The organism is Nitrosomonas sp. (assembly GCF_022842015.1).
In the GTDB taxonomy this organism is placed as follows: domain Bacteria; phylum Pseudomonadota; class Gammaproteobacteria; order Burkholderiales; family Nitrosomonadaceae; genus Nitrosomonas.
On sequence record NZ_JALHQJ010000009.1, the window covers coordinates 1 to 55,133 of the forward strand.

46 protein-coding genes and 1 pseudogene are annotated in these 55,133 nt (G+C 47.0%); 28 read left to right on the forward strand and 19 right to left on the reverse strand.

From position 1 onward, the window contains the following. Together Q0C11_RS02660 and Q0C11_RS02665 are read left to right on the forward strand one after the other, a co-directional pair. On the forward strand, positions 1-435 hold a 435-nt coding region (locus tag Q0C11_RS02660; RefSeq protein ID WP_293005502.1), incomplete at its 5' end, for a porin. Positions 436-486: 51 nt separating this feature from the next. Next, positions 487-717, forward strand: coding sequence for a sulfurtransferase TusA family protein (locus Q0C11_RS02665; protein ID WP_293005504.1), 231 nt, complete (start codon positions 487-489; stop codon positions 715-717). A gap of 164 nt (positions 718-881) precedes the next feature. Here Q0C11_RS02665 and Q0C11_RS02670 read toward each other — a convergent pair whose 3' ends face one another. Beyond that, a complete protein-coding gene (locus tag Q0C11_RS02670; RefSeq protein ID WP_293005506.1) occupies positions 882-1,820 on the reverse strand; it encodes a hypothetical protein in 939 nt (312 codons plus the stop codon). A 169-nt stretch (positions 1,821-1,989) separates the two neighbouring features. Here Q0C11_RS02670 and Q0C11_RS02675 point away from each other — a divergent pair, with 169 nt between their 5' ends. The 6 genes from Q0C11_RS02675 to Q0C11_RS02700 all read left to right on the forward strand — a co-directional run bounded on the left by Q0C11_RS02675 (position 1,990) and on the right by Q0C11_RS02700 (position 15,523). Continuing rightward, on the forward strand, positions 1,990-3,687 hold the full coding sequence (locus Q0C11_RS02675; protein WP_293005508.1) for an L-lactate permease: 1,698 nt from the start codon (positions 1,990-1,992) through the stop codon (positions 3,685-3,687). A 165-nt stretch (positions 3,688-3,852) separates the two neighbouring features. After that, a complete protein-coding gene (locus Q0C11_RS02680) occupies positions 3,853-4,863 on the forward strand; it encodes a metal-dependent hydrolase (RefSeq protein ID WP_293005509.1) in 1,011 nt (336 codons plus the stop codon). A 95-nt stretch (positions 4,864-4,958) separates the two neighbouring features. Beyond that, on the forward strand, positions 4,959-7,214 hold the full coding sequence (locus Q0C11_RS02685; protein WP_293005510.1) for a CHASE2 domain-containing protein: 2,256 nt from the start codon (positions 4,959-4,961) through the stop codon (positions 7,212-7,214). A gap of 257 nt (positions 7,215-7,471) precedes the next feature. Continuing rightward, complete coding sequence (locus Q0C11_RS02690) at positions 7,472-10,744, forward strand: tetratricopeptide repeat protein (protein WP_293005511.1); 3,273 nt, start codon at positions 7,472-7,474, stop codon at positions 10,742-10,744. A 789-nt stretch (positions 10,745-11,533) separates the two neighbouring features. Beyond that, positions 11,534-14,791, forward strand: coding sequence for a TonB-dependent receptor (locus tag Q0C11_RS02695; protein ID WP_293005513.1), 3,258 nt, complete (start codon positions 11,534-11,536; stop codon positions 14,789-14,791). A gap of 18 nt (positions 14,792-14,809) precedes the next feature. After that, complete coding sequence (locus Q0C11_RS02700; protein WP_293005515.1) at positions 14,810-15,523, forward strand: hypothetical protein; 714 nt, start codon at positions 14,810-14,812, stop codon at positions 15,521-15,523. A gap of 99 nt (positions 15,524-15,622) precedes the next feature. Here Q0C11_RS02700 and Q0C11_RS02705 read toward each other — a convergent pair whose 3' ends face one another. Beyond that, the gene (locus tag Q0C11_RS02705; protein WP_293005517.1) at positions 15,623-16,375 is read right to left on the reverse strand and encodes a hypothetical protein; all 753 of its coding nucleotides are present in this window, start codon (positions 16,373-16,375) and stop codon (positions 15,623-15,625) included. Positions 16,376-16,750: 375 nt separating this feature from the next. Here Q0C11_RS02705 and Q0C11_RS02710 point away from each other — a divergent pair, with 375 nt between their 5' ends. The 9 genes from Q0C11_RS02710 (at position 16,751) to Q0C11_RS02750 (ending at position 24,801) form a co-directional block, all read left to right on the forward strand. Further along, a complete protein-coding gene (locus tag Q0C11_RS02710) occupies positions 16,751-17,908 on the forward strand; it encodes a cysteine desulfurase family protein (protein ID WP_293005519.1) in 1,158 nt (385 codons plus the stop codon). Positions 17,909-18,144: 236 nt separating this feature from the next. Then, complete coding sequence (locus tag Q0C11_RS02715; RefSeq protein WP_293005521.1) at positions 18,145-18,894, forward strand: phosphocholine cytidylyltransferase family protein; 750 nt, start codon at positions 18,145-18,147, stop codon at positions 18,892-18,894. A gap of 6 nt (positions 18,895-18,900) precedes the next feature. Beyond that, positions 18,901-19,356 carry an HIT family protein gene (locus Q0C11_RS02720; protein ID WP_293005523.1) on the forward strand — a complete coding sequence of 152 codons (456 nt, stop codon included), beginning with the start codon at positions 18,901-18,903 and terminating at the stop codon, positions 19,354-19,356. A 22-nt stretch (positions 19,357-19,378) separates the two neighbouring features. Further along, positions 19,379-20,464 (forward strand): fatty acid desaturase, encoded by a 1,086-nt coding sequence (locus Q0C11_RS02725; RefSeq protein ID WP_293005525.1) that lies wholly within the window; start codon positions 19,379-19,381, stop codon positions 20,462-20,464. Continuing rightward, on the forward strand, positions 20,464-21,201 hold the full coding sequence (locus tag Q0C11_RS02730) for a 2,3-bisphosphoglycerate-dependent phosphoglycerate mutase (protein WP_293005527.1): 738 nt from the start codon (positions 20,464-20,466) through the stop codon (positions 21,199-21,201). Before Q0C11_RS02725 ends, Q0C11_RS02730 begins: the two co-directional genes overlap by 1 nt. Further along, complete coding sequence (locus Q0C11_RS02735) at positions 21,164-21,733, forward strand: DNA-deoxyinosine glycosylase (RefSeq protein ID WP_293005529.1); 570 nt, start codon at positions 21,164-21,166, stop codon at positions 21,731-21,733. The genes Q0C11_RS02730 and Q0C11_RS02735 overlap by 38 nt, the downstream gene beginning before the upstream one ends. Positions 21,734-22,104: 371 nt before the next feature. Then, positions 22,105-23,133, forward strand: a complete 1,029-nt coding sequence (locus Q0C11_RS02740) for a VanZ family protein (RefSeq protein ID WP_293005531.1) — start codon at positions 22,105-22,107, stop codon at positions 23,131-23,133. A gap of 98 nt (positions 23,134-23,231) precedes the next feature. Beyond that, positions 23,232-24,110 carry a site-specific DNA-methyltransferase gene (locus Q0C11_RS02745; protein WP_293005532.1) on the forward strand — a complete coding sequence of 293 codons (879 nt, stop codon included), beginning with the start codon at positions 23,232-23,234 and terminating at the stop codon, positions 24,108-24,110. Next, entirely contained in the window at positions 24,070-24,801 is a 732-nt protein-coding gene (locus Q0C11_RS02750) for a PmeII family type II restriction endonuclease (RefSeq protein WP_293005534.1), read from the forward strand. The genes Q0C11_RS02745 and Q0C11_RS02750 overlap by 41 nt, the downstream gene beginning before the upstream one ends. Before the next feature lie 17 nt (positions 24,802-24,818). Here the strand turns inward: Q0C11_RS02750 and Q0C11_RS02755 are convergent, their stop codons facing one another. Further along, complete coding sequence (locus Q0C11_RS02755; protein ID WP_293005536.1) at positions 24,819-26,276, reverse strand: DUF4139 domain-containing protein; 1,458 nt, start codon at positions 26,274-26,276, stop codon at positions 24,819-24,821. A 62-nt stretch (positions 26,277-26,338) separates the two neighbouring features. Then, positions 26,339-26,794: a YbaN family protein gene (locus Q0C11_RS02760; RefSeq protein ID WP_293005538.1), complete on the reverse strand. Its 456-nt coding sequence runs from the start codon at positions 26,792-26,794 to the stop codon at positions 26,339-26,341. Between the two features lie 185 nt (positions 26,795-26,979). On the opposite strand from Q0C11_RS02760, the gene Q0C11_RS02765 reads away from it, so the two are divergent. Next, positions 26,980-27,444, forward strand: a complete 465-nt coding sequence (locus Q0C11_RS02765) for an FKBP-type peptidyl-prolyl cis-trans isomerase (protein WP_293005579.1) — start codon at positions 26,980-26,982, stop codon at positions 27,442-27,444. Positions 27,445-27,704: 260 nt separating this feature from the next. Further along, a complete protein-coding gene (locus Q0C11_RS02770; RefSeq protein WP_293005540.1) occupies positions 27,705-30,941 on the forward strand; it encodes a DUF748 domain-containing protein in 3,237 nt (1,078 codons plus the stop codon). A 28-nt stretch (positions 30,942-30,969) separates the two neighbouring features. Here the strand turns inward: Q0C11_RS02770 and Q0C11_RS02775 are convergent, their stop codons facing one another. Further along, positions 30,970-34,209 (reverse strand): type I restriction endonuclease subunit R, encoded by a 3,240-nt coding sequence (locus tag Q0C11_RS02775; protein ID WP_293005541.1) that lies wholly within the window; start codon positions 34,207-34,209, stop codon positions 30,970-30,972. Positions 34,210-34,464: 255 nt separating this feature from the next. Further along, positions 34,465-35,598: a Fic family protein gene (locus Q0C11_RS02780; RefSeq protein ID WP_293005543.1), complete on the reverse strand. Its 1,134-nt coding sequence runs from the start codon at positions 35,596-35,598 to the stop codon at positions 34,465-34,467. A gap of 134 nt (positions 35,599-35,732) precedes the next feature. On the opposite strand from Q0C11_RS02780, the gene Q0C11_RS02785 reads away from it, so the two are divergent. Continuing rightward, complete coding sequence (locus Q0C11_RS02785) at positions 35,733-35,984, forward strand: type II toxin-antitoxin system Phd/YefM family antitoxin (RefSeq protein WP_293005545.1); 252 nt, start codon at positions 35,733-35,735, stop codon at positions 35,982-35,984. Next, positions 35,981-36,403: a type II toxin-antitoxin system VapC family toxin gene (locus tag Q0C11_RS02790; protein ID WP_293005546.1), complete on the forward strand. Its 423-nt coding sequence runs from the start codon at positions 35,981-35,983 to the stop codon at positions 36,401-36,403. The genes Q0C11_RS02785 and Q0C11_RS02790 overlap by 4 nt, the downstream gene beginning before the upstream one ends. A gap of 19 nt (positions 36,404-36,422) precedes the next feature. Here the strand turns inward: Q0C11_RS02790 and Q0C11_RS02795 are convergent, their stop codons facing one another. The 3 genes and pseudogenes from Q0C11_RS02795 to Q0C11_RS02805 all read right to left on the reverse strand — a co-directional run. Next, entirely contained in the window at positions 36,423-37,727 is a 1,305-nt protein-coding gene (locus Q0C11_RS02795; RefSeq protein ID WP_293005548.1) for a restriction endonuclease subunit S, read from the reverse strand. Continuing rightward, complete coding sequence (locus Q0C11_RS02800) at positions 37,724-38,419, reverse strand: N-6 DNA methylase (RefSeq protein ID WP_293005581.1); 696 nt, start codon at positions 38,417-38,419, stop codon at positions 37,724-37,726. The genes Q0C11_RS02795 and Q0C11_RS02800 overlap by 4 nt, the downstream gene beginning before the upstream one ends. Before the next feature lie 54 nt (positions 38,420-38,473). Continuing rightward, a pseudogene (locus Q0C11_RS02805) lies at positions 38,474-39,793 on the reverse strand (N-6 DNA methylase); the annotation flags it as partial. 114 nt (positions 39,794-39,907) lie between these two features. Between Q0C11_RS02805 and Q0C11_RS02810 the strand changes: the two are divergent. Genes Q0C11_RS02810 through Q0C11_RS02820 form a run of 3 tightly spaced genes read left to right on the forward strand, consistent with a single transcriptional unit; the run spans position 39,908 to position 41,815 of the window. After that, positions 39,908-40,429: a DUF2141 domain-containing protein gene (locus Q0C11_RS02810; RefSeq protein ID WP_293005550.1), complete on the forward strand. Its 522-nt coding sequence runs from the start codon at positions 39,908-39,910 to the stop codon at positions 40,427-40,429. Between the two features lie 11 nt (positions 40,430-40,440). Continuing rightward, positions 40,441-41,277: an alpha/beta hydrolase gene (locus Q0C11_RS02815; RefSeq protein WP_293005551.1), complete on the forward strand. Its 837-nt coding sequence runs from the start codon at positions 40,441-40,443 to the stop codon at positions 41,275-41,277. Between the two features lie 7 nt (positions 41,278-41,284). Then, on the forward strand, positions 41,285-41,815 hold the full coding sequence (locus Q0C11_RS02820) for a CinA family protein (protein ID WP_293005553.1): 531 nt from the start codon (positions 41,285-41,287) through the stop codon (positions 41,813-41,815). 300 nt (positions 41,816-42,115) lie between these two features. Here the strand turns inward: Q0C11_RS02820 and sucD are convergent, their stop codons facing one another. From sucD to Q0C11_RS02835, 3 genes are all read right to left on the reverse strand, one after another. Beyond that, positions 42,116-43,003: a succinate--CoA ligase subunit alpha gene (gene sucD, locus Q0C11_RS02825; protein ID WP_293005555.1), complete on the reverse strand. Its 888-nt coding sequence runs from the start codon at positions 43,001-43,003 to the stop codon at positions 42,116-42,118. Positions 43,004-43,012: 9 nt separating this feature from the next. Then, positions 43,013-44,194, reverse strand: coding sequence for a malate--CoA ligase subunit beta (locus Q0C11_RS02830; protein WP_293005557.1), 1,182 nt, complete (start codon positions 44,192-44,194; stop codon positions 43,013-43,015). Positions 44,195-44,286: 92 nt separating this feature from the next. Further along, a complete protein-coding gene (locus tag Q0C11_RS02835) occupies positions 44,287-45,240 on the reverse strand; it encodes a CoA ester lyase (protein WP_293005559.1) in 954 nt (317 codons plus the stop codon). A 432-nt stretch (positions 45,241-45,672) separates the two neighbouring features. Between Q0C11_RS02835 and tsaD the strand changes: the two genes are divergently transcribed. Next, the gene (gene tsaD / locus Q0C11_RS02840; RefSeq protein WP_293005560.1) at positions 45,673-46,707 is read left to right on the forward strand and encodes a tRNA (adenosine(37)-N6)-threonylcarbamoyltransferase complex transferase subunit TsaD; all 1,035 of its coding nucleotides are present in this window, start codon (positions 45,673-45,675) and stop codon (positions 46,705-46,707) included. Here the strand turns inward: tsaD and plsY are convergent. Further along, on the reverse strand, positions 46,704-47,318 hold the full coding sequence (gene plsY / locus Q0C11_RS02845) for a glycerol-3-phosphate 1-O-acyltransferase PlsY (RefSeq protein WP_293005562.1): 615 nt from the start codon (positions 47,316-47,318) through the stop codon (positions 46,704-46,706). The two genes, tsaD and plsY, sit on opposite strands and share 4 nt — an antisense overlap. Before the next feature lie 107 nt (positions 47,319-47,425). Between plsY and Q0C11_RS02850 the strand changes: the two genes are divergently transcribed. Then, positions 47,426-47,821, forward strand: a complete 396-nt coding sequence (locus tag Q0C11_RS02850) for a dihydroneopterin aldolase (protein ID WP_293005564.1) — start codon at positions 47,426-47,428, stop codon at positions 47,819-47,821. Between the two features lie 171 nt (positions 47,822-47,992). After that, on the forward strand, positions 47,993-48,271 hold the full coding sequence (locus tag Q0C11_RS02855) for a hypothetical protein (protein ID WP_293005566.1): 279 nt from the start codon (positions 47,993-47,995) through the stop codon (positions 48,269-48,271). Between the two features lie 71 nt (positions 48,272-48,342). Here the strand turns inward: Q0C11_RS02855 and sbcB are convergent, their stop codons facing one another. Further along, complete coding sequence (gene sbcB, locus Q0C11_RS02860) at positions 48,343-49,779, reverse strand: exodeoxyribonuclease I (protein WP_293005568.1); 1,437 nt, start codon at positions 49,777-49,779, stop codon at positions 48,343-48,345. Between the two features lie 114 nt (positions 49,780-49,893). Between sbcB and Q0C11_RS02865 the strand changes: the two genes are divergently transcribed. Beyond that, positions 49,894-50,286: a RidA family protein gene (locus Q0C11_RS02865; RefSeq protein ID WP_293005570.1), complete on the forward strand. Its 393-nt coding sequence runs from the start codon at positions 49,894-49,896 to the stop codon at positions 50,284-50,286. A gap of 41 nt (positions 50,287-50,327) precedes the next feature. On the opposite strand, the gene Q0C11_RS02870 is transcribed toward Q0C11_RS02865, so the two are convergent. Genes Q0C11_RS02870 through Q0C11_RS02890 form a run of 5 tightly spaced genes read right to left on the reverse strand, consistent with a single transcriptional unit; the run spans position 50,328 to position 55,037 of the window. Then, positions 50,328-51,257: a hypothetical protein gene (locus tag Q0C11_RS02870; protein ID WP_293005571.1), complete on the reverse strand. Its 930-nt coding sequence runs from the start codon at positions 51,255-51,257 to the stop codon at positions 50,328-50,330. 37 nt (positions 51,258-51,294) lie between these two features. Next, a complete protein-coding gene (locus tag Q0C11_RS02875; RefSeq protein WP_293005573.1) occupies positions 51,295-51,678 on the reverse strand; it encodes a type II secretion system protein in 384 nt (127 codons plus the stop codon). Positions 51,679-51,682: 4 nt separating this feature from the next. After that, positions 51,683-52,201: a type II secretion system protein gene (locus Q0C11_RS02880; protein ID WP_293005575.1), complete on the reverse strand. Its 519-nt coding sequence runs from the start codon at positions 52,199-52,201 to the stop codon at positions 51,683-51,685. A 5-nt stretch (positions 52,202-52,206) separates the two neighbouring features. Further along, positions 52,207-54,471, reverse strand: a complete 2,265-nt coding sequence (locus Q0C11_RS02885; protein ID WP_293005576.1) for a secretin and TonB N-terminal domain-containing protein — start codon at positions 54,469-54,471, stop codon at positions 52,207-52,209. Then, positions 54,471-55,037 carry a hypothetical protein gene (locus tag Q0C11_RS02890; RefSeq protein WP_293005578.1) on the reverse strand — a complete coding sequence of 189 codons (567 nt, stop codon included), beginning with the start codon at positions 55,035-55,037 and terminating at the stop codon, positions 54,471-54,473. The genes Q0C11_RS02885 and Q0C11_RS02890 overlap by 1 nt, the downstream gene beginning before the upstream one ends. Between the last annotated feature and the right edge of the window lie 96 nt (positions 55,038-55,133).

Genomic DNA, 55,133 nt, shown 5'->3' on the forward strand with positions numbered 1-55,133 from the left:
GGCCCGTTTGGGATCATGGGGGAATATACAATTTCCCAACAGAATATTAAGATTGGAGCCATGAGTGATAAAGTCGCAAATGATGCTTTTCAAATTCAATTATCCTGGGTTCTCTTTAATGGCGATGCCTCATTTCGCAGGGTGCAGCCGCATAATCCGATAACGTTTGAAAATATCAGCGCATTGGGTGCCGTACAATTGGTCACTCGCTACTCGGAACTCAATCTTGACACCAAAGCATTTGCGCACGGCTTATTTAATTTGGATCGCTCAGTCAACAAGGCTCAGGATTTTGGAGTAGGCATTAATTGGTATCTCAACCGCAATGTTAAATTCCAATTAAGTTACAATCAGACGCATTTCAACGGCGCAATTGGCAGAATCGATCGGCCTACAGAAAAAATATTATTCTCACGCATGCAACTCGCGTTTTAATTCCTGACTTTATCAAATCGAAATAAGATCATAAAATTCATACTATTGAAAATGGATAAAATAGACAAAGAACTGGATGCACGCGGCTTGGTTTGCCCTCTGCCTATCTTACGCACCAAGCAATCACTTGCTGGCATGATCAGCGGACAAACCCTGAAAATCGTTGCCACCGACCCAGGTTCTATGATTGATTTTCAGGTTTTTTCCGAGCAAACGGGGAATGAATTATTGTCTATGTCACAAGCAACCGGTGAATTCATCTTCGTACTCAAGAAGCGATAGATAGTCTCTAATTAACAGACTGTTGGATAATGTTTTTGAAGCAACCAATGCAAAAGACAAAAGTTGCTTAACAACTCGAGTGTGCAGAATTTGTCGATCACCTCATCCAATTGTTGTGTCACAAACAGATACCCAGTGTCACTGGTGTGATCGTTCAGCGGAAATTACATTCGCGCTTGCAAATCAGATGCTTTATAGAGCTCGTCGCCTATAATGACATAATAATCACTCGAGTTAACCCGCTTATTATTCTGCACTCTGGTAAGAATTTCCTTGAGTTGTGAGCCGCGCACGAGTATCGCCTGATTGTAATTCACAGCCACGTCCACAACATCGGATATTGCCCTGGCTTCAATCTGGCCTGGTGCCTCGGCACCGCGCTTGATGAGAGCTACGGGCAACTCGGTTACTGGCTGATCCTTTATTGTTACATACTTGATATTCCGATCGCTTTTATAATCATCGCTCACTGCGTAACGCGTATTATCAAGCCGGTTCAAGTCAAAATTCCCATTCACGACGATAAGATAGAGTTGATTTTCTGTCACATTGATATCCTCATCCCCGGACAGAGTGGCGATGGGAATGGGTTGCTGTGGATGAAATGGGCTATCGGCCGGAACCGCGTAACTCGCCACCTTGCGACAAGCAAGCAATGCGCGCGTACTGCCTGCAGCAAGGGTAGGAATTCTTTTGGGATCCATGCCATCTAGTAACTTCAACGATTCATCAGCTAAGCAGTGGCAGAAACTCGACTTGCCTAACTTCATTGCATCATGCAGTTTTGCGTAAGCGATGTTATACGTCATTCCGCATTTTTTTACCACCTGCGCACGAATCTTCTCCGGTTGCACGCACCCATCGACGTCCGTCGTCAGCACCTGGTTCACCACATTCGCATAACCAGTAGATGCATCTCGCTCTCGTGCCGCTTCAAATTTCTTCCCAATGCAATCGCAGTCATAGGCCACATTCAGCAGATTATTATTTCTGCATTGCGCTCGCACTTTTTCCGTTTCTGTTTCCGAAGATGCAGGTGTAACCATCCACGCAAAACTAATTACGAGCACGTACAAAAAAAGATTTATAACTCTCTTTGTCATTATCATTCCTAATTCTCACGGTATTGCTGAGTAAATTGCTTCTGGGTCAAAATATCAGTCTCAATACAATTTTGAATCACGCGATGTTCAGTATGAATGCATAATAAATTAAATCTGCGTTGAATGAAACTTGCGGATTAACCTGCATCCTTAAACGGGAAAATATGCTGTGAGTCAATCTTTGCTTTCATTTCTAGCGTTCTTGCCACTCCTGTTGGTTGCGGTGCTGCTAGTTGGATTCAACTACCCTGCGCGGCGCGCAATGCCGCTAACGTTTATCGTAACCGTTATGATTGCACTGATTGTCTGGGAAATGCCGGTCAATCGAGTGATCGCATCGACTCTACAAGGTTTGATTTTAACCGGATCTATTTTATGGATCATTTTTGGCGCGATACTGTTGCTCAATACGTTGAAACATTCCGGTGCCATTACCACGATCCGGCAGAGTTTCTCTAACATCAGTCCGGATCGGCGCATTCAGGTAATTATCGTAGCCTGGATGTTCGGCTGTTTTGTTGAGGGCGCTTCAGGGTTTGGCACGCCGGCGGCTATCGTCGCGCCGTTGCTGGTCGCTCTGGGTTTTCCAGCGCTGGCGGCAGTAATGGCGGGGATGATGGTGCAATCCACGCCGGTATCGTTCGGCGCTGCAGGTACGCCGATTATCGTTGGCGTAAGCGGTGGATTGGACCAGACAGGCATCACCGAGCAATTAATCGCGGCTGGCTCCAGCTGGGAAGATTTCTATCGTTTGATTACAGGTGAAATTGCCATAATTCACGCCATGACCGGTGTATTGATGCCACTGCTGATGTGTATGATGTTGACCCGTTTCTTCGGACGCAACCAATCCTGGACGGAAGGACTTGCGATCGCGCCTTTCGCTATTCTTTCCGGACTCGCGTTTGTTGTTCCTTACGCATTGGCAGGCATATTCTTAGGGCCGGAATTTCCATCGATCGTTGGCGCACTGGTCGGATTAGCCATCGTCGTGCCTGCGGCTCGAGCCGGTTTCCTGACGCCCAAAAAACACTGGGATTTTCCTGCTGCCAAAAATTGGCCGACAGAATGGATTGGCAGCATCGAAATCAAGTTGGAAAATTTGACTGCAAGATCCACTGTTACCACCATGTCGGCCTGGTTGCCCTACGCACTACTGGCAACCTTGCTGGTACTGTCGCGGGTCAACACCGATATGAAAACGTTATTAAGCCATCATCTGACATTCAATTGGATTGACATATTGGGTGAAGAAAGCATTTCCGGAAGCATCGAATTCTTATATTCATCCGGAGGCATTATGATGTTCGTGGTTATGGCGACATTCTTTCTGCATCGGATGCAACTCAGCGAGCTCAAAGCTGCACTCAAGGAATCTTCGCGTACTTTGCTCGGGGCAGGATTCGTGCTGATTTTCACCATACCGATGGTGCGTATTCTGATCAACTCCGGGGTCAATCTGGCCGATTTTCCAGCCATGCCGCAAGTGATGGCGCAATGGGTTGCCAGCACCGTGGGGAATATTTATCCGTTTTTCGCCCCAGCAGTGGGTGCGTTGGGCGCATTTATCGCCGGTTCCAACACCGTATCCAATTTGATGATGGCGCAATTTCAATTCGATAGTGCACAATTGATCGGTGTATCCAGCGCATTGCTGGTCGCCGTGCAAGCGGTTGGTGCCGCTGCGGGTAACATGATCGCCATCCATAACGTAGTCGCAGCATCCGCCACAGTCGGCTTGTTAGGACGCGAAGGAAAAATCATTCGCATGACCATTATCCCAACACTGTACTACTTGATCATAGTTGGCGTGATCACGCTGATTGCAATCCATACTACTTTAGGTATAACCGACCCCCTCATGTAAAATAAAATAACTGGAGAGGAATTGAGTTGAGGGATGTTATAACTAATATCCATAAATTGTATACTTACCCTTGTGCTTCTAAGAAGACCTCACTGCAGAAGGCCGAAGCATCAATTTACATTCATTTAAAATAATGGCTATCGTTTTTTCACAACTTTTGACCCTATGGATTTAATAACTCAAGGATTGCTTGGCGCCACAATGGCGCAATCAGGTGCCAGGCAACAGGAAATGCGCATAGCAACTGGCATTGGTTTTCTGGCTGGTATTGCAGCGGATGCCGATATCCTGATTCAATCTGAGAATGATCCGTTGTTGAATATCGAATTTCATCGTCATTTTACCCATTCACTGTTTTTTGTGCCGCTGGGTGCCTTGATTGTTGCTCTGTTGTTGTGGCCGTTCTTGCGCAAACGTTTGCCTTTTGCTCGTTTGTATCTTTTCACTTTTCTCGGGTATTGTTTGAGTGGTGTACTGGATGCGTTCACCAGTTATGGTACGCATCTGTTCTGGCCATTGAGCGACGAGCGCGTGGCGTTGAGTATCATTTCGGTATTGGATCCGGCTTTCACCCTAATTCTGTTGATCGCCGGAGTGATGGCATACAGGAAATACAGTCATAAAGCAGCCCGCATCGGATTACTGCTCGCAGCGGCCTATTTGTCGTTCGGCTGGATGCAGTTGCAACGCGCAGAAACTGTCGCTGAATCATTGATTGCAGAAAGGGGACAGCAAGCAGAACAACTACTGGTGAAACCAACACTTGCCAATTTGCTGCTATGGCGCTCAATTTATGAGTTTAAAGGCAAATTGTATGTGGATGCGATTCGTGTCGGCTTATTCTCTGAGCCACGCATTTATCCAGGCGAATCGATTGAAAAATTTGTTATGAAACGTGACTTGAGTACACTGCCGGTCTCTTCGGTACTTGCGCAGGATATTGCACGTTTCAGTCATTTTTCTGCGGGATTACTGGCGATTCGCCCGGAGCAACCCAATGTACTTGTTGATGTACGCTATTCGAACTTACCCATGACGCTAGCACCGCTATGGGGCATCGAGATAAATCCGGAGCAGCCGGAACAGCACGCAAAATACACGCTCTATCGAGATGCATCCGGTGGCACTCGGGAAAAATTTATCACCCTGCTACTAGGCGGGCATTTATTAGACTAAATCAATTATCGTAAGTCACCGGGAAACAGATTAACTATCCGGTGTCTGCTTGTTTTTTTCCAACAATATGCGCTGCAGTTTATGCATGAATAAACATGGCTAGATGGCTTAAACACCTTCTCCTGGGCATTGTTATCGGCTTGACGGGAGTCATTGTGCACCTTTCTCCTGCGGGGATATGGATGGAAGAGAAATTTGGTTTGTATTGGTTGTTTCATTTGCGCGGAGCAATAACAGCCCCAGACAACGTCGTCGTCGTTGCCATTGACCAACCTTCTGCATCCCGGCTCAATTTACCTACGACTCCACACTCATGGCCGCGCGAATTACATGCACGGCTTATCGAGCAATTAACCCAGGCCGGGGCACGTATCATTGTATTTGATCTTATTTTTGATTCTCCCAGCACAATAGCTGCGTATGATCAGAAACTGGCATTAAGCATGAAAACGGCGGGTAATGTCGTGCTGGTTGAAAGACTGGTCTATGAAGATAGCGCGCTTGCCACAGATGCAAACGAACAAAATTATAACCGGATTGTTAAGGAAGGGCCTAAACAGCTCCTGCCGATTATTGCCAATGCAGCCAAAGCCCATGCACCTTTTCCTTTGCCCAAAATGGAAAGAGTCAATAATTATTGGGTTTTTAAAGCCGATGCCGGCGATATCCCCACGATACCCACAGTTGTTTTACAAATCTTTGCACTGCCCATTTATGAGAATCTAGCCCGGTTATTGCATAGGGTTGACCCGGCCTATGCAGCGCAACTTCCAATTAAAGAAGAGGCTTTGGATATTGAAGATTTAATTTTTACACTACGTGATCTCCTCCACAATTCATCTAGCCTTGCGCATCGTTTGAAAATTGAACTCAATCGCGATGCAAATCTGGATCCCATCCAAAGAAATATGCTTCACGCGCTTCTGAATCTATATTCCGGAAGCGACACACGTTACTTGAATTTTTATGGCCCTCCGCGCAGCATCGATACCATACCCTATCATCAGGTCTTGCACCCTGGTGAAGATGAGGTCACCAAAAAATCTATCCCAATGAATTTTAGGAATAAAGTTGTATTTGTCGGATTCTCTGCAGCGACTCAGCCGGAACAAGACATTGTCCGGGATGATTATCACACTGTATTCTCAAACCCCGATGGACTTTACATCAGCGGCGTCGAAATAGCGGCAACAGCGTTTGCCAATTTACTGGAAAACAAACCTATCAGACCCTTCCCTCTAGTGGGTAGTTTAGGTATTTTATTGGTATTAGGTCTTGGGTTGGGTATCGTTTTTATGCTCTTGCCTAATCGAAGCGCCATCGTGGCCAGTTTCGTCCTGATTTCTTCTTATGCAGGGAGTGCCTATTATTTCTTCAAAGAAATTAGCATCTGGTTGCCACTCATCAATCCGGTTTTTCTGCAGCTACCGATGGCGCTATTTGGTGCAATATCGCTCAAATATTACGAAGAAAAACATGAAAGCCAGCAACTAAAAAAAGCTTTTGGCTATTTTCTTCCTGATCGTGTCGTCAATGATATTGTCAGAAATTCAGGAGCGATGGCACTGAATAATCAACTCGTGTATGGCGCTTGCCTTGCGACCGATGCCGAAGCCTATACCGCGCTTGCTGAAAAGATGGAACCGCAGCAACTCGGTCAATTAATGAATAACTACTACGCTGTTTTGTTTGATCCCGTCAAGCAGCATAATGGCACGGTTTCCGATGTAGTTGGCGATGCCATGCTCGCCATCTGGGCCAAAACATCCGCCAGCTCCGATTTACGTAAAAACGCTTGTCTTGCGTGCCTGGATATCGCTGCCGATATTGAACGCTTTAATCATACCGCTAACCAGCCAAAATTACCTACGCGCATGGGACTACATTTTGGCGAAATGTTATTAGGCAATATTGGCGCACTGCATCATTTTGAATACCGCGCGGTTGGTGATATCGTCAATACCACTAGCCGCATCCAGGGCGTCAATAAATACCTGGGCACCCGCTTGCTGGTATCAGGTCAAGTGATCTCGGGTTTAGATGAATTTCTGATTCGTCCATTGGGAGATTTTCTCCTGACCGGAAAATCCACACCCGTTAACTTGTTCGAACTGGTCGCACACAAGCAATCGGCCAATCAGTTGCAGTTATGGTTGTGTGAAACATTTTCCAGTGTACTCAAAGCCTATCAGAATCAACAATGGACTGAGGCTTGCGATGGTTTATATAAAATCCTGGATAAAATCCCAGAGGATGGCCCCTCAAAGTTTTTTTTAAACATTTGCAAAAAAAAACAATCAGTGCCTTCAGTTGATGCATGGAACTCAACTATACGCATTGAAACCAAATAATCGGAACCGTTACATCCCCAAACCTTAATCTAGCGACAAGGTTACTTCTTTCGTATAATCAAACCTCTGTTAGAACCTGAATTGCGAATACGAATTTCTCACGACTCAAGGCTACGCATCAGCATGCACTCCAGAATCTGGAACCATCATAATACATAATAATGAAAATACCCCAGCGAACTGAATCCAGCTTTAGCTGCCGGGGTATGTTGGCAATCTTGCAATCCGCATTTCTTTTCCTGTTGTTTCTGAGCTCTATGAATAGTGCACATGCGACCGGAAACTGCGAATCAGAAATAGCCAAGCTTATTTCAGTCCAAGGAACCATTGAATTGCGCCGTGCCAACGAACAGACCTGGCAGAAAACGGCCATGCACACCGCTGTCTGCCTGGGAGACACTATCCGCGCACGCTCGCATAGTCGGGCCGCGCTGTTGTTAAACAATGCCAGTGTGGTGAGACTGGATCAAAAAACCAGCATGGCGTTTCCCAAGCCAGAAAATAACAGCGCGACCTCATTACTGGAATTATTTGCCGGTGCAATCCATATCATTACCCGCACACCTAAGCCATTTAAGGTTAGAACACCCTTTCTCACCGGCGGTGTTGAAGGTACCGAATTTTTTGTTGGTGTCGATGAAAATAGTACCCGACTGATCCTTTATGAAGGAAAAGTGACTGTCAATAATGATCAGGGAACTGCTGTACTTGCCGATCATGAAGCGGCAATCGCTAGTCGAAATACCGCACCGCAGAAAATAAACCTTATCAATCCAACGGACGCCGTTCAATGGGCTTTGTACTATCCGACCATTATTAATATTCATCTCGAACCGTTAACGACATCAAATGCACCCTCTGATCTACAGCAATCTGTCGAACTCTATCGGCAAGGAAAAGCTTCCGAAGCGCTATCCCTGCTTGATGACATTGAATTACCCCATTACCCTGACAACCTGCCGCTCTACCGGGCCAGCCTGTTATTGGCAGTTGGTCAGGCCAATGAGGCCGAAACAATGATTGAGGAAGTACTCGTAAAACAACCCGATAACAGTGAGGCATATGCCTTACTGGCCTTGATCGCAGTTGTTCAGAATAACAAGGAACACGCGCTGGAATTAGCTACACGTGCAAATGCGCTGCATGCTAACTCTACGTCAGCACTACTTGCGCTTTCGTATGCGCAGCAAGCGCATTTTAGAATTGAAGCGGCCTTGGCGAGCGTTCTACAAGCGGCAACGATAGAACCCGACAATGCTTTGGTATGGGCTAGACTTTCTGAATTACACATGTCCGTAGGTGACCTGGATCGCGCGCACGAAGCAGCGCAACAAGCAGTCAATTTAAACCCTAATATTGCCAGAACACAGGCGATTTTGGGTTATGCGCACTTATTGCAATTTCATACGCAGCTCGCGCAAACGGTTTTCTCCCAAGCCATCCTATTAGATCAGGCAGATCCTTTGCCAAGGCTGGGAATGGGGTTAGCGCTGATAAGAGAAGGCAGGCTCGAAGCGGGTCGGGCTGAACTGGAAATCGCTGTCAGTCTGGATCCGGCGAACTCGCTTATTCGCAGCTACCTCGGCAAGGCCTACTTTGAGGAAAAACGCTATCCGCTGGCCAACACGCAATTCGACCTAGCTAAAGCACGCGATCCGCACGATCCAACTCCCTGGTTTTATGATGCGATTCAAAAGCAAACTCAGAACCGACCAGTAGAAGCGCTGCAAGGCATCCAGAAATCGATCGAGCTGAACGACAATCGCGCAGTTTACCGATCCCGGTTGTTGCTGGATCGTGACGAAGCCGCGCGCGGAACAAGTCTGGCACGAATCTTCGAGAATCTGGGATTTGAAAAACGCGCCTTGATGGAAACTGCAAAATCCTTGAGTTTTGATCCGGGAAATCATTCGGCGCATCGGTTCTTATCCGATGCCTATGTCAATATTCCGCGACATGAAATTGCCCGTGTCAGCGAATTATTGCAAGCGCAGTTATTGCAGCCGATCAACGTTAATCCAGTACAACCGCATCTAGCTGTGGCGGATCTCAATATCATCACAGGAACAGCGCCGTCGGCCATAGGTTTTAATGAATTTGCTCCGCTCATGGAACGCAATAAGCCTCAGTTTGTGGCTTCCGGCATTGTTGGCAATAACGGCACTCTTGGGAATGAAGTGGTGGCTTCTCTTCAGCGTGACAGAGCTTCAATCAGCTTGGGGCAATTTCATCATGAAACGGATGGATTCCGCCCTAACAACGATCAAAGACATAATATTTACAATGCCTTCTTCCAGTATGCTTTAACTCCCAAGCTTAATATACAAGCTGAAGCCCGCACACGCGCATCAGAGCATGGGGACATTCAGTTGAATTTCTCTAAGTTCGGTGAAGATGGATTAAACGACAGATCGTATTACCGGAGAGAATTGAATGAGCAAGTTGCGCGATTTGGCGCAAGATACTCTATTTCACCTAGGCAGGATCTTTTGTTTTCTACCAAGTATACAGCGCGTGACGAACGGATAGCTTTCAGTAAGACTGACGACCCTCTCAGGCTCGATTTGTCCGGATTGCAAATCGAAGCACAGCACTTGTTGCGGGAAAAATCTTTTAACTCGACCCTGGGTGGAGGAACCTACGATTTCGGGGGCATATATGATCGCAATACGATCTATACCTATACCAACACGCACTTACCTAGAAATATTACGGGCACTCTTGGATTAAGCTACGATACATTTAGCAGCACCGTCAATTCCCATATAGACAAAATTAATCCCAAGATTGGCTTGCAGTGGGATATGACAGATTTTTTTAGGCTGAGGGCCGCTTGGTTTGAGACTACAAAATCTCACATTATTGCGCAGCAATCGCTGGAACCCACGCAAGTTGCCGGTTTCAATCAATTCTTTGACGAGCCCAACGGAACCAGAGCGCGGCGCATGGGTATCGGTTTTGATACGCGCGTTGCGGATAAGCTGTTCAGCGGTTTCGAGGCATCTGAACGCGACGTAAAAGTACCCTCAGCCCCTGCTAGTGAAGAAGTATTGTCGAAGCAAAATGAGCAACTATATCGCGCTTATCTTTACTGGCTCCCCCATACCTTTTGGGCCATGCGGAGTGAATTTCAATACGAAAAGCTCGTGCATAATGGCGCAAATACGATTACCAATCCGGATCAGATCAAAACAGTCAGCATGCCATTGAGTATTGAGCACTTTCATCCGAGCGGTTTGTTTTCCAGATTCACCGCAACTTTTGTCAAACAAGACCTGTTTCTTCATGGTGATCATGGTCGAATCCGAGATCCGCAAAAAACTGCTTCAGGGATTGATTCATTTTTTCTGTTGGACTACGTCATTGGCTATCGGCTTTCCAATCGCAGGGGAATTTTGAGTTTGGAAGGAAAAAATCTGCTGGATGAGGCGTTTTATTACAGAAGCAGTTATCTTAATTTATCCGAGCCTGTTAACCCAATTTTTCTTCCAACCCGCACACTCTTTTTAAAACTAACCATGAATTTTTAGCAAGAATACCAATTGTTCATGTATTATTTGATTAAAAATAATTGGTTATGCAGATTAATCTGTTTCTTTGATATTATTTGTTTTGGATGAAGATTATGGCAATGACAGGACATACCACATTTGATACCTCAGTAATCCCTGTAAAATGTTGCGCACACCTAGAAACAACAGAACCTGGTCAACCAACCACCGATTTTCATGTCTATGCAAATGCAAATACCGCTATCCAATATCAAAATACCTGGTATTTTTTTGCCTATGATCCCACACAGCAGAGACCTAAACGCTGTTGTGTCTATTATGCAAAACAAGTGACAATCGGTGGGACAATAAGATATATCAAGGACAGTAATCGTCTTTTGTTTTGCGAAGATAGAACCCCGCTATAATCATCGTTAAATCTAGCTATTTACTATTAGGCGATATTCATGGCCTCTAACAACCCCTATCTCTTGGCAATTTGATTTCTACTTTTGCCATCCTGCATTACTTCATAGAAACTGAGCCTATCTTGCTCGCGCTAAAAGAATAAACGATTTATTTGCACGAGTATGATTGGGTGTGTGAAATATCACATATTATCGAAAGGAAAAGCGTTAACATTTTCCAATGTGTAAGTTTCGCTATTTTTCTAAAGCCTCAATCAGCGCCAAACGTATCATTTTTGCAAAAGATGCAAATCGAGTGTTTTCGGAGGTGATTTCTGAGTGAGCAACAATAAGAAAGATCAAGATGAAAATATGTTTACCATTTTTGCTACATCAGCGATTTGGAAAAGCATCAAGCTTGATGTTTATTCTTACCGCGATGCTTTTTTCACTGAGCCCTATCGGTTCACTGCATGCCGCAGCAGTGTGCACAGCGGAAACTGCTCGTGCTCGGATCGTATCCGTACAAGGCGTGATCGAGATCAAGCGTATGCAGGGAAAAACCTGGCAATCGGCCGATATGGACACACTGTTGTGTGGAGGCGACATGATCCGCTCCAGATCACACAGTCGCGCCGCATTAAGATTAAATAACGATAGCATGCTGCGGCTTGACCAGAAGTCGAATATTATTTTTCCGGCAATGCAAGAAGATAAGAGCATCTCGCTATTAGATTTTATTGAGGGCGCGATTCATATCATCACGCGGACACCGAAACCGTTCAAGATCCGAACTCCCTTTGTTAACGCCAGTGTGGACGGCACCGAATTTCTGGTCAGCGTGTATGGGGACAATGCAGAAGTTGTGGTCTACGAAGGCAGGGTGTCCGTCAGTAATGACTGGGGTCATCTGGCACTGAATGATCATGAAGCGGCCACTATACACAAAGGTCAGGCACCCAAAAAAGAAATCACGCTATTCCCAATCGATGCGGTGCAATGGGCGTTGTACTATCCTACCATCTTGGATTACTGGCAGGATCGTAGCATGCAAGATATCAATGCATTAGTACATCAGGCAGGTCAATTACTCCATACCGGGCAGGCTGAGGAAGCCCAGGCAATCATTCAGCGCGTGCTGCAACTGGAACCGGACAACAGTGATGCCTTTGCACTACTGGCAGTCATTGCTGCCGTGCAAAATGACAAAGATCAAGCGCTCGAACTGGCAACCACAGCGGTTACCAACAACTCGGACTCGGCCGTAGCGCACATGGCGCTTTCCTATGCCCAGCAAGCGCATTTTGAGATTCAAGCTGCGCTTAAAAGCGTACAACAAGCCATGCTACTGGATCCCCAGTATGCGCTGGCATGGGCGCGAATTGCGGAATTACAAATGTCGCTGGGCGAATTAGATCAAGCAAAGCAAGCCGCGCAACAAGCAGTCAGATTAAATCCTACTTTGAGCAAAACACAGATGATATTAGGCTTTGTACAGTTATTGCAACTCGAAACACAAGCTGCAAAAACAATTTTTCACCGTGCAATTGAACTCGATCAATCCGATCCGATGCCCAGGCTTGGACTTGGGCTTGCTTTGATTCGTGAAGGCAATCTCGAAGCAGGGCGCATAGAGCTTGAAATCGCTGCCAGTCTGGATCCGGCCAATTCGCTGATTCGCAGTTATTTGGGTAAGGCGTATTTCGAGGAAAAGCGCTATCCACTATCGAGCACGCAATTTGATCTGGCCAAAGAGCGCGACCCGAAAGACCCAACCCCGTGGCTCTATGACGGTATCCAGAAACAAACTCAGAATCGCCCGGTGGAAGCGCTCAGGGATATCCAGAAATCGATTGAACTGAACAATAACCGTGCGGTATATCGATCCAAACTCCTGCTCGATCGCGATGAAGCGGCCCGTGGCTCCAGTCTGGCAAGAATTTTTGAGAACCTTGGATTTGAGAAACGCGCCCTCATGGAAACGTCAAAATCATTGAGCTTCGATCCATCCAGCCATTCGGCGCATCGTTTTTTATCGGATACCTATGCCAACATTCCGCGCCACGAAGCAGCACGCGTTAGCGAATTGCTGCAAGCGCAATTGCTGCAACCGATCAACGTAAATCCCGTGCAACCGCATTTGGTGGTAGCCGATCTCAATATCATAAATAACACAGGCCCATCGAATCCAGGATTTAATGAATTTTCCCCCTTAATGGAGCGCAGCAAGGCACAATTGATCACGTCGGGTGTGGTTGGCAACAATGGCAGCTTGGGCAATGAAGTGGTTTTCTCTAAATTCAACGAGCGAACATCGATTAGCCTGGGACAATTTCATTATGAAACCAATGGCTTCCGCACCAACAATGATCAAAACCATGATATTCTCAATGCTTTCGTTCAACATGCACTAACATCCAGACTGAATTTGCAAGCAGAAGTGCGCACTCGTTCGTCGGATCAGGGCAATTTATTGCTGGATTTTGACAGGGATTCCACAAATCTCAATCTACCTCAGAATAGATTCCGACGAAAAATCGATGAGGACTCGGTTCGCATAGGCGGCAAATATGATCTAGCACCTAATCAGAATATCATTATGTCGGGACAATACACTGATAGAAAAAGTGAGAATACGGATCCCATTCCTGTGGGGCTGATTAATAATTTAACCTCAGCTAAAAATGAAGCCTATCAGACTGAAATTCAATATCAGTTTCGTAGCAATCGGATTAATATGCTAGCGGGCTCTGGCATTTATCGTACCAATGTTGATCGGGACATTAGAGAAATAAGCTTGCTAACAAAACAAGTAAATTGCTGTTCAACTGAGAACTTCAACAATAACAAAACAAATGGCTATGTTTATACCAATTTGAATTTTAATGAGAACACAAATGTTACTCTTGGTTTTAGCTACGACTCTTATAAAGGAAGGGGCTTGCCAGTTGATGGATTTAACCCAAAATTAGGTTTACAGTGGAACTTTACCAAGCAATTAAGGCTGCGCATGGCGTTGATTGAAACAATTAAAGCGCCCCTCACAACTCAGCAGACTATTGAACCTACACAGGTTGCTGGGTTTAATCAATTATTTGATGATCCTAATGGCACAAAATCCCATCGAATGGGAATTGGATTGGATGCTCATCATGGAAATAAAGTCTTTACTGGTTTTGAAATTTCCAGCCGTAATTTGAGAGTTCCTGTGCACTCTTCGAAAAGTAGCAGTTTCCAAGACCAGAAAGAAAATTTGTACCGAGCATACTTATATGGCTTATTGCATACTTACTGGACTGCCAAAAGTGAAATTCAGTTTGAGAAATTTTCTCGGGCGGAAACATCTGCCGGCCCTCATCAAATTGACACTTTCAGTATTCCTACCGGAATAGATTATTTTAATCCCAGGGGATTTTTTGCCAATTTGACCAGCACCTTTGTACATCAGAAGATTGACCGACAGGGGAATCAGAATGAAGGCGTCGATAAATTTTTCTTAGTTGATGCATCGGTTGGTTATCGACTCCCCAATCGCCGAGGAATTGTAAGTCTAGAAGCAAGAAATCTTTTTGATGAATCTTTTTTATTCCGCAATATCAATTTCCAAACATCCGAGCCTGTTAACTCACGTTTTGTTCCAACTCGTACAATCTTTGCGCGGGTAACATTAAATTTCTAGAAGAAAGGAGAAAATAGCATGCCAAATCTTAAGCACCCTTTTGTGATATTTTTATTATTCTTAGTATTTGTATTAACAGGATGTGAAACACATAAAATTCGTGATACGCATCCTTCAAATTTATTTTCAAAAGACTTACCAATCGAACTTGCAAATGAGCTAGAAAAAATTTCGAATGTTAATTTCGGTTTTGTTGTACTCATCGATAGTACTAATGGGCAGAAAAGGTATTTGAAGCATGTCGATGCAGGTTCATATCGTGTAGTTGGCCCTGAAGCTGCGTCTGAAATAAGAAACATTGCATCAGTTTCCATAACCGGAGTTAGCGGGATAGAAATACAGGGAGCGAAATTTAATTCCTGTAATTATATTAGTATCAATGGTCAAATTGAACTCATTTGTCTAAAAAATGAAAACCAGGAACCACGAGCTATTGCAAATTTAGTTACCGATATAGCTTTATTACCTTCTGAATTAGCTAGCAGACTTGAGAAAGCAGCGGAAATGAGCAATATTGGGTTTCTTGTTCTTGTTGACATAGTCACCGGTAAAGCAAAGCTTCTAAAACGAGAAAATTATGTTAGCTTGTCGGCAAGTTTTCCTCAATCCATATCTGGAATAGTCAGTGGTAGCGCGTGGAACGTAACAACGTACAAGAAGAATCCATGCTGTTATTGGATTAATATTGATGGCGATCTGGGGTATGTGTGTAAGAAACATATTAATTGTTAGAACACTCAGGTATGTTCTTTTAGTGATGAATAGTAAAATCATACATCAAGGCAATTTAGATTGCCTTGATGTAGAAAGATACCATTCTATAAATCTGTATTAAGCTGTAGCTAATCCCAGAATGCTATGATCAAGCACTCCAACTAAATTGCTTTCCCAGTATTTATCGATAATGTTTACTGCTTCACTTGTAACTAAATCAACCAGTTCCTCCTCGCTCCAAGCAATCAGAGTAGGAGACTCACTCAATGCGTCAAGAATAAGTAATTGAAACTCCTCTTGATCATCATTTCTAGGAAAAGTGTTAATCTGATCCAGTTCAGTTTCATCAAGTGCTGAAAATATATTGATTATAGAGCCGTAAAATAGAGATTCTATGCTTTCATTTGTTGCTGAAACATTGACTAAATGCCCTACACCTAATTCTTCAGCATCATATTTCCCATCATTAAGCTCAAAATCGGCGTACTCTACAAAAGTGAAATCATAATTTAGTGGCATATTAATTTCTGATCGGACTGTGTCACTCAATGATGAATTCGATAAAATGCCATCCCTTTCATTAAAACTAATAAGTCGTTCCAAAGAGCCTAAATCAGAATTTACTAGTAAACTGGTATAATCCACTTCCTTGTTGTTTAAACCAGCAACATCAAAATACTCTCGAATTACAGTAGTAGAGTGTCCAGAAATTTCGTTGAGCATATTTGTTGTTACACCATTTTCTCTGGCAGCGGCAAAAATTATTTCTGCTTGTCCAACATTTGCATTAATAAAATCATTTGCTTGTTTAATGCTATACCCTAGTTTTGCTAAGTGTGCTTCAGCCGAAATGAATGATTTTACTGACATGATTTAATCCTTTAAAAATTAATGTGGATTCAACATTGATGTCGCTTGTATATAGTAGTATATGATACTCTACGAATACATTTAGATGACGGTATAGTCCCTCATGCATACAACAGTTTTCTTGTCAATGGTTATTTTACAATGCCTGTAGCGCAGCTTCATTTAATTTGGAACTGACTCTTCTTTCGGGCAAACTAAGATTCGAGAGACCTTCGGACAAAGAGCCTTTTTTGACGATAATTCTAGTGCAGTTTCGAGAAAACATTCAGCAGATGCATGTGCTCCCGGTCAATACAGAAAGTAAGCACTTGGAATCATAAAAAATCCCATTAAGGTTTATCATACTCTTCTTTGTTCAATTTACAGACGATCTGAATGGAACCAGTCTATTTCGACCACAATGCCACCACCCGCGTCGATGACGCTGTGCTAGAAGCCATGTTGCCGTACTTTCAACAGGAGTTCGGCAATGCCTCCAGTCGCCATGGGTATGGCTTGAGCGCGCGGCGGGCAATTGATAAAGCGCGCAAGCAGGTTGCGGATGCAGTAGGGGTGCAACCGGTGCAGGTGATTTTCACCAGCGGTGGTTCGGAGGCGAATAATTTGTTTATCCGCGGCGCGGCCGATAATCTGAAACCCGGCAATCTTTTCATTAGCGCGATTGAGCATCCTTGTGTGCTGAAACCAACCCAGGCGCTATCTCGCCGCAGTTGCGATGCGTGGGCGATGCACCAGTTGGCGGTTAATGCATCCGGACAAGTGGATTTGGATGCGGCGGGTGACGCGATGCAGAATCACAAGCCGGGATTGGTTGCAGCGATGCTGGCCAATAACGAGACCGGCGTGATTCAGGATGTTGCCAGTGTTGCCGAGCTGGCACGCTCGCATGGCGCTTATGTACATACCGATGCGATCCAGGGATTGGGGAAAATTCCGGTTGATTTTTCGGCACTCAGAGTACATGCGATGACACTTTCCGCACACAAGATTTATGGCCCCAAAGGCGCAGCGGCTTTGATCGTCGACAAACGGTTGTTATTAAAACCGCTGATCTATGGTGGCGGACATGAAAACGGGTTGCGCTCCGGCACCGAGAACGTGCCTGCGATTGTCGGTTTTGGCGTAGCGTGCGAATTGGCACAAGCACGCATGGCCGAAACCTCGCAACATGTCTCTTTATTACGCGACCAGTTAGAAAAGGGATTGGTTCTCATGGGCGCAGTGATTTTCGGCAGCGCTGCCACGCGCATTCCCAACACGTGCTATTTTGCGTTGCCGGATATTGAGGGTGACACACTGGTGGTTAAACTGGATAAAGCTGGTTTTGCCGTCGCGGCCGGGGCCGCTTGTTCCAGCGTGAATCCGGGACAAAGTCATGTGCTGAATGCAATGCAGGTTGATTCGATGCTTGCGCGGTGCGCGGTGCGCGTCAGTTTGGGGCGCAACAACACGCTGGAACAAATTGATAATTTCTTGCATGTTACGCAGCGCATTGTTGCAGAATTGAAGCAAACAAGCAGTCTTTCTTTTTAAAGCACACTTTCTACATCTAACAGGCTGTTGGAAAACGTTTTCAGAGCAGCTGATGCAAGCCAAAAACAGGTAAAAAAGCGCAATCTATACCTAATAAGTGAGCATTTTGAATCTGTTTTTAACACCGCAGCGGCAATGCAGATAGTTTTTCAATGACCTGCTAAACTTGGTTACAATGCTGCGTTGTTGCTATTATCAACGTCTGACATTGAAACTGCCTTAAAATCAATTCATCTATGACGAATCAAACCACGAAACCGATCAAAGCCATCATTCTGAGCGCTGGGCAAGGTCGCCGCTTATTGCCACTGACTGAGAATACGCCAAAATGCCTGCTGCCGGTTTCCGAAAAACCCGTGCTAGCCTGGCAAATCGATGCTTTATTGGCGGTGGGTATCAATGATATTACGATTATCACCGGCTTTCAGGTGGCTTTGATTGAGGCGTTGCTGCAACAGCGTTACGAAAACCATCCCAAGATTAAAATTCTGTTCAACCCTTTTTATGAGGTAGCGGATAATCTGGCAAGCTGCTGGATCGCACGCGCAGAAATGAATGGCGATTTTTTGCTGTTAAACGGCGATACCGTGATCGAATCGGCACTGTTGCGCAAAGTCTTGAATTCAGAACTCGCGCCCATTACACTGAGTGTGGATGACAAAGATACTTATGACGCCGACGATATGAAAGTACAACTGGATGCCGATCGCTGGGTGAAGCAAGTCAGCAAGATCGTGCCGCCACATCAAGTCAATGCGGAATCAATCGGGTTAATTTACTTCCGTGACCAAGGCACACGCGCCTTTCGTGATGCTGTGGAAGTAGCTTTGCGTCACCCAGCGGAACTAAAATCATGGTATTTATCGATTATTGATCGCCTGGCCCAGCAGCATTTGGTGAACTCTTGTTCTGTCAAAGGTTTTCGCTGGTGCGAAATTGATTTTATCGAAGATTTGTCCCGGGCGGGTATTATTTTTAGCGAGTAAATTTGTATGATGCAGGATTCAGCCCGAACGAACTACAATGCGACCATGCTCAAATTCGGTGCGCCGCAAACGATAATCCGATCCTATCAATACTGGTCAGTGTTATTGCGTCCGGCGCAAACCACGCTGGGTGCGCTGGTTTTAATTGCACATGAGCCAGCCAATGCCTTCTCGGAGCTGAGTTTGGCAAGTTTTAATGAGCTACGTGCAGTAACCCGGCATATCGAATTAGCACTAACCCAAGCTTTTCAGTATGACAAAATCAATTATCTGATGCTGATGATGGTTGACCCGGATGTGCACTTTCACGTGCTGCCACGCTACGCACAGCCTAAGTCATTTGCCGGCATGGAATTTATCGACGCAGGCTGGCCGGCCGTACCGAATTTGAGTCAAATCAACAAAACGGACACAGATATCAATCAGCAGATCATGGAGCATCTCCAAACTTGCTGGCAGTGACCGTAATGAAGCGAGGCAACAAGTGACTGAACAGGCCACCGAACAAAATACACCTTACGTCAAGGAATTTCCCTTGCGGGAAGCACATCATCTGGTGCGCGATCTGTTGGCACCCAATCCGTGGATTTATTGGATTGATTTTCTGTTTCATGTCACGCTGGGCTGGGCCGCTTTTTTCACTGCGCTGTTTTCTCCGTTTTTATCACTGTGGCAGCTAGGTGCTTTTGTGGTTGCGGTACTGGCATTGTATCGCTCGGCGATTTTTGTGCATGAGCTGGCGCATCTGAAAAAAGGCACGTTCCAAAAGTTCCGTCTGGCATGGAATATCTTGAGCGGCATCCCATTCATGATTCCTTCGTTTACTTATGATGGCGTGCATAATGATCATCATAAGCCGGATGTGTATGGCACCAGCGCAGATGGCGAATACCTGCCATTTGCGACGCACAGGCCCGGAGAAATGGTGGTGTATGTATTATTGTCGTTGCTGATCCCGATTCTGCTAGCGATACGGTTTGTGGTATTGACGCCCATTGCTTACCTGATTCCACCGCTACGCAAGATCGTATGGGAACGTGCATCATCATTGACGATTGATCCGAATTACAGGCGCGCTAAAGATGCTATCCGTAACGATCTCAATTGGCGGCAGCAGGAAATCGCCGCTTGTTTATTTGGCGCAACTGTTATCGCTTTGGTGATGCTGGAAGTTTTTCCCTATTCATTGTTGATACTCTGGTATTTGGTCGCAGTGACCGTATTTGTCCTTAATTCATTACGCACACTGGCTGCGCACGCTTACCGCAATCCCGGCGATCGAAAGATGACTTTGGCTGAACAATATCTGGATTCGGTCAATATTCCTGGTAATGTCCTGATTACACCGCTGTGGGCGCCGGTCGGTCTGCGTTACCATGCCACGCATCACCTATTCATGAGCATGCCATATCATAATCTTGGCAAGGCCCAGCGCCGTTTGGTCAATAATCTGACCGACAATTCGCAGTATATCAAAACACTGCGCAGCGGCTTATGGCCAGCGCTAAAACAAATCTGGCGCGAATCCTCTGAAGCTGCTACGAATCCCTCGCAGCGACAAAACAATTAATGCTAAAAGTTATCCCAGCGACAGAAACTTCCCGACAAAGCGTGACAAAGCTGGTGCTGTTGCGCCACGGGCAAAGCATCTGGAATCGCGATAAAAAATTCACCGGCTGGAGCGATGTGGCGCTGAGCTCGAAAGGTGAGCAGGAAGCTGAACAAGCAGCTTACTTGCTGAAGCATGCAGGCTTCACTTTTGATTTGTGTTTTACTTCCGTCCTGCAACGCGCCACATCGACATCGCGCATTGCACTAGCAAGCATGCACTTGGATATTCCGATGCAGCAAACCTGGCATTTGAATGAACGCCACTACGGCGCACTCGAAGGCATGGAGCGTTGGGCGGCGATCAGAAAATTCGGCATTTGGCCGATTCTGGGTTGCCAAATCAAATTTGACGCTGCTCCCCCGAGCTTGAATCAAGAAGATTATCGCTATCCAGGCAATCAGCTCAGTTATGCCCATATTGATCGCAATCAACTGCCAACGGGAGAGAGTATGCGACAAACCCTCGCACGCCTCAAGCCCTATTGGCAAGACACGATTCAACCGGAAATCCGGCAAGGAAAACACGTGCTGATCGTTTCTCATCGCAATACCCTGCGCGCGCTGATGATGTTATTGGATCATCTCACGCCCACACAGGTCATGAAATTGAGACTGGCCACCGGTCGCCCTTTAGTGTATGAATTAGATCAGCAATGCAATGCCATACGGCATTATTATATCGACAAGCTTGTTTGATGCTCTTCGTTTCATTATGCCAACCATCCACAGCTTTGCCCCCATAGCGGGCGTTCACGCAAAAATCCTGATACTCGGGAGCATACCCGGTGAAGCTTCACTGGCAGCAACTCAATATTACGCACATCCGCGCAATGCCTTCTGGCCAATTATGGCACCACTGCTGCAAATCCAAGTAAGTTCTCCCTATGAAGAAAAAATAACCGCCCTGAAATCATCGCCCATCGCGCTATGGGATGTGCTTAAATCCTGCAACCGCTCTGGAAGTCTGGACTCAATGATTGAAGCTGATACGCAGCTCGTCAACAATTTTCCAGCTTTTTTTGCCTTGTACCCACAAATTACCCACGTATTGTTTAACGGTGGAAAAGCAGAAGCCTGCTTTAAGCGCAACGTCATTCCGGGCAATAAGTTAGGATCAATAACTCTGTCACGCCTGCCTTCCACAAGCCCCGCTAACGCAAGATTGCCATTCGATAAAAAATACAAAACATGGCACCAAATAATCAAGTTAGCATTGGAGTCGCACTAACCATCTACTCAATAAAACAGTGCAAAATACTTGACGGCAAAGCCTCGGATGCGTTTTACTTACACGCTACAATACAGCAATGCTAATTAACATTTAACTGAAAGGAATTCATTCGATGAAAAAGCTCGTGATTATTGTGCTTATTATTTTTGCCGCTGGATATATCAGCTTAATGGTTCAGTATTTTTAGATCGGAAAGATAGCACCCAAATTGCTTTGTCCACAGCAATACACAGTGTACTGTGCTGCTCGCGCGCAAGAGAATCCGTCAAAAATGACACCACACAATGCAACAAAAGAACATGTTTATTTTTCCTGTACTTAATAGTTGCGGAGATTCTACTGTATCGCTGCGCGCCGGCATCTGATGCATGCCGCTGTTTAAAACGCAGTGCCTGCTTTTTATTTTATTGGCCGTTACCACCATTGCATCTCATACTTGGATCGCGCAATATGAACCAAATGGATCTGAGCTGTTAACTGACTACTGGAAATACAAAACTTCAGAAAACAGTCAAATTAACCTCACCAACACTGGATTCAATCTTATATCCAATGATGCAACAACGATAACCAGCATCTACCAGGACATCCCAAAGGTTGCGCCTGGTACGATTTTATTGTTATCCGCTGATGTAAAAAGCAGTGATGTATTAGCGGGCGAAAAGCCTTGGAATCAGGCCAGACTTCTGCTGCTGCAAGTTGATAAAAAGAAGGAGCGATGGGATTTGCCTTCGGTAGTAGTGTCGCTGACGGGAACCCATGATTGGGAAAATTATCCAGGCATTTTTACTGTTTCACATGAAACCCAGAGCATCCGGGTAATCGCACAATTAAATCAAGCTACCGGATCACTCCAGATAAACAATATTCAACTTTATCCCGTCCGCGAAGCCCAGTTGTTCGCAATAGCCAGGAACATCATGCTATCAGCATGGAGCGCTTTCTTCCTGCTGCTGATTGGCTCATGCTTTATCAGCAACAAACAAGGTATTTTCTTGCGCTTATTACTGGTTTGCGCATTCATCTCCATTATCGTAGGAACCACACTGCCAGGAAAACTCAAGAATCAAGTGTCCGATGAAGTAAGAACACACATCCATACGCAAAGTGCGCAAAATAAAAACCCGATGACATGGGACTTATCCAAGATCTGGCATTTTTGTTCTTTTTTCTTGTTTGGTTTGATTCTATGCTTGATGATGACTCAAGAACGCTTAAGCCAAATGATATTCGCCATTCTTTTTCTAGCTGCTGGCACTGAACTTGCACAACTCTATATTAATGGCCGCACTCCCCTTATTACAGATTTTTTTATTGATGCAGCAGGCGGTATTATTGGTATCATCCTGATCAGGATTATTTATATAAAAAATAATTCTGATAACGCCTTCTATTGACTTTCAAGAGTTTGTATTTTAACTTGCTCGCTGTTTAATAGTTAAGTCATGACAAGAAAAGTGATACTAAAAAGCACCTAAACAGAAGAACATATGAAATGGAAATAACTACTGACATCTATCATGGCGACAGCGCAGAACAATTAAAACTGCTTCCCGATGATTCTATTGACATGATCATTACGTCGCCACCTTACGCAGATCAACGCAAAAACACTTATGGTGGCATTCACCATGATAAATATGTGGAATGGTTTTTACCAATTTCGGCACAGCTTTTGAGGGTTCTAAAACCAACTGGAACTTTTGTGCTAAATATTAAAGAAAAAGTAGTTGAAGGCGAACGCAGCACTTATGTAATCGAGCTCATTTTAGAAATGCGTAAACAAGGATGGCTATGGACGGAAGAGTTTATTTGGCATAAGAAAAATTGCTACCCTGGAAAGTGGCCTAACCGTTTCCGTGATGCTTGGGAGCGGCTTCTTCAATTTAACAAAAATAGAAAATTTAATATGTATCAAGAAGAAGTAATGGTTCCGATGGGTGATTGGGCAAACTCAAGACTAAAAAATCTTTCTGAAGCTGATAAAACTCGCGATAACTCAAAAGTTGGAAGCGGATTTGGCAAAAATATTTCAAACTGGCTTTATAGAGAGAAAGCATATCCAGCAAATGTTTTACATTTAGCCACGGAATGTAACAATAAAAATCATAGCGCAGCTTTTCCTGAAGAATTACCTGAATGGTTTATCAAACTTTTTACAAAAGAAAATGATAGAGTACTTGATCCATTTATGGGTTCTGGAACTACGTTAATTGTCGCGAATCGAATGAAACGAAATTCAGTTGGTATCGATATCGTTCCTGAGTACTGCGAAATGGTGAAAAAGCAATTAAAACCCGTTGAATTATGCCTCTTCGAACCCAGGGCGGTTTATGAAACAGTTAAACCTAAAAGACGTATCACTATACGTTGAGGAAAATATTGGAATTTTCTATAAGAAGCGTATCCAAAGTCTTGACAGATTAAAACTGTCGCAAGTTCTCAAACGAAAAAACCCCTATCTGTTTAAAGCAAAAAATGTGCTAACTGCTGAGCAAATAATAAAAGGCTTGGTGGATGCGCATATCTCGTCAAACGAGGAAACTATTTTTGGCGACTGGCTGGAGGGACTGGCGATTTTCATTAATGATAAAGTTTATAGTGGTCGCAAATCAGGCATAACGGGTATCGATCTTGAATTCGATAACAACAGTATTAGAAACATTGTAACGATTAAATCCGGACCGAATTGGGGTAACAGTTCACAAATAGCGAAAATGGTAACGGACTTCAAAACTGCAAAAAAGACTTTGAGAACCAGTAACTCGCAATTGAACATCGTTGCTGTAAATGGGTGCTGCTACGGCAAGGATAGTAAGCCGGATAAAGGAGATTATTTCAAGTATTGCGGACAACGTTTTTGGGAATTTATATCCGGCAACAGCGAATTATTCACAGAAATAATTGAACCACTCGGACACAATGCAAAAGAAAAAAACGATGACTTCGCAAGATCTTATGCACAAATGATTAACAAATTCACAAAAGAATTCTCAAATAGCTTTTGCAAGGATACTGGAGAAATTGATTGGGAGGGGTTAGTTCGATTTAATTCTGGAATATAATCCTAGAATTCTTTTACTCAATACTTCACCTGAACGCGATAATTAAGTAACGCAGATCCTTCCGCAGGCACCTCTACTTTCCACTCGGCCATGTTGCTAGCAGGCTTGCTATGCGGCTGGTTTTCCGCAATAATTTTCCAGTCTCCGGGAATAGGTTCTTGAACAAGCACCGTGACCGCTTCCTTTTTCGCATTCTTAAGGGTTATCTCATAAGCGCTCTCAAAACGATTAATACTATTATTTCCAGAGCTTAACTGTTTAAAATCGGTTTGTTTTTTGGCTGCTGTGACATCAAACGATTGCCCCAGTTTCAAGCGGGCGATCTCATTGATCGGTGTGTGATCAATCCAATCTTCACCGACGAACTGTGCATTATTCATTTTATCGCGCTTATACACACGCATTGTGCCTTTGGGTAAAGGCACGCCTAACCGCACCGATTCTTTATTGTCAAATTGCACAAATACACTTACTTTTAGTTTCTGCCCGAGATCACCATAGCTGGCAGCATAGTAATAATCGTTACCGACCAAAACAAGCTCCTTGCGCACGGGCACGTTGACAGCGTTAAGTAATGCAACTTGCTTGGTCTGATTTTCAGCCAGAGTTGTTGGCCTATTCAGGTTGTATAAGTGATATTCCATCAGAGATTCCTGATGCATTGAAACTTCCGCAACATCAAACGCAGCTTTGCCTCGCATTGCCATGGGAGCGGCATGTTGCTGCTGTACCCGGTTAACATCGCCAGCTACCAATTGCAGTTTTGCCTGAGCGTAATGGGTGCCGCTGGTATTGGTCAGCGTGACCCAGCCGGACAAATCCATCTGATCATCAGCGTCATTCAGCTCGGCAACATAGTCGGCTTTCCAGGACAAGCCGGTTGTCAAATAACTGAGTTCTAATTCCTGCGTTGCAGAATCATTACGACTACCTTGAATCACCAGCGTAGGGCGGTCGCGCAAGTTATTTGGCACATTCTCAAAAACAATCCGACCGGGAATGCCTGTTTCGATACGATCGGCCATTTTTAACACGACACCCCCGCTAGTAGCCAGTACCACTGCATTTTCCCTGCCTTCTACACCGGTTACCGGATTGACTTTAATGATTGTCACCGTTTGTCCAATATATTTGTTGAGTAAGTTTTGTGGCGTCAGCAAATCAAAATTGAAATTCTGTTCAACTACCGTAATACTGCCCGGATGATTGACACTGCGCAGCAATGCAGTTTCCGGCCGTATTTGCGCGCTGACATCACGCCATGCCAGATTAAAGTCTCGACTGACGAGATCAATTTGGCGCAAATCCTTCACCAGAGCTAGGTCATTGTTGTAGATGGTGACCGCCACTGATTTCTGGTCTGAAAGAGTGCTTAGTTGCTCTTCCGTTTTGGCACTTACCACCGAATCACAAAGGAACAGTACGCAGCTAATGGTCAACAAAGCTTGGTTTGAGATGCGGTTTAAAGTATTCATGACATGAAAAACCTAAAGACGGGTTAAATGTAAACCCAATTAATTCGATCAGTGAAAGTGATTCAGACTTCTCTTACAGGAATGCGCCAGATATAGAAAGCTAAAATACTTCCAATCACAAGTAGCATGATCTTTTGCCACAGCTCGGGCACGATTAAAATAGAACTGCCGAATGATAACGACATGAGAAAATAGACCCAGCGTTTGACGCGATATGGGATACTGTGATAAATATTCCATTCACGAATTATCGGTCCCGCTATCCGATTTTCCAGCAATTTACGATGAAAGCGCTCTGAACCACGCGCGAAACATGCAGCTGCCAGCAGCACAAATGGCGTGGTAGGTAACACCGGCAAGATCGCTCCTAACGCGCCAAGCAACAGCGCCAGAAAACCAGCGCTCAAATACAGGATGCGTACAATTGGCGAGTCATGTAAACATAACAAATCGGCCACTTGCTCGGCCGCAACCTGCCGTTCGTTCTGGTTTGTTTTCTGCTGTTTCGATGTATACATTTCTAATTGAGCAACATGCTTTAGGAGAAAGATATTTATTTGTTGTTTATAACTTAATTAAGTTCGGCCCAAAAAGCAACCATCATTTCAATCGGCTGCAAACCAGAAAATAACGGTTAGCAGTTATAATGTCCACGGGCTCATTATTCCGATTAACCGGATTTTATTTTATTTTTGAGGAAATTATGCGTAATATCAAAACACTAATCAATTTAAGCTTCATGCTGTTCGCATTATTAATGCTATCCCATTCTGCATTTGCTTATAAAGAGCATGCAGCCGCAGATAATTCCGAATTGCAAAAAATTGACACCAAAGTCGGCACAGGCGAAGAAGCAGAAGTTGGAAAAACGGTCAATGTGCATTACACCGGATGGCTTTATGATGAGGATGCGCCCGACAAAAAAGGCCCCAAATTTGACAGCTCTTTTGATCGTAAAGAACACTTTTCATTCATGCTGGGTGCCGGACGCGTCATCAAAGGATGGGATCAAGGTGTTCAAGGCATGAAAATCGGTGGGCAACGCACGTTAATCATTCCACCATCGATGGCCTATGGTGCACGTGGTGCCGGAAACATCATTCCACCGAATGCTACCCTGATTTTTGATGTAGAACTGATTGGTTTTAAGAAAGATGCGCATTATTAAGATTTGTTTTTCATTCAACCGTTAGACAAATATTAAAAATCGAGCTATTGGGTTAGTCGTTTTTTGCCGCCGCAATAGCTCATTTGCCCTTCAATTCTTAAATCCATTTGGTCGATGCGGATTTAAACTTCGCTCCTTGAGACCAGCGAGTTGAAAACCCGCCAACCTAACTAAATAAAGAGTACGCCTCGCCGGTTGCGGCGAGGCACTTCAATCAAACTGAGCGTTTCATAATCAACTGAAAATGACAGGAAACTGCTATGACTACGACCATACAGCAACGTTTCATTCGACACAAACGTCTGAACATAAGTCTCGGCGTGATAGCGATTCTAATTATTCTGTTGGCTGCGCTCAGCTATTTTTGGTTGCCCGGTTACGCAAAATCTCAGCTTGAGATACGTCTGTCCGAACTGTTGCAACGCCCCGTCACAGTCGCTTTGATTGAAATCAAACCGCATAAGCTAGAGCTGATCGTGCATGGTTTCCAAGTGGGTGTAAAAGCTGATACTGGCGAGCCCAGTGAATCGCTGCTTTCCTTTGATAGGTTTTATATTGATCTCAGTATCGAGTCGCTAAAGCAACGTGCGCCTGTCATAACCGCAATCACTCTGACAAATCCTAAATTTCATTTGATTCGAGAAACAAAGGATCAACTGAATATTTCTGATTTACTGGAAAAATTTAGCCAACCCTCGGATGAAGAAGAGGAAGAGGATCGTGCCACGAGATTCTCAATCAGCAACATTACGATCCAGGGGGGGCATTTTGAATTTCTTGACCGTCACATGCAGACTGATCATCAAATCACTGAAATTAACCTAGGCATTCCAATTATCGCCAATTTCGAGAGTGCAATAACACACTGGGTAGAGCCTCACTTCAGCGCAAAAATTAATGGGGCGCCTTTTTCATTAGAGGGCAAGCTGCGCCCATTTGCCGTTCCACAGGAAGCAACATTGGCGCTTAAATTCAATGAAATAGATTTATCCGAGTTTGATCGATATGCGCCCTTGCCTCAGGGAATCAAACTCCTCTCAGGCTATTTCGACAGTGATTTACTCGTTACATTTACACAGCAGCCGGACCAAGCGCCCGCTATTACGCTAACCGGCAATACAACATTGCGGCAATTGGCCATAAAGGATGGCACGGTAACTGCGCCCTATCGAACTGATGTAAAAAAACTGGACATCGCACTGACCCAGGTAGATTTAATGCGTGAGAAACCATCGCAAATTAAATTGAAAATGGACCAAGTCAAATTAACGCGCGAGGGCGAAAGTGAACCTGCATTATCGCTCGCTCAGCTGGCTATCGACCGCATCCTGATCAATACCAAATCGCGCCGGATTGCTTTGGATGAAATAGTTCTGGATCGCCTGAATACGACCTTACGTCGGGAATCTGACGGCGAAATAGACCTGACCCGAATGTTCGAGCCTACCGATGCACAAGTACAGTCCCAAACGCAGACTCAAACACCCGTCCAAAAAACTGAAGTGAAAGCGCAAAAGAATATTCCCATCCCTGGCAGAAAACCGGCTTATCCTGATTCCGACAGGATCAAGGTAGCCGAAGGCAAAGCAACCTCTAGTGATTCCGTTGCTCCACCTGCATCCGCGAGCAAAGAAGCGCCTGCCAGCAATAACGACACGCAGTGGACTACTCAAGTCAAACGCATAAAACTCAATGAAGCTGCACTGCGTTACGAAGATCTGACACTGGAAAAGCTTACTCCGATGGTTGTTGAGAGCTTGAATCTCACTGTAGATAACGTTGACTTGAGTGGCACAACACCGTCGAATCTTGCATTGGAAGCTAAAGTCAATCAACGCGGCCAAATCAAAGTCGACGGTTCATTGGGCTGGGCACCGCTTGTGGTTGATTTAACTCTTAATCTTAATGACGTTGATCTGGTGTCCTTACAAGGCTGGGGCGGTGACAAATTGACTGCCTTGCTAACCAGTGGCGATATCTCCTTTGACGGCACCATCAAAGCTCAGGGTGACCCACTGAAAATTCAGCTTGGCGGACGTGGAAATCTAGCCAATTTCAATGTATTTGATCCAAAAACTACGCGTGACCTGCTGCGCTGGAAAAAACTGGATATCAACGACCTGAGCTTTGTCAACGACCCGCTCCGTGTGAATGTAAAGGCAATCAAATTAAGTGACTTTTATGCACGCGTGACAATCCGGCCGGACGGCAGTCTCAATCTCAAGCATATTGTTCGACAGGATACTCCGTTAGAACCTGTCGAAGCGATCGCCGATGCATCCCCTGCGGATACGCAACCAAATGAACCCTCACAACCAGCATCCGTTCGCATTGATAGCATTTCTTTGCAACAAGGCAGTGTTCATTTCAACGACCGTTTTATTAAGCCGAATTACTCCGCCAGGTTATCCGCGTTGTCAGGCCAGATTGGCCCCTTGCAAACCGGCAAAATCGGGAAAATCGACATACGGGGCATGGTGGGAAAAACCTCACCGTTGAAAATCAGCGGCTCGATCGATCCATTCGGTACGGAATTGCAGATGGATATCATGGCGCAAGTTAAAGATATTGATTTGCCGCCTTTCAGCCCTTATTCGGGGAAATTTATCGGTTATGCGATTGAAAAAGGCAAATTGTCAGCCGATGTTAACTACCAAGTCGAGAATGGCGCTTTATCAGCCGACAACAAAATATTTCTGGATCAATTCACGCTCGGTGAAAAAATTGATCGCGAGGATGCCGTCTCTCTACCGCTCGACCTGGCAATTACCCTGCTTAAAAACCGCCGCGGTGAAATTGACATACACTTGCCGCTCAAAGGATCGATTAATGATCCCGAATTTAACCTTGGCGACATTATTTTCCAGGCATTCGTAAATCTGATCACTAAAGCAATTACTTCTCCTTTTACATTACTGGGCGCAGCATTTGAAGGTGGCGAAGAATTATCTGAAATTACCTTCACTCCGGGTTTTGCGACTATCGAAGACGAATCCCTACAACGTCTGCAAACCTTGGCCGAAATTTTAAATGACCGTCCGTCTCTGGAATTGGAAATTTCTGGTCACGTTGACCCTGCCGCGGATCATGAGGGATTGAAACTCGCCATGCTGCAAAACAAGGTAAAAGCGCAGAAATTAGCCGAGGATGTCAAGAAAGGAATTACCAGCGCTACTCTTGCGGATGTGACCTTTGCTCCGGAAGAATATAGCGAATACCTTGAGATGGCCTATAAGAAAGAAACTTTCGAAAAACCCACCAATCTTATCGGGCTAACTAAAAGCATTCCTGATGCCGAAATGGAGCAACTCATGCTTGAGCATACCGAGATACATGATAATGATTTGGAGGTGCTGGCAGAAAACCGCGCCAATGCGGCGCGCAACTGGCTGATCGAGAATGGCGGGGTGGCCAGCGATCGGATATTTGTCATCAGTCATGAAGCAAAAGTAGATGACCAAAAGGCAGGTAGTCGGGTTGAGTTTTCATTGAAGTGAAAGCGGCCTAAATTGTATTCGTTCCGATCTAAGCTGCCCACTTCCTTCCATGGCTGGCGTAATCCAGTATCCGATAAAACACGTCATCGCATTTTTCGCGGAATAGCACACGATCGTAACTTTCCGGCAGGTTGTTATCCAGCACTTGTTCAACGGTGGAACGGACAACCCGTTGGGTTTGCGTATCCTTGTGCCAATCCTGCACCAGCACCGTGGGATGTTCTTGCAGCAAACGATGCAACAGGGATTTGGCCGCCAGCTTGACTTTCTGCGTTTCGTCCTGCGTCATCCGTTCTTTTTTCAGTAAATCGAACAACTCCAGCTCATCCTCAGTCAGCCCTTCACGAATATGACGCTCATCTTCCGTGCGCAAATCTTCGGTGAATTTCATTAATTCTTCGTAGTAATTTTCGGTCGATGAACCGCCGCTGTTGTAAGTTTCGATAATCTGCTGCAAGCGTTGCGCAAAATCGGTGCGCGTTGCATTTTGTTGCAGCATTAATTCCAGTTTATGTTGCAGAAAAGCGCGCAAATCGGCAATTTCGATATGCTTGTAAGTTGCCTGTTTGAATTCCTCGCGCAATTTGTCGAAATTGATTCTGCTCAGATCCCAGGTTCTGCCTTTTTGAACAATCTGATATTCCGACTCATTCTGCCGCGTCTTGAGCGTATCCGTGCTATCCACCACCACGCTTTCATCCAGCAACTCGGCAATCTTCCGGCTGATGGCATCGATATCCTTTTGCTCGATGAGGCTGTCGATCACTCCGCGCAAGTATTGAAATGCTGCGACTGCCCGGATTCTGTCGCGGTTATACTGCCCCATGATTTCCGGTTTGCATGCCTCGTACAGCGACGAAATGGCATTCTCGTACACATTGAACGCCTTGCGCCATTCATCGTTGGTCAGCAACGCATCGGCAAATTGATTGAATTTCGCAATGTTCTTGAACACATCGTCACCGTCCAGCACTTCGTCCAGCGCCACTTTCTTCTCGTGGCAGAACGCAAGACCCTGTGTAATCGCATCATCCAGCAGCCGGAACAATTCGGCTTTCTCCTTGACCGGCGGTTCATCTTGCTCGTTCTGCCCCTGCGCGTAATCACGCAACGCCAGTTTCATGTTGCGGAACACATTGTAGTAATCCACAATCTCGCCATTGCGTTTTTCCACCTGGTTGATTTTCCACGAAGTTACACGATTGGCACGAGCGATGGTCTGCATCAAGGTATGTCCTTTCATCGGCTTGTCGAGATACAGGGTCGAAACCGTAGGCGCATCAAAACCGGTCAGCCACATCGCGCAGACAAACACCAGTTGCAGCGGGTGCTCCGGGTCTTTGAAGTTGTATTCGATATCGTGGCCGTGTGGGTCGAGCTGGTTCATGCGTTCGCGATGCGGTTTGAAGTTGAGTCCCTGCCCCGCGAATTTCCTTTCTTCATCCGCGTCCTCGCTGACAATCACTGCCATTTCCACCGACCGCATGTAATCGACCTGCTGTTTTAATCGCCGCTTCTCGATATCACTGGCGGATTTTGCGATCGTGCCGAGCAGGCTTTTGATCTGCTCCTTCCACAGCCGCTGCACCTTATCGTACATTTTCACCGCGGTGAATTTATCCACCGACACCACCATGCCCTTGCCCAAGTAGCCGCGCCGGGGAAAGTGATACACCATATCCTGCGCAATGACCTCCAGCCGGGCATCGCGCTTGATCACTTCGATTTCCTTGGAGAAACGGTTTTCCAGCTTGACCTGCTGCGCTTCATCCAGATTTTCGTCTTCCAGGATCTGGTAAAACTCCTCGCTTAAATCCTCGTTTTGGATCAGCACTTCCGGCACCCGCTTCTGGTAAAACAGCGGCACCGTCGCACCGTCATCCATTGATTGCTGGAAATTGTATTCCGACACATAATCGCCGAACCATGCGTTGGTCTTGCGCTCGCGCCCGAGCAGCGGCGTGCCGGTAAAGGCAAGGTATTGTGCATTGGGCAAGCCTTTGCGCATGTTTTCCGCCAGCGATTTGTATTGCGTTCGGTGCGCCTCATCGACAATGACGATAATATCGTCACGCGCCGACAATTCCGGGTATTCCTGTCCTTGCGGCCAGCGGAATTTCTGGATCAGCGTGAATATCACACGCTTGTTCTGCCCGAGAAATTTGCGCATTTCCTCGCCGTTTTTGGGCTGAGCGGCCTCGGCCTTGCCCACCGTTCCGGTATGCAGGAAGTTGCGGTAAATCTGTCCATCCAGATCGGCACGATCGGTGATTACCACGAACGTAAAATTCCCGGTCTGCTTGCGGAAGATTTTGCGCGCATAAAATATCATCGAAAAACTCTTGCCTGATCCCTGCGTATGCCAGAACACGCCGAGCTTACCGGCCCGTTCTTCACGCCGGAGGAAAGCGCCATACGCGCGGTTTACGCCGATGAACTGGTGATTCTGCGCAATGATCTTGGAATGATTCTGATAGTAAAGAATGAAATTTTCCAGGTAATCCAATAGCCGGTGCGGTGGCAGCAAACCCGCGATGACGCCCTCCAGACTGGTGCCTTGTTCGCGTATCCGGCTACGGTCGATTTTTTCCTTTTCATCATCGGCGCGCAACCAGTTGAAAAAATGCTCCCACTGCGCGGTGATGCTGCCCACCTTGGTTTCGATCGCATTGGACAGCACGCAAAAAGCATTGGTCAGAAAAAGCTGCGGAATTTCTGCCTGGTACGTGGTCAGATTGTCGTCAAACGCGCTGCGCAGTTTCACATTCGAGTTTTTCAGTTCGATGAACACCAGCGGAATCCCGTTCACGTACAGCAACACATCAGGACGGCGGAAACCGCGCTCGCCTTTGACCCAGAGCTGCGTCACGGCCAAATAACGATTGTTTTCCGGCGCATTGAAATCCAGGAGATACACGCGCTGCTGCTGACGCCGCCCGGTATCGTCGTCAAATTCAACCGGAATGCCGTCGCGCAGCAAACCATAGATTTCCCGGTTGGCGGCGAGCAATGTCATCGCTTGCCGCCGTTCGCTCAACTGCTCCAGAGCGCTCTCAATCGCGACGGGTGGAATATCCGGATTCAAACGGAGCGCGGCTTCCCGCACCCGGTCAACCAAGATTACATCGCGTTTGCTGGCGCGGTTGGAACCGTCGTTCAAATCCTCCGCGCTTTCCGTGTAGCAATCGATCGCGTCGAAGCCGTGCAGATGCTGCAGCTTTTGCACCAGCGCTTGCTCGATCTGATCTTCGGAAATAAAATTAGGCATGCAGTTTTCTATCCGGATTTGTTTTGCTTTAAGAGCACCTCTGAAAATCCATATTTCGTCACAAAACGTTGTTGTTCACAAAAAATGTTTCCTTACATATCAATTATATGCTGCGTCAACATTTTTTGTTCTCGCCTCATTCTGTTTAAAACTCTGAATTTTTAGAGGTGCCCTTAACTTAATCACCGCCCAAGTTAAGGGAAACCGATTTCCTTTAACTTGGGTGTTAAATAAGTTAAGGGAAATGGATTTTCCTTAACTAACGAACAAAGTTAGGTAACGATCAAACGTATACACTCTTCCCTTTTGCTGTCCGGTAATTTCCTGCAACAGCCCTAATTGTTCGAAATCCCGGATCAAGGCATTCGCCGTTGGCGAACTCACGGGCAGATTTCGTTCAATGTCAGCCGCTGTCACAATGGGCTTACGATACAATAAATTCAACAACTGCCGCGCATTGGCAGAGCGTTTGCCCAATGTCAACACAGCAAGTTCCACTTCGGTGCGCAGCGCCAATACCTGCCGGAATACGTCGCGTCCCTTGGTGGCGGTTTCGGCCACGCCTTGCAGAAAGAAACGCACCCAGTGAATCAGGTCGTTCGATACCCGTACACCCATCAGCGCATCATAATAACTCGCCCGGTTGCGTTCGAAAAAATCCGACAAATACAACGAAGGTTTCTCCAATAAGCCATGGCTAACCAGATACAAAGGAATCAGCAAACGGCCAATACGGCCGTTGCCGTCCAGAAACGGATGAATGGTTTCAAACTGATAATGACTGATCGCCACGCGGATCAAGTGCGGTACCACAATTTCCTCATTGTGCCAGAACGCTTCCAGATCGCTCATCAGGTCAGGCACGCCATCCGGATGGGAAGGAATAAACGCGGCATCCGTCAGGCTGGAGCCGCCGATCCAGTTCTGGCTGGTGCGAAACTCGCCGGGTAGCTTATGCTCGCCGCGCACCCCATGCATCAGGATTTCATGCGTTTGTTTCAGCAGCCAGTTCGACAGCGGTAACTGCTTTAATTCAGCAACCGCGCTATTCACCGCATCGATGTAATTGCGCACCTCGCGCCAGTCATTGCGTTTTTCCGGTTGAATCTGATCTTCCGACATCAACGCCTCGTCGATACCGGTCTGCGTGCCTTCAATGCGGCTGGAAGTCTGCGCCTCCTTCACCACGTGCATTTCAATGAACAGGTCGATGTCCGGCACGATCAAAGAAAAAGCGTTCAACTCCCCGAGCGCCCGGTTGGCCGCTTCCAGCAGGGTATTGATGGTCGCATCTTCCCAGACCCACTCATGATTCACCGGTACCGGCTCAAAGCTCTTATACTGATAGCGCTGCTGCCAAGTGCCGGCTGTAAAGGTTTCAAATTTCATTGATGCTTCTCCATGTCGGGCGGAAACCGGATGCCAAAATGTTCGATGGAAAGTTTACGGAAGAAGGAGCATAGCCAATCCATCCAATCTGTGCTAAATTCTGCCCAGTCTGACCAGAATAATGGGGGAGTATCATGCCTAAAGAATGGCAACTGCAAGAAGCGAAAAGCAATTTCAGCCAACTGATCAAACAAGCAGCCAGCGGCGATGCCCAAACGGTCACCGTGCACGGCAAACCGGCGGCGGTGGTGGTTTCGGCGCAAGAATACGCCCGCCTCACCCGCCGTGAAGGCAAACTCTCCGACGCGCTGCTGCAACCCGGTCTCGCTGCGGATGATCTGGATATTTCCCGCAGCCGTGACACCGGACGCGCCATCGTGCTATGAGCTGGCTGCTCGATACCTGCGCGCTGTCCGAGTATGTCCGGAGAGCCCCTGCGCCGGAAGTCATCCGCTGGCTGGACGAGCAGGATGAATCCAGCTTGTTTATCAGCGTCATCAGCCTGGGAGAAATCGAGAAAGGCATCCTCAAATTGCGCGCCTCCGATCCGCGCCGCAGCCAGAAGCTCACCGCCTGGCTGGGTAAGGTGGAGCAGCGTTTCGCGAGGTGCATCCTGCCGCTCGATACCGCCGCGCTGCATGTCTGGGCGCAAATCGCCGCGACTGCCGAACTGGCCGGGCAACCGCTGCCGGTGATGGATGGCCTGCTCATGGCCATCGCCCAATGCCACGGCCTCACCATCGTTACCCGCAACGTGCAGGACTTCACGCTGTACCCGCAAGTATTCAACCCTTGGGCGCTGTAGATCAAACACACTGATGGCTTCAATTGACATGCGCAGATTCCTCCATGCCGGGCGGGAATTGGATGTCGAGATGCTCGACGGAGAGTTTGCCGGAGATGAGGCGGGGGAGAAGCAAATCCCTTGTACTTCGCAAGATCATCGTCTGTTGCAAGATATTTTCCATCTGAACAAATATTGGATTCACGAGCGCATGATATTTGAGCACGATACTTTTATTTGGACGAAGAATTTTCAGAGAAGAAAACTTGCCTTTACTCAAATTAGTCATGGTCGCGCCTGTTGCACCAAACATTTGAATTGCCTCTCTCAAGTTTCTAAGTGTAAAAAATGCCCATTCCAGGTCAGACAGATTTCTTACGACCACACTATTTATCTGTTGATTGGTCTGGCATTCACTGGTCGTGATCGAAACAATTCCACCAGTCCCAATGCAACTCACACAAATGCTGCCTCTGGGAATGGTTTGCGATGGCTGTGAATCAAGTCCATTTTGAGAGAGCCTTTCCTCAGTCTCTACAATAAAAATGTTTCCGTGCATGTCAGGTGTTTTGACAAAGGTATAAGGGCCCCCAAAATATCGAGGATTGTCTGTAGAGGGTGTTTTTCCCGTGACAATTTTGCCAATTGAGTCAACTCTATCAATTTCCCATCCTTCAGGTATTCCTTTAACATTTTTCACGTTTTCATGCCCGGGAAAGCGCAGGCGCACAAACCATTCTCGGTAGATTTCCTCGGCCATCTTTTCCAGCAACGCGATGCGCCGCTGATTATTTTCGATCAAATCATCATACGCTGAGATAGTCGCTACGATTTTTTTCTGAACAGCCAGCGGTGGACATATAACTTGAAGTTTTTTGAGTATGCCAAGATTGATGTGAGGGACACCAGATTGTAGTGCATGGTTTTCTATGTATGCAACTGTACTCGGTAATCGAAAGTAGTTGTACAAATAGAGTGAATCAGCTCGGTTGGCATCAACCGTCATCTTCATCTGGCTTTGCGAGATCAGGAATCTAGAGTAGGGTGAGTTCTTCGGCAACAAACCAATCTGACCTAAAGTACCTCTCTGCGTGAAAACTAGATCACCTGGATGAGCGCAATTCAGATGATGAGCATCGGCTTTATTCTCTGTGACGAAAACCAGATCTTCAAACGAAAACTTTGCATTTTTCGGAAGATTGCTTCCGCGAATCACTGGAACGCCTGAAGCCACATAATCACGAGATACAAGATCTGAACCAAACGGCCCGCCAGCAATAGCTCCCTTTATGTCAACTGCTAGCGTTAATAATTTTACTATCGGCCATTTGTTGGTGACGTTCATTCTTCTCCCGCCACCTGACGGGTGTTATGAGCAATCACCGCCTCTAACTCTCGTGCCACACTATTCAGGCTCGATAATTCTTCGTTCATCGCCAACAATTCTTCAATGAACTCTTCCTCACTTTTCCCATCCTCCTCAATCACCACGCCAACATAACGCCCCGGATTCAGCGAATAATCCTGTTCTTTGACTTCCTCTGGCGTGGCCAGTTTACACAGGCCGGTGACGTCCTCAAAGGCCGCGTTGGGAAAACGCTCTTGCAGCCAGTGGATATGCTGAAAGTACAGTTCCGCGTTTTTCACATCCTGGTGCAGTTCTTCCAGCGCGGATTTGAGCGCTTTGGTTCTACGATCAGTTGAGGTGCGCTTGCCTTCCTGCTGCGCCTGCCCGGTTTGCTGTTTTTCGTGCTGCCGCACGGTCTTGTCGAGGCGCTTCAACCCTTCGTGGAGTGCGGAGAAGAAAGGATCGAATGCATGGCGCAACTGGTGTTGCGCTTGGTTTTTCTTGTCGATTTCTGTCGCAATTGCATGTTCTGTGCGGTATTGCGCGTAATGGGTCTGTAACTTTTCCAATTCCCTCCAGTGCTGTAACAGTTCTTCCACCGCTTGTTTGCCACCTGCATCGTCCAGCACGTCGAGCAGTTGCGCGCACACGGGTTCGATCTTTTCGTTGTTTTCGATCAGGCGCTCCATACCGGCAGCAAAATAGCGCTCGATGAGCCGGATGAATTTTTCGCGCTGGCCTTTGTGCAGGTGGCTGATGACGGCGATGTTCTGGATGTGTTCTTCGCTGAATTCGCGGTGGGCGCGGTCGATCTGGGTGAAAATGTTGCGCGCGTCGATGAACAAAATTCTGTCGTCGTTCTTGGCTTTGTCGAAAAACCAGAGCGTCGCTGGCAGCGTGACGGTGTAGAACATGTTCGACGGCAGCGTCAGCATGGCGTAGATCAGATTCTGTTCGATCAGTGTTTTGCGGATGTCGGCTTCGGAGTGGCGCGCATCTGAGGCGGAATTCGCCATGACCAATGCGGCGCGGCCTTGCGGTTTGAGCGAGGTGGCGAACAGGCTAATCCACAGGTAATTGCCATTCGGCACGGTTTCCTTGCCTGCGTCGGCTTTCTTCACTTTCGATTTGTTGCGCGGGATACCGTAGGTGTTGAAACGCCGGTCTTTCTCCACGCTGGAAAGGCTCACGTCGTCGACGTTGAACGGCGGATTGGCGAGCACGTAATCGAATTACTCGAAGCTGTCATACGGGTCTTCGTAATAGGTGTTGGCCTGCTTGATTTCGCCGCGCAGGCCGCTGACCGCAAGGTTCATTTTGGCGAGCTTAACGGTATCCTGGGTTTTTTCCTGGCCGCACACATACACGCCGCTCTCCGCGCCTTTCAGTTCATTGCGGTGCGCTGCGATGAACTGGGCGGATTGCACGAACATGCCGCCGGAGCCGCAGGCGGGGTCGAACACTTTGCCGCCGTGCGGTTCGATGATCTCGACCATCAGACGCACCACCGAACGCGGGGTAAAGAACTCGCCGCCTTTCTGGCCTTCGCTGCGGGCAAATTCGGACAGGAAGTATTCGTAAATCTGCCCGAATAGGTCGCCGGTCGCGTTGGAGGGAATATCCGCGAAGGTTCTCAGCAATTGTTGCGGGATGGTTTTGTCGGTGCGCGTCAGCGCGGCGTATTCATCCTTCGGCAGCACGCCTTCGAGTTCCGGCTTGTATTCCTCGATGGCCTTCATCGCCTCCTTGAGCGCCTTGGCGATGTCCTTTTGTTCCGGCAGATTCAGCAGATAGTCGTAGCGGGTATGGTCGGGCAGGTAAAAACCACATTGCTCGATGGCGATTTCAGAAACCGGTTTCTCGCGCCGGGTGCCCTGCAACTTCTGATATTCCGCGAGAATGGCTTGCTCGTGGCGGCGGTAGTTATTGTCGGCAAATTTGAGAAAGATCAGTCCTAATACCGGTGTCGCATATTCGCTCGACTTCAGATCGGAATTGGCGCGCAGTTTATCAGCCGCACTCCACAGATCGGCTTCGAGTTTTTTCAGTTGTTCTTTATTCATGCATTCCCGGAACGGATGGCGTTTTTCTTCGGTCGTATGGCTTTATTCTTAGCGAATCGGTTATAGTAAACTATTCATTCGTTGCAAACCAAAAAAATCATACCGATGAAAACCATGAAATCCAAGATGCTACAACAATTGTCCGTATTTTCCAGACAACTGGCATGGGTGCTCGCGTTGGGCCTTTTGATCAACGCGCAGGCGCATTCTGATGCTGATGAATCATTGAATATTAGACCAGACGAAGTCCCTGATGTCTGCAATGCGGAACTTGCGCAAATCAGGGTAACCGTTAATGGTCTAGCACCAGGTGGTATTCTAAACGTTGAGTTGTACGATGACCCGGAGCACTTTCTGTTTAAAAAAGGGCGCGTACGCAAAGTTCGCACTGCGGCGGCAGAAGGGCCGCAGGAAGTCTGTATCAATCTGGAACAACCGGGCATCTACGCAGTGGCGGCTTATCATGATCTGGATGGAAACCGTAAATTAAGAAAGCGGTGGAATATGTTACCGCGCGAACCGTTTGGCTTATCGAACAATCCTGAACAGCACGTCGGTTTTCCGAAATTTAGCGATTCTGCTTTCACTACCAACAGCTTGGGTGCGGATATCGTGATCGACCTGAAGCAACCCTGATCGATCGAGCCATGCGCATGCTGCTAAACCTGTTCATTTTTATTGCGGCAGCTTATCTCGCGCTGGTTTTGTTGATCTATCTGAGTCAATCCCGTTTGGTGTATTTTCCCGATAAGCAACTCAGCAATACGCCCGGAATGTTCGGCCTGGATTATTCTTCAGTGAGCATTGCCACTGATGATGGTGAAACACTGCATGGATGGTGGGTACCTGTGCCGGATGCCAAAGGCACGGTGCTGTTTTTTCACGGCAACGCCGGAAATATTTCACATCGCATCAATTATCTGACCATGTTCAAGCGGTTGGGCTATAACACCTTGTTGTTTGACTACCGGGGTTATGGCCAGAGTAGCGGCACACCGTCGGAATCCGGCACTTATCTGGATGCGCAGGCCGTCTGGCGGCACTTGATCGAAACGCAAATGATTGCGCCTGAGCAGATTGCATTGTTTGGCGAATCGCTCGGCGGCCCAATCGCAGCCTGGCTGGCTGCCCGCGAAAAACCCGGCCTGCTGGCATTGGCTTCGACGTTTACTTCGGTTCCCGATCTGGCCACACAAATTTATCCGTTTCTGCCGGTACACTGGATCAGCCGTTTTGAGTACAACACGCTTGAATCACTACATTCGGTAACTTGCCCAGTTTTTATCGCACACAGCCCGCAGGATGAAATCGTCCCGTTTCAGCATGGCCAGAGGTTGTTTCACGAAGCTTCCGATCCGAAACACTTTTTAACCCTGCAAGGCGGTCACAACAACGGTTTTGTTTTTATGCAGCCTGAATGGCAAAAAGCTCTCGGAACATTTATGGATCAGCATCTAAACTCCCCATTGAAATTTTCAAGGTAGCTTACCGATGACCCGTGAGTCACAAATTTTTGATGATGATCAAGCCATTTTTGATCTGGCAGTGCGCGTCGGGGAGGCCCTTACGCAGCGGGGGTGGACGCTGGTAACGGCTGAATCCTGCACCGGCGGCTGGGTAGGTCAAGCGATAACCGCTGTGGCAGGCAGTTCAGGCTGGTATGAACGGGGGTTTATCACGTATAGCAACCAATCTAAATGCGAAATGCTGGGCGTGCAACAGACTACCCTAGATCAATTTGGCGCTGTTTCTCCGCAAACTGCGCAGGAAATGGTCATCGGAGCACTTAATCGAAGCCATGCGCAAATAAGCTTATCCATTACCGGAATTGCCGGACCCGATGGTGGGACAGCAACAAAACCGGTGGGAATGGTGTGTTTTGCCTGGGCGAATAAAGACGGCATGGTGCAGCAACAAACTTATCACTTCAAAGGCGACCGTCAAACCATCAGGTATTTGGCGGTGGAAACTGCATTGCGCGGGATTCTGAGTTTATTGGACAATGCAATTGCTGTAGGATGATGCTAACCGATGAAATTATTGGATAATCACAAAATTGGCTGCGGTTAGCACAGGCGTCGGTAATGTCAAAAATTCTATGTCAGAGGAAGGCCAAATAAGATCTTCTTCATGTGTTGTTTGAAGAAACAGAAACTTGTTATAGGTATTCGATAGGTTTTTTCCTCCATTTGCTTGATAACTATAAATATCAAGTTTAGTGCGGCATCTGAATTGGGGAAGCTATTGACACGAGAGCATTCGATGGGACAACAAGAAACCCAGAAAATGGTACTCCCGGGTTTCTTGTTGTGAGAATGACTATTACAGTTTCGCCAGCACTTCCGCAACCGTTTGTCCCATCAATGACGGTGTCGGGCAGATGGTGACACCGAGTTCTTTCAATATCGCAACTTTTTCTGCGGCGCTTTCTCCGGCGGAGGAGATGATCGCTCCGGCGTGCCCCATGCGCCGCCCTTCCGGTGCGGTCAAGCCAGCAATGTAAGCGACCAGTGGCTTGGTCATATTTTCCTTGGCGAATTTACCCGCTTCGACTTCCTGCGGGCCGCCGATTTCACCGATCATCAGCGCAACTTTGGTTTCAGGGTCTTGTTCCAGTCGTTCCAGAATATCGCGGTGCGAGCTGCCGGGAATCGGGTCACCACCGATGCCGACCGAGGTGGAAATGCCGATACCGAGCAAACGCATCTGGTCGGCAGCTTCATAACCCAAGGTACCGGAGCGGCCAACCACACCGATATTGCCGCGAACATAAATATGGCCTGGCATGATGCCAAGCATGGCGCGGCCTGGGCTGATGGTGCCGGCGCAATTCGGGCCGGTCAGCAGCATGCGCTCTGCTTTTGGAAAGCGGCGCAGGAAATTCTTGACCGTCATCATGTCTTGCGTCGGAATACCGTCGGTGATCGAGACACAGTATTTGATTCCAGCATCGGCGGCTTCCATGATCGAATCTGCAGCGAAGGCCGGCGGCACGAAGACAATGCTGGCCTCTGCGCCAGCTTGCTTGACCGCTTCCTTAACCGTGTTGAATACCGGCAACCCTAGGTGTGTTTGTCCGCCTTTTCCGGGCGTGACACCGCCAACCACGTTGGAACCGTAGTCAATCATTTCCTGTGCGTGAAAGGTGCCGATTCTTCCGGTAAAGCCTTGCACAATAATTTTTGTTTTTTCGTTGATTAATATGGCCACTTTGTACTCCTAGGCTTTTTGTGCGACGACTTCGTTGCGGGCGCGAACCACTTTTTCCGCGGCCTCCGCTAACGTATCGGCGGTGATAATGGGCAGGCCGCTGTTCTTGATGATGCTGCGACCTTCCTCGACGTTAGTCCCCGACAGACGAACCACCAACGGGATTTTCATATCGATGTTCTTGACAGCCTGCACCACGCCTTCCGCAATCCAGTCACAGCGGTTGATACCGGCGAAAATATTCACCAGCATCGCTTTAACGTTGGCATCGGCGAGTACCAGACGGAACGCTTTTTCAGTACGCTCGGCGGATGCACCGCCACCGACGTCGAGAAAATTGGCAGGCTCGCCGCCTGCCAGCTTGATCATATCCATCGTCGCCATCGCCAGGCCTGCGCCATTGATCATGCAACCGATGTCACCATCCAGTCCGACATAACTTAAACCGGCCTCGGCGGCGGCGACTTCGCGACTGTCCACTTGCGTATTGTCACGCAGTTCAGCGATCTTATGACGGCGGAACAATGCATTTTCGTCAAATACCATTTTGGCGTCGATTGCCACGATTTCGTTATTGGCGGTTATGGCTAGCGGGTTGATTTCCAGGGTATTAGCGTCGAGATCCCGCAATGCGCGGTAACAGCCTTTGATGGTTTTCACCGCGTGATTCAGTTGCGCCGGGTCGATACCTAAACCAAACGCCATTTTTCGCGCTTGAAAATCCTGCAACCCGACGGCGGGTTCAATATAAATCTTAATGATCGCCTCTGGATTGGTCTCTGCCAGCTTCTCGATTTCCATCCCGCCTTCGGCAGCACCGATCATGATGATGCGCTCACTAGCGCGGTCGACCATGAAAGATAGATACATCTCCTTGCTGATACTGGTTCCGGCTTCAACGTAGATCCTGGAACAAATTTTTCCAGCCGGACCGGTTTGATGCGTCACCAATTTTTTGCCGATTAACTCCTCGGCGGCTTGTTCGACTTCCGCATGCGTTCTGCACACCTTAATGCCACCCGCCTTGCCACGTGCACCTGAATGAATTTGTGCCTTAACGACCCATACATCGCCTTCTATTTCTCTGGCTCGTTGCACTGCTTCGACGATGCTGTAGGCGAGACCACCTTCAGCAATCTTGACGCCGTACTGCGCCAGAATTTCTTTTGCTTGATATTCATGAATGTTCAATTCAATTTCCCCACAATCGCAATAACTGCGTTAACTCAATAAGTTCAATTCATTGCATCATAAAAACAAAAGCCGCAATCTGCGGCTTTTAATCATCGACCGTTTTTGGCGGCAATCGCATCCGCGACTTTCACCACATTATTGGCCATTCTTTCGGAAGCCGCATCTATTAAACGACCATCCAATGCTGCAGCGCCCTTACCTTGGGCGGCAGCTTCCTTGAGCGCAGCCAGAATACGTTTGGCTTTTTCAATCTCTCTTTCAGGCGGGGTGAACACATCGTTTGCAAATTCAACCTGTGTCGGATGAATGGCCCATTTACCTTCGCAGCCTAGTGCAGCTGCGCGTTTCGCCGCCAGCACGTAACCATCCGGATCTTTAATGTCGCCAAATGGGCCATCGATAGGGCGCAAGCCATAAGCACGGCAGGCCACGATCATGCGACTGATGGCAAAATGCCACTGGTCACCGGGATAATCCGGGTTCAAGCCGCCGATGTTGGTGGTTCTGGCACGGTTGCTAGCGGCGTAATCAGCCACGCCAAAATGCAAGGCTTCCAATCGCCCCACTGTACCGTGACGCGCAATATCTTCCACATTGGCCATACCCAGAGCGGTTTCGATCAATGCTTCCAGACCAATGCGGTTGGTCAGACCTTGTTGCTTTTCAAGCTGCGTCACCATGGCTTCCACCATGTAGACATCCGCATAAACGCCCGCTTTCGGGATCAACAGCGTATCAATCTTACTTCCGGCCTGTTCAACCAAGTCCACTACATCTCGCACCATGTATTGCGTATCAAGACCGTTGATGCGCACGGAAACTGTGATGCCATGACCTTTCCAATCCAAATCATTAAGCGCCTGAATAACATTTTTACGCGCTTGGACTTTGTCGTCGGGAGCGACTGCATCTTCCAAATCGAGAAAAACAAAGTCTACACCGCTATTCAATGCCTTCTCAAACATCCCTGGGTTGGAGCCCGGTACGGCCAATTCACAGCGTTGTACTCGCTGCACGGTGGTTTCATAAAGCGTGTGACTCATTTTTCCTCCAGAATTAATAAATTTTTAAGTAATCAATAGGGCTAACAACGAACATGCCGGATGGATTATGGTTTATTGTGTACCATTTCACCTGATCTGCCCTCAAAAGCAAGCATGGAATAAAGCATTCTGTGTTTCGTGGATTAGCAACGCAGGTAATCTTGATGAGGTGAACGGTTAGAATATATGGTTTTGGTTTTTTGTTTTAAAGGCTAATTATTCAGCGAATTATATCTTCTCTATGAGAATTTATCTACTGACAGCCTTTCCCCATGTGAAATGCGTCTGAGCAAAAGGATTCTGAATCGGGCATTATGCGGGCTAAATTGATCGATAGGGTGCAGCAAAAGCTACCGGTCATTAAGCGTCACAATGCTAAAATGACCCAGTGAAAGTCTATCCATAAAACCATAACCACCCTGATTTTTTCTAATGCTTGTTTTAGGAATTGAAACTTCTTGTGACGAAACCGGAATCGCACTTTTTGACACCAAGCGCGGTCTGCTGAGTCACGCATTGTATTCTCAGATAGAAATGCATAGCGAATATGGCGGCGTGGTGCCCGAACTGGCATCACGCGATCATATCCGGCGCGTGTTGCCCTTGATTAAACAAACATTAGCAGCCGCGAAATGTGACTTGCACCAAATCAATGCCATAGCGTATACGCAGGGTCCCGGTTTGGCCGGCGCGCTTCTGGTCGGTGCCAGTATTGGCGCAGCAATGAGTTTTTCGTTGAAGATTCCTGCTCTGGGCATTCATCATCTTGAAGGACACTTACTGTCTCCGTTATTATCTACGCCAGCACCAGACTTTCCATTCATTGCTTTGCTGGTATCGGGAGGGCATACGCAATTGATGCAAGTGGATGCAGTTGGCCACTATAGGCTGCTGGGCGAGACTGTAGACGACGCTGCCGGTGAAGCATTTGATAAAACAGCTAAATTACTGGGATTGGGTTATCCGGGTGGCGCGGCTTTATCCAAACTCGCGCGGCGAGGTCGCCCAGGACAATTTAAACTTCCGCGACCAATGCTGAATAGCGGGGATCTCAATTTTAGTTTCAGTGGGCTAAAGACTGCAGTGCTGACTTTAGTCAACAAACAGGAAAGTACCGACCAAATCCGTGCGGATATTGCTTTGGCATTTCAAGATGCGGCGGTGGAGGTATTGACGGAAAAATCATTGGCCGCTTTATCGCAATCAAGGTTAACACGACTGGTAGTGGCCGGAGGTGTCGGCGCCAACGAGCAATTGCGCGAAAGTCTCAACCATAAAGCGGCCTTAAAAGGCGCGATGGTTTTTTATCCAGAACTTGAATTTTGTACTGACAATGGTGCCATGATCGCATTTGCCGGTGCCATGCGACTCCAGTCGATGCCGGAAAAGAATTGGCAACCAGCCAGCAGTTTCACCGTCAAGGCACGCTGGGACCTAGAAATGCTTGAGAAGCCGGAAGCTGATTAGGTGCCGGGAGATTTTTTCTCACCAATGCGCCCTTCCTTGCCAGCAAGTAAATTAACGATATTCGACTGATGCCGCCAAATCAATACCAGCGACATCAACAACACAGCCAATGTACTGCCTTCAAAGCCAAGTATGGCACCGGCATATACTGGCGCCAACGCGGCGGCAACCAAAGCCGACAACGATGATATGCGCCAGATCAGTACAACCAGTATCCAAGTTCCGATGGCCATCAGACCTATCCACAAGTTCAGGCCCAGCAGCACTCCCACTGCAGTTGCCACACCTTTGCCACCCTGAAAACGTAAAAATACCGGAAATACATGCCCAAGAAACACCGCCAAGGCAACCACAGCCACTGTTTCGTTTCCCAATTCCCAGGTCGTAGCGTACGTTTGCGCCAGAATTACTGCAACCCAGCCTTTTCCTGCATCGCCCAGCAAGGTTAAAACTGCTGCTGCTTTCTTGCCGCTGCGCAAGACATTGGTTGCACCCGGATTTTTTGAGCCGTACGTGCGCGGGTCGGGTAATTTAAAAATCCAACTGGATATCACGGCAAAGGAAACCGATCCCAGCAAATAAGCCAGTAAAGCAAATACCAATAACGTCATGTGATCAGCACCACCCAGACAAAATAGAATAGAATCGCGTATTGCTCATAACAATGAAGCCTCCGGCACTCCCAGATTAACCCACACATTTTAGCGCCTAATCAACGATGGATATTATTTTTCTGCACGACTTTAAGGCCAAGACCCTGATTGGCATTTATCCCTGGGAGCGGATAGTTCCACAAACTATCCAGATAGACCTGGAAATCGCGTTGCCCACCAGCCGTGCATGTCAATCCGATAACATCCAAGACGCATTGGATTATGCGCTGATCATCGAAAGAATTAACGAAATCCTGACAAAGCACCATTTCTCACTACTAGAAGCATTGGCTGAGCATATCGCGCAAACTATTCTGACGGAATTTCAATCACCGTGGGTTAAAGTTAGCGTTGCCAAACTTGGGATCATACGCGGGGTCAAGAAGCTGGGGGTGCGCATTGAACGGACACCGGATGCTGTATCCGATATCCGGTCGCGCATAGGTCTAGTTAAGAACTAATTGAGGGTTTCTCTGATGGATTCAGTATAATTTCTTGTGATACTGTGGGGTGCATGAAACTTGTATTGGTTCCATGATTCGTTACCAGACTCTACCAATCAGCCTTGGTAGAACTCGACACTAATATCCGACAAGTTTTAATTGCTTGGCTAACAGGTTGAAGGATAAGCGATGAAATATGAATTGCTGGGCGAATATCACGCCTTTATGAAACAAGCTAAGGATGCAGCAGAAAAACGCTTTGCTCTGCTTTACAACCTTTCGACACAAATACGCAACTTAGCCGAAGATCCGACAAAAACAATTGATATGGAGGCGGAAACAATAAAAACTGCGATAGCGGAAGCCAAGGCGGCAGAATTTGAAATGACTGCCGCAATCGGCTGCGTCAATGAAACCGCCAAGCTGTGCGGAGAAAAAGAAATCACGACAGATAGTTTCAGACGTTAACAGCCGTTACAAAAAGTTTTTGAAATAGCTGATGCAAGGCAAAAGAAAAAACGTCTCTGGATGTAAGGTATCTATGACGAATCCATTAAGTTACTACCCCACGCTTCCAATTCATTCAATATCCGCTTAGCATTCTCATCTGCCTTATACGGTTCCCGCAATAACGCAATTTGCGCCGAGAATTCGTCAAAAGTGATGTTTCCACCGCCATTTGCTTGCGTCAGGCGCTGCAAGCGCAACAATTCCCACCGCTCCGCTTCTACTGGCTCTAATGTTTCCGGCCAATTACGGGCGCGATAGCGAAACAACAATTCAGGCAATCGCTTGTCATGAAAATCAAATTGCATTTTTGCCAGCTGTTTCGGTGAAGCTGCCCGTATTTGTACTAGAGATGCTGCATCCGCATTGTTCAGAAAACCATCATACAGGGCCACATCGACGTCACCGGATGACTCAAATGTGCGACTGGTATAAGCAGTAGCCACGCGCTGAAAGAAATCGGGAGTCGCGCATAATGCTTGCCAATGTTGATAACAAGCATCCAGATCGAGTGCGATACGTTCGGCGGCTTCATTATCTAAAGTACTGCGTGGCGCAAGTGCCGGGCATTTGTTGATCTTTATTGATTTGACCGGCAGCCGTTGCATGCCTTCGGGCAGGTCGTCGTTACGGGTAAACAGCAATTGGCTCAGTTCGTCTACATTCAGCTGCAGGAACATTTCCGGGTCATGGCGCAAGTCATACACCAGTATGCTGTTATTATTTCCCGGTTCCATAATCAAGGGCATGGCCAGCGAAGTACAACCGGTTTTAGCCGGATACATGCGCGTCGTGTGCAATACCGGGTTGCGCGTAGTTAGATCAAGTTGTGTCGTGACCTTGCGCTTATCGCGTAGCTGCAACAACCAGTCAAAGAGGCGCGGCTGTTGCGTGCGTATCAGACGCGCCAGGGCAATCGTGGCACGCACGTCGGACAAGGCATCATGCGCGGACTCATGCAGAATACCGTTGGCGGCGACCAGATCCTGCAGTTTGAAACTGGGCTGTCCGTCTTCATGTTGCGGCCAGGTGATACCAGCAGGGCGCAACGCATACGTCATACGTACCAGATCAATAATGTCCCAACGTGAATTACCTTGCTGCCACTCGCGCGCATAGGGATCATAAAAATTGCGATACAGGGTAAAGCGCGTCACTTCATCGTCAAACCGCAGCGAGTTGTAGCCAACGCCACAGGTACCCGGTTGCGCCAATTCAGCGTGGATACGTGCGATGAATTCCGGTTCTGGTAGTCCTTGCGCATCAGCCAGTTGTGGCGTAATGCCAGTAAGCAGGCAAGCTTCCGGATGCGGCAAAAAATCCCGCGCCGGTCTGCAATAGATCATCAGCGGTTCGCCAATTTCATGTAAATCTTCATCGGTGCGCACCCCGGCAAACTGCGCCGGACGATCACGCCGCGGATCGGCACCAAATGTTTCGTAGTCATGCCAATAAAATGTCGTCGTCATGGTCATTTACAGATTTGAAAGCGCTGGCTCAAAACTCGTTTTACAATAAACGCATTGCGCCATTATAGAAATATCTTGCGCAAAACTTTCTCAATCAGACAAAAAGGACACAGTATGGCACGTAAACTCATCAGCTCAGGTTCAACATTTGAAAAGGAAATCGGCTACTCTCGCGCAGTGGTCGAAGGTGATTGGGTGTTGGTATCCGGCACGACCGGCTTTGACTACAGCAAAATGACTATCTCAGATAATTTGCTGGAACAAGCGGAACAATGTTTTCAGAACATCGAATCGGCATTGCAACAAGCCGGTGCAAGCATGAAAGATGTGGTGCGCGTCACGTATGTATTTCCCAAAGCCGAAGACTTCGAGAAATGCTGGCCGGTGATGCGCAAATATCTCGGTGATGTCAGACCATCGGCGATGATGCTGGCGGCCGGTTTGTCCGATCCGCGCATGAAAATTGAAATTCAGGTGACAGCCTACCGCAATACCGGAGCTGAATGATACGGGAATACGATTGGCGATATCTCAAAATTTCCGCTGAGCTATTTCGATCCGAAAGGCGAAGCGCCTTGAGCGGGTGCTGGAGAAGATTGCGGCGCGAAAGGTGAAGCAGATGAACCGGACGAACCCGATGAGCCTTGGGAGGATTGCGGTGAAAAAGGCGAACCTTTCGCTGGCGCTGCTCCAGGGGTACTGGGCTGATTCTGTGGCGATGCTGCCCCTTTTGCAGCGGCGCCTTCTCCAGGTTTATAGATAAATTTCCAATCCTGATAAGTTTTAGCTTCCGAGAACTTGGCATAAACCTCGGGAAATTGGTCTTTTTTTATGGGCCTCTTCTCCGAAAGACTATATACCCCGATGATTCTCTTCCCAATATTAGAGCTCATTCCAGAGCTGGTGCTCGTTGCCGGATTACTGCCGGAAGCTTGCCCAGCAGCGCCCGCCGTTTGATTAGCATTAGGAGCTAAGCCGGGGCTCGCTGCTGCGCTCGGATTGGCAGCGGCATTGGGATTATTTGGGGTTACATTTGGACTTGAAGCTGCACCCATTCCTGAAGTTGTATTTGGATTCGTAGCTGAACTTGGATTTGTCGCCGATCTTTGATTCGACGCTGCGTTGTTTTGTGTTGCTGCCGCACCGGCGGCGGTATTGGCCGGAGTTTCCTCAATCAGACCCCATTCCTCCGAGTTGGTGATCGGGTCCAGATAGATTTTACGTAAATGACGCTGAACGTTTATTGCACGGCCATCTTGCAGCAAGTCTTCCAATTTTTCCGGGTATTGCTTTGTGCCACTATTATGATAAGACATGATGGCTTTGCGGAACTGTTCGCCAATAAACAACAGCTCAGCTTCCTTATCGCGCTGGGATTTGGCTTGCCATACCTGCGCTGCCCCAGCCATGATAACGCCAGCCAAAGCGATAGAAAACAACGCCCAGAGATAGACAAAGCCATTTTCTCGCGGAGACATTCTAGCTCGCTAAAAAATACGACTCAAAAAGAATCGCCTACCATTCTTCATAATAGGTACCGTCCGCTGATTGCCCGGTGTGACCACTATGAACATCATAGACACCTGATTCCATTTCATTCTTGGGCGGCATCACAATCCAGGTTTGATTGTTCTCAGTAAATGGATCTATCGGAACCTTGCGTAAATATTGCTTGTCCACCAACTCCTCCAGATCAATCGGATATTTTCCGGTGTCGGAATAAAACTGATCGATTGCATTTCGCATAATCAAGAGATCTTGCCGCAATACCGCTTCTTTGGCTTTGTCGAGCGAACTGAAATAACGTGGGGCGACAAGGCTCAGTAACGTGGCAACAATGGCCATGACCACCAGCAATTCGATCAAGGTAAATCCCTGGTGTCTCAGATTTGCTGACATGCGGTCACCATTCCCGGTAAGGGACGCCATTCATGCCGATGGCTTCCGAGCGTGAAAAAACATCAAAAACATCATCGCCTTCTTTGGGGCTATCCCAGGGACTTTCATAACTTCGTTTCCCCCAGGTTTCTTCTGCCGGAGTTAACTGTATGCCCATGCCCATAACATCCAATTCTGTGAACATGGGATCTCTGGGCAGACGGCGCAAAAAATAAATAATTTTCTTTTTAGGGTCTTTGATATCCGGCACGCCCATATAGAGTTCTTCAAGCCTGGGAGGATAACCCGATTCATCGACTTTTTTGGCGATGCGTCCCTCGTCGGTAGCCAGCTTGTAGGCATCGATTGCGGTGCGTATCTGGCGCAATGCAACGCGCAGCTCTTGCTCCTTTTCTCGCTTTACCATGAGTTCACGTAACGGCATGGCCGCTGTCGCCAGAATCCCCATAATCGCGAGCACGATCATCAACTCAATTAGTGTAAAACCTTTATGTTTACGAAAGAACGTCAATGAACTCCGCATGAAAATTATTTAAAATTGACAGTTGCAGTTGCAGGCAACATCACATCGATCGACTCTCCGGTCTCTAGATCTTCAGCAGTGGCATTCTGAATATTGATTTCCGTGATGCCAGGGTTGGCCGCAATCACTTTAAATCGTATTTGCGTAGCCAGGCCGGTCGTTTGGTCTCTACCCAGCCTGATAGTGCGCGTACCGGACTTATCCCCGCCATCGAGCGCTTCCAAGACGCTGGATTCGTAATTTAATTGGAGCTCCGTATTGACCATCGGTTTTGCACCGACCAGCCGGACATTGACCGAAAATTCCTTATCCAAGCCAACCGTAGTTGGCGCCTGCATCGTCAATGTAGGCGTCATCGTTGCAGCAGCGGCAAAAGGATTGGGAATATCCGATTCTTCCCGTGTCGCAGCAAAGGCATCCAAGCCTCTTGCAGCAGCTGAACCAGAACCAGCTGGTGCAATTGCCAGGGATTGTGCTGCGGTTTTGTGAATTTTGACTGGCAATTTACCCGCTTCACTAGCGGTACCAAAGTGGTATTCGTTTTCCAAGTTAGATGGTCTGGCAAGATTGCGAATAATACGAGGAGTTATGAGCAACACCACCTCATTTTTTGTTCTGTCAATGTTTTGATTGGATGTCAATCGATCCAATCCTGGAATATTCAGCAATCCAGCAAGACCTGTAACGCTTTTCCTATCCCGATTATCAAGAAGCCCTGCTATAATTTGCGTTTCCCCATCTTTTATAGTAAGCAAAGTTTCGGCATTTCTCGTTCCAACACGGGGAGCGGTTGCTCCTTGCGGACTTTGAATTGTGTCTAACAGAGAACTTACTTCCAAAGTAACTTTTAACGTAATATCGTCATTTAATCCGATACGAGGTTCAACATCAAGCTTGACACCCAAATCGATAAAAGTTGGTGTTGAAGTAACAACGGCTGAAACACCAGCCTGCACATTAGCTGTAAAAAAAGGCTCCTTGGTACCCACATGAATCTTCGCTTTTTCTCGATTATTGACTCGAATTCTGGGGTTGGCCAGGATATCTCCCGATGAGAAATTTTGTAGAAAATCAATCTGAGCTTGCCTAGTCATACCAAAACTTTTGAGGCCATCAAAGCCAAATGAACTAATTAAAGCCGGTGCAGGAGCTACAGCTGCTGCTCCTGCCCAGCTAAATTGCAGTGATTGAGGAAAATTAGGTCCCACTATAAATTTGTTATTCCGAGTAATATCCAGAATCAATACCTCAAGCATGACCTCGGGTTCTGCATAGTCATTTAGACTTACCAAGCGCTCAGTTAAACGGATTGCTTCCAGCGTATCGCGCATGATAAACAGATTAAGCTGTTCGTTAACATAAATGTCTTTAGCCTTGACGATACCTCTAACCATCGCAACCATCTGCTTCACATCGGTATGCGCGATCTGGAAGCTGCGCACTACCAGTTCCTGGTAATCTTTCAACTTGGCTGGTGTATTCGGATAAATCAATAATGAATTATTATTGAGTACCTTGTAAGCCAATTGATTGGTCGTCAAGATTAATTTAAGAATATCTTCGATGGTGTTGTCGCGCACAAAAATAGAAATTTTGCTATCCTGCCGAATATCCTTGTCAAACACAAAATTGATGCCGGCGGTGCGCGACATGATTTCAAATACCGATCTCAAATCAGCATCTTTAAACTCCATCGACACTGATTTTTTAAAGGAGGATTCCAACGCCAAGTCAGTAACTTCAGGTCGCGATAGTCTCGAATTAATTTCTGCGATCAACTGACGCGCATGCAACTGTTGGGGATTCTCTTGCAAAATGGCACGAATCATTGTTTCCGCACCTAACGTATCGTTGCGTGCCAACAATGCTCTTGCGGTATCGATTGCAGCAATATGGCGACGCTCCAGTGCTATCTGCTCGATACCCTCTTTAGCGCGTTCATTAAACGGATAGAGATTTAAGATACGTTGGAATGCTTGTTCGGCACGTTCCAGATCTCCAGATAAGCGTAAGTTCTCAGCATCAAACTGAAGTTTACCAATCACTTCTTCGTATAAGCGTATTGATACCGCTTGAATCTCCTTATTTTCAGGCTCTTCACGTCGAGCTTGTTCTAATTTTGTAAGCCCGCTCTCAAATTGGCCTTGTGTAATCAGCTTTTTTCCGTCATCAAACGCAGTGTTCCGGGTATCGAATGTTCGGTTATTGATCGCACATCCTGCGATAGATATGGACAAAATGATAAGGACAATCGTATTCCAGCTTCTCATCAGAAAGTTCCTGCGATTTGATTGTTGATCGTAAGCGTCTGTTTGATATTGAGCGGCAAATAAGTCACTGTAATGGCATTGTCATTGACCGAGTCCAGCCGGTATGTATCGTTAATTTTTCCGCCAATCTTGGTAATGAGATTCTCTCCGGATTGCGACAGGAAAACCCATGTTTCATTGTCCGCAATCGCTTTACCCGCATATTTAAATTGCAAAGGCGGTGCAGTCGGTACAGGAGGCTCCGAGGTTCTTGCGGCCTGTGCCATTCTGATTGCTTGTTCTTCTTCATGATCGTCGATAACAGTCCGTTTCGGTACCCAGTTCGTAGATGCAAACAACTCACCGGCAACCGGGCTAAATTTCCGTTGCCCGAGCTTACTCACATCCAGTTGCGCAGCGTTCGATTCAGTTTTTTTAGCTCTGTCCTGAGCTGTTCTTCCTGATTGCAGGGTCTCTGGAACATGCAATTCAGGCTCGTCATCAACTTCGACCAAAGCCGCAGCGATCACTGTCCCTACCAGCACCCCTCCAATGATCATTTTCCGTTTTTTTTCCGCTGCATCCATTTTATTATTTATTCATATAAAGATTAATTTCCAGTCGCACTTCAAGCTTATCACTGGCCGTACTCTCACGCTTTATAGCGATCGCCGATATCGCCA

Coding starts and splice junctions, on each gene's coding strand:
- Q0C11_RS02665 (WP_293005504.1), top strand. CDS start 487: ATGGATAAAATAGACAAAGAACTGGATGCACGCGGCTTGGTTTGCCCT.
- Q0C11_RS02670 (WP_293005506.1), bottom strand. CDS start 1,820: ATGACAAAGAGAGTTATAAATCTTTTTTTGTACGTGCTCGTAATTAGT.
- Q0C11_RS02680 (WP_293005509.1), top strand. CDS start 3,853: ATGGATTTAATAACTCAAGGATTGCTTGGCGCCACAATGGCGCAATCA.
- Q0C11_RS02685 (WP_293005510.1), top strand. CDS start 4,959: ATGGCTAGATGGCTTAAACACCTTCTCCTGGGCATTGTTATCGGCTTG.
- Q0C11_RS02690 (WP_293005511.1), top strand. CDS start 7,472: ATGAATAGTGCACATGCGACCGGAAACTGCGAATCAGAAATAGCCAAG.
- Q0C11_RS02695 (WP_293005513.1), top strand. CDS start 11,534: ATGTTTATTCTTACCGCGATGCTTTTTTCACTGAGCCCTATCGGTTCA.
- Q0C11_RS02700 (WP_293005515.1), top strand. CDS start 14,810: ATGCCAAATCTTAAGCACCCTTTTGTGATATTTTTATTATTCTTAGTA.
- Q0C11_RS02705 (WP_293005517.1), bottom strand. CDS start 16,375: ATGTCAGTAAAATCATTCATTTCGGCTGAAGCACACTTAGCAAAACTA.
- Q0C11_RS02710 (WP_293005519.1), top strand. CDS start 16,751: ATGGAACCAGTCTATTTCGACCACAATGCCACCACCCGCGTCGATGAC.
- Q0C11_RS02715 (WP_293005521.1), top strand. CDS start 18,145: ATGACGAATCAAACCACGAAACCGATCAAAGCCATCATTCTGAGCGCT.
- Q0C11_RS02720 (WP_293005523.1), top strand. CDS start 18,901: ATGATGCAGGATTCAGCCCGAACGAACTACAATGCGACCATGCTCAAA.
- Q0C11_RS02730 (WP_293005527.1), top strand. CDS start 20,464: ATGCTAAAAGTTATCCCAGCGACAGAAACTTCCCGACAAAGCGTGACA.
- Q0C11_RS02735 (WP_293005529.1), top strand. CDS start 21,164: ATGCCATACGGCATTATTATATCGACAAGCTTGTTTGATGCTCTTCGT.
- Q0C11_RS02740 (WP_293005531.1), top strand. CDS start 22,105: ATGCCGCTGTTTAAAACGCAGTGCCTGCTTTTTATTTTATTGGCCGTT.
- Q0C11_RS02745 (WP_293005532.1), top strand. CDS start 23,232: ATGGAAATAACTACTGACATCTATCATGGCGACAGCGCAGAACAATTA.
- Q0C11_RS02750 (WP_293005534.1), top strand. CDS start 24,070: ATGAAACAGTTAAACCTAAAAGACGTATCACTATACGTTGAGGAAAAT.
- Q0C11_RS02755 (WP_293005536.1), bottom strand. CDS start 26,276: ATGAATACTTTAAACCGCATCTCAAACCAAGCTTTGTTGACCATTAGC.
- Q0C11_RS02760 (WP_293005538.1), bottom strand. CDS start 26,794: ATGTATACATCGAAACAGCAGAAAACAAACCAGAACGAACGGCAGGTT.
- Q0C11_RS02765 (WP_293005579.1), top strand. CDS start 26,980: ATGCGTAATATCAAAACACTAATCAATTTAAGCTTCATGCTGTTCGCA.
- Q0C11_RS02770 (WP_293005540.1), top strand. CDS start 27,705: ATGACTACGACCATACAGCAACGTTTCATTCGACACAAACGTCTGAAC.
- Q0C11_RS02775 (WP_293005541.1), bottom strand. CDS start 34,209: ATGCCTAATTTTATTTCCGAAGATCAGATCGAGCAAGCGCTGGTGCAA.
- Q0C11_RS02780 (WP_293005543.1), bottom strand. CDS start 35,598: ATGAAATTTGAAACCTTTACAGCCGGCACTTGGCAGCAGCGCTATCAG.
- Q0C11_RS02785 (WP_293005545.1), top strand. CDS start 35,733: ATGCCTAAAGAATGGCAACTGCAAGAAGCGAAAAGCAATTTCAGCCAA.
- Q0C11_RS02790 (WP_293005546.1), top strand. CDS start 35,981: ATGAGCTGGCTGCTCGATACCTGCGCGCTGTCCGAGTATGTCCGGAGA.
- Q0C11_RS02795 (WP_293005548.1), bottom strand. CDS start 37,727: ATGAACGTCACCAACAAATGGCCGATAGTAAAATTATTAACGCTAGCA.
- Q0C11_RS02800 (WP_293005581.1), bottom strand. CDS start 38,419: ATGGAGCGCCTGATCGAAAACAACGAAAAGATCGAACCCGTGTGCGCG.
- Q0C11_RS02810 (WP_293005550.1), top strand. CDS start 39,908: ATGAAATCCAAGATGCTACAACAATTGTCCGTATTTTCCAGACAACTG.
- Q0C11_RS02815 (WP_293005551.1), top strand. CDS start 40,441: ATGCGCATGCTGCTAAACCTGTTCATTTTTATTGCGGCAGCTTATCTC.
- Q0C11_RS02820 (WP_293005553.1), top strand. CDS start 41,285: ATGACCCGTGAGTCACAAATTTTTGATGATGATCAAGCCATTTTTGAT.
- Q0C11_RS02835 (WP_293005559.1), bottom strand. CDS start 45,240: ATGAGTCACACGCTTTATGAAACCACCGTGCAGCGAGTACAACGCTGT.
- tsaD (WP_293005560.1), top strand. CDS start 45,673: ATGCTTGTTTTAGGAATTGAAACTTCTTGTGACGAAACCGGAATCGCA.
- plsY (WP_293005562.1), bottom strand. CDS start 47,318: ATGACGTTATTGGTATTTGCTTTACTGGCTTATTTGCTGGGATCGGTT.
- Q0C11_RS02850 (WP_293005564.1), top strand. CDS start 47,426: ATGGATATTATTTTTCTGCACGACTTTAAGGCCAAGACCCTGATTGGC.
- Q0C11_RS02855 (WP_293005566.1), top strand. CDS start 47,993: ATGAAATATGAATTGCTGGGCGAATATCACGCCTTTATGAAACAAGCT.
- sbcB (WP_293005568.1), bottom strand. CDS start 49,779: ATGACGACGACATTTTATTGGCATGACTACGAAACATTTGGTGCCGAT.
- Q0C11_RS02865 (WP_293005570.1), top strand. CDS start 49,894: ATGGCACGTAAACTCATCAGCTCAGGTTCAACATTTGAAAAGGAAATC.
- Q0C11_RS02870 (WP_293005571.1), bottom strand. CDS start 51,257: ATGTCTCCGCGAGAAAATGGCTTTGTCTATCTCTGGGCGTTGTTTTCT.
- Q0C11_RS02875 (WP_293005573.1), bottom strand. CDS start 51,678: ATGTCAGCAAATCTGAGACACCAGGGATTTACCTTGATCGAATTGCTG.
- Q0C11_RS02880 (WP_293005575.1), bottom strand. CDS start 52,201: ATGCGGAGTTCATTGACGTTCTTTCGTAAACATAAAGGTTTTACACTA.
- Q0C11_RS02885 (WP_293005576.1), bottom strand. CDS start 54,471: ATGAGAAGCTGGAATACGATTGTCCTTATCATTTTGTCCATATCTATC.
- Q0C11_RS02890 (WP_293005578.1), bottom strand. CDS start 55,037: ATGGATGCAGCGGAAAAAAAACGGAAAATGATCATTGGAGGGGTGCTG.